The organism is Bacteroidia bacterium, from assembly GCA_041391665.1.
Taxonomy (GTDB): domain Bacteria; phylum Bacteroidota; class Bacteroidia; order J057; family J057; genus JAGQVA01.
Genome location: JAWKNO010000001.1, coordinates 230,686 through 288,356 on the forward strand (window position 1 = coordinate 230,686; position 57,671 = coordinate 288,356).

General features: G+C 43.9%; 53 protein-coding genes (2 of these 53 only partly in view). 27 read left to right on the forward strand and 26 right to left on the reverse strand.

What is annotated here, in order from left to right:
* The 4 genes in view from R3D00_00955 to R3D00_00970 are tightly spaced (at most 32 nt apart) and all read right to left on the reverse strand, a layout consistent with a single transcriptional unit that may run on beyond the window.
* A protein-coding gene (locus R3D00_00955) for a crosslink repair DNA glycosylase YcaQ family protein (GenBank protein MEZ4771716.1) crosses the window boundary here: on the reverse strand, positions 1-794 show its 5' portion. Its footprint begins 400 nt before the window's first position; 794 of the gene's 1,194 nt are visible here — the first part of the coding sequence; its start codon is at positions 792-794; the stop codon falls past the left edge of the window.
* 3 nt (positions 795-797) lie between these two features.
* On the reverse strand, positions 798-1,718 hold the full coding sequence (locus tag R3D00_00960; protein MEZ4771717.1) for a CHAD domain-containing protein: 921 nt from the start codon (positions 1,716-1,718) through the stop codon (positions 798-800).
* Between the two features lie 32 nt (positions 1,719-1,750).
* Positions 1,751-2,593, reverse strand: a complete 843-nt coding sequence (locus R3D00_00965) for a 1,4-dihydroxy-6-naphthoate synthase (GenBank protein ID MEZ4771718.1) — start codon at positions 2,591-2,593, stop codon at positions 1,751-1,753.
* Between the two features lie 13 nt (positions 2,594-2,606).
* Positions 2,607-3,308, reverse strand: a complete 702-nt coding sequence (locus R3D00_00970) for an MBL fold metallo-hydrolase (GenBank protein MEZ4771719.1) — start codon at positions 3,306-3,308, stop codon at positions 2,607-2,609.
* Positions 3,309-3,440: 132 nt separating this feature from the next.
* Between R3D00_00970 and R3D00_00975 the strand changes: the two genes are divergently transcribed.
* The 8 genes from R3D00_00975 to R3D00_01010 all read left to right on the forward strand — a co-directional run bounded on the left by R3D00_00975 (position 3,441) and on the right by R3D00_01010 (position 11,208).
* Entirely contained in the window at positions 3,441-4,316 is an 876-nt protein-coding gene (locus R3D00_00975) for a YicC/YloC family endoribonuclease (protein MEZ4771720.1), read from the forward strand.
* A gap of 15 nt (positions 4,317-4,331) precedes the next feature.
* A complete protein-coding gene (locus R3D00_00980; GenBank protein MEZ4771721.1) occupies positions 4,332-4,874 on the forward strand; it encodes a DinB family protein in 543 nt (180 codons plus the stop codon).
* Positions 4,867-5,250: a TerB family tellurite resistance protein gene (locus R3D00_00985; GenBank protein MEZ4771722.1), complete on the forward strand. Its 384-nt coding sequence runs from the start codon at positions 4,867-4,869 to the stop codon at positions 5,248-5,250. Before R3D00_00980 ends, R3D00_00985 begins: the two co-directional genes overlap by 8 nt.
* A gap of 12 nt (positions 5,251-5,262) precedes the next feature.
* On the forward strand, positions 5,263-6,318 hold the full coding sequence (locus tag R3D00_00990) for a GNAT family N-acetyltransferase (GenBank protein ID MEZ4771723.1): 1,056 nt from the start codon (positions 5,263-5,265) through the stop codon (positions 6,316-6,318).
* Positions 6,319-6,369: 51 nt separating this feature from the next.
* Positions 6,370-6,966, forward strand: coding sequence for a hypothetical protein (locus tag R3D00_00995; protein ID MEZ4771724.1), 597 nt, complete (start codon positions 6,370-6,372; stop codon positions 6,964-6,966).
* 105 nt (positions 6,967-7,071) lie between these two features.
* Positions 7,072-8,427, forward strand: coding sequence for an MATE family efflux transporter (locus tag R3D00_01000; GenBank protein ID MEZ4771725.1), 1,356 nt, complete (start codon positions 7,072-7,074; stop codon positions 8,425-8,427).
* Between the two features lie 363 nt (positions 8,428-8,790).
* Entirely contained in the window at positions 8,791-10,059 is a 1,269-nt protein-coding gene (locus R3D00_01005; GenBank protein MEZ4771726.1) for a DASH family cryptochrome, read from the forward strand.
* Positions 10,060-10,158: 99 nt separating this feature from the next.
* Positions 10,159-11,208, forward strand: a complete 1,050-nt coding sequence (locus R3D00_01010; protein MEZ4771727.1) for a DUF4249 family protein — start codon at positions 10,159-10,161, stop codon at positions 11,206-11,208.
* 6 nt (positions 11,209-11,214) lie between these two features.
* On the opposite strand, the gene R3D00_01015 is transcribed toward R3D00_01010, so the two are convergent.
* Positions 11,215-12,564: a hypothetical protein gene (locus R3D00_01015; GenBank protein ID MEZ4771728.1), complete on the reverse strand. Its 1,350-nt coding sequence runs from the start codon at positions 12,562-12,564 to the stop codon at positions 11,215-11,217.
* A 174-nt stretch (positions 12,565-12,738) separates the two neighbouring features.
* On the opposite strand from R3D00_01015, the gene R3D00_01020 reads away from it, so the two are divergent.
* The gene (locus R3D00_01020) at positions 12,739-13,131 is read left to right on the forward strand and encodes a hypothetical protein (protein MEZ4771729.1); all 393 of its coding nucleotides are present in this window, start codon (positions 12,739-12,741) and stop codon (positions 13,129-13,131) included.
* Here the strand turns inward: R3D00_01020 and R3D00_01025 are convergent.
* The 4 genes from R3D00_01025 to R3D00_01040 form a co-directional block, all read right to left on the reverse strand.
* Entirely contained in the window at positions 13,128-13,634 is a 507-nt protein-coding gene (locus tag R3D00_01025) for a T9SS type A sorting domain-containing protein (protein MEZ4771730.1), read from the reverse strand. The genes R3D00_01020 and R3D00_01025 overlap by 4 nt on opposite strands.
* Before the next feature lie 54 nt (positions 13,635-13,688).
* Positions 13,689-15,134: an endo-1,4-beta-xylanase gene (locus R3D00_01030; protein MEZ4771731.1), complete on the reverse strand. Its 1,446-nt coding sequence runs from the start codon at positions 15,132-15,134 to the stop codon at positions 13,689-13,691.
* Positions 15,135-15,186: 52 nt separating this feature from the next.
* A complete protein-coding gene (locus tag R3D00_01035; GenBank protein MEZ4771732.1) occupies positions 15,187-15,813 on the reverse strand; it encodes a hypothetical protein in 627 nt (208 codons plus the stop codon).
* A gap of 67 nt (positions 15,814-15,880) precedes the next feature.
* Positions 15,881-17,026 (reverse strand): malectin domain-containing carbohydrate-binding protein, encoded by a 1,146-nt coding sequence (locus tag R3D00_01040; GenBank protein MEZ4771733.1) that lies wholly within the window; start codon positions 17,024-17,026, stop codon positions 15,881-15,883.
* Positions 17,027-17,383: 357 nt separating this feature from the next.
* On the opposite strand from R3D00_01040, the gene R3D00_01045 reads away from it, so the two are divergent.
* Complete coding sequence (locus R3D00_01045) at positions 17,384-17,971, forward strand: tRNA-(ms[2]io[6]A)-hydroxylase (GenBank protein ID MEZ4771734.1); 588 nt, start codon at positions 17,384-17,386, stop codon at positions 17,969-17,971.
* A 33-nt stretch (positions 17,972-18,004) separates the two neighbouring features.
* Positions 18,005-21,514: a LamG-like jellyroll fold domain-containing protein gene (locus R3D00_01050; GenBank protein ID MEZ4771735.1), complete on the forward strand. Its 3,510-nt coding sequence runs from the start codon at positions 18,005-18,007 to the stop codon at positions 21,512-21,514.
* On the opposite strand, the gene R3D00_01055 is transcribed toward R3D00_01050, so the two are convergent.
* The 6 genes from R3D00_01055 to R3D00_01080 all read right to left on the reverse strand — a co-directional run bounded on the left by R3D00_01055 (position 21,511) and on the right by R3D00_01080 (position 29,006).
* Positions 21,511-22,899: a cytochrome P450 gene (locus R3D00_01055; protein MEZ4771736.1), complete on the reverse strand. Its 1,389-nt coding sequence runs from the start codon at positions 22,897-22,899 to the stop codon at positions 21,511-21,513. The genes R3D00_01050 and R3D00_01055 overlap by 4 nt on opposite strands.
* Positions 22,900-22,902: 3 nt before the next feature.
* On the reverse strand, positions 22,903-24,255 hold the full coding sequence (locus tag R3D00_01060) for a hypothetical protein (GenBank protein ID MEZ4771737.1): 1,353 nt from the start codon (positions 24,253-24,255) through the stop codon (positions 22,903-22,905).
* A gap of 201 nt (positions 24,256-24,456) precedes the next feature.
* Positions 24,457-26,052, reverse strand: coding sequence for a polyamine aminopropyltransferase (locus R3D00_01065; GenBank protein MEZ4771738.1), 1,596 nt, complete (start codon positions 26,050-26,052; stop codon positions 24,457-24,459).
* The gene (locus R3D00_01070; protein ID MEZ4771739.1) at positions 26,049-28,202 is read right to left on the reverse strand and encodes a M48 family metallopeptidase; all 2,154 of its coding nucleotides are present in this window, start codon (positions 28,200-28,202) and stop codon (positions 26,049-26,051) included. Before R3D00_01070 ends, R3D00_01065 begins: the two co-directional genes overlap by 4 nt.
* The gene (locus R3D00_01075) at positions 28,199-28,591 is read right to left on the reverse strand and encodes a protease complex subunit PrcB family protein (protein ID MEZ4771740.1); all 393 of its coding nucleotides are present in this window, start codon (positions 28,589-28,591) and stop codon (positions 28,199-28,201) included. Before R3D00_01075 ends, R3D00_01070 begins: the two co-directional genes overlap by 4 nt.
* Positions 28,592-28,700: 109 nt before the next feature.
* Positions 28,701-29,006, reverse strand: coding sequence for a DUF4286 family protein (locus R3D00_01080; GenBank protein MEZ4771741.1), 306 nt, complete (start codon positions 29,004-29,006; stop codon positions 28,701-28,703).
* 117 nt (positions 29,007-29,123) lie between these two features.
* Here R3D00_01080 and R3D00_01085 point away from each other — a divergent pair, with 117 nt between their 5' ends.
* On the forward strand, positions 29,124-29,573 hold the full coding sequence (locus R3D00_01085; GenBank protein ID MEZ4771742.1) for a type I restriction enzyme HsdR N-terminal domain-containing protein: 450 nt from the start codon (positions 29,124-29,126) through the stop codon (positions 29,571-29,573).
* A gap of 7 nt (positions 29,574-29,580) precedes the next feature.
* On the opposite strand, the gene R3D00_01090 is transcribed toward R3D00_01085, so the two are convergent.
* From R3D00_01090 to R3D00_01105, 4 genes are all read right to left on the reverse strand, one after another.
* Positions 29,581-32,655, reverse strand: a complete 3,075-nt coding sequence (locus R3D00_01090; protein MEZ4771743.1) for an SMC family ATPase — start codon at positions 32,653-32,655, stop codon at positions 29,581-29,583.
* Positions 32,656-32,713: 58 nt separating this feature from the next.
* Complete coding sequence (locus tag R3D00_01095) at positions 32,714-33,514, reverse strand: DUF2071 domain-containing protein (GenBank protein ID MEZ4771744.1); 801 nt, start codon at positions 33,512-33,514, stop codon at positions 32,714-32,716.
* A 59-nt stretch (positions 33,515-33,573) separates the two neighbouring features.
* Positions 33,574-34,023 carry a hypothetical protein gene (locus tag R3D00_01100; GenBank protein MEZ4771745.1) on the reverse strand — a complete coding sequence of 150 codons (450 nt, stop codon included), beginning with the start codon at positions 34,021-34,023 and terminating at the stop codon, positions 33,574-33,576.
* A gap of 103 nt (positions 34,024-34,126) precedes the next feature.
* On the reverse strand, positions 34,127-34,648 hold the full coding sequence (locus R3D00_01105; GenBank protein MEZ4771746.1) for a helix-turn-helix domain-containing protein: 522 nt from the start codon (positions 34,646-34,648) through the stop codon (positions 34,127-34,129).
* Between the two features lie 131 nt (positions 34,649-34,779).
* Here R3D00_01105 and R3D00_01110 point away from each other — a divergent pair, with 131 nt between their 5' ends.
* From R3D00_01110 to R3D00_01120, 3 genes are read left to right on the forward strand one after another with little or no spacing between them, the layout of a single operon-like run.
* Entirely contained in the window at positions 34,780-36,456 is a 1,677-nt protein-coding gene (locus R3D00_01110) for a M28 family peptidase (GenBank protein MEZ4771747.1), read from the forward strand.
* Between the two features lie 37 nt (positions 36,457-36,493).
* Positions 36,494-36,778 carry a hypothetical protein gene (locus R3D00_01115; protein MEZ4771748.1) on the forward strand — a complete coding sequence of 95 codons (285 nt, stop codon included), beginning with the start codon at positions 36,494-36,496 and terminating at the stop codon, positions 36,776-36,778.
* A gap of 8 nt (positions 36,779-36,786) precedes the next feature.
* Positions 36,787-37,347: a nucleotidyl transferase AbiEii/AbiGii toxin family protein gene (locus R3D00_01120; GenBank protein MEZ4771749.1), complete on the forward strand. Its 561-nt coding sequence runs from the start codon at positions 36,787-36,789 to the stop codon at positions 37,345-37,347.
* Between the two features lie 58 nt (positions 37,348-37,405).
* Here the strand turns inward: R3D00_01120 and R3D00_01125 are convergent, their stop codons facing one another.
* Entirely contained in the window at positions 37,406-37,984 is a 579-nt protein-coding gene (locus R3D00_01125; protein MEZ4771750.1) for a DUF937 domain-containing protein, read from the reverse strand.
* Positions 37,985-38,095: 111 nt separating this feature from the next.
* Here R3D00_01125 and aroB point away from each other — a divergent pair, with 111 nt between their 5' ends.
* From aroB to R3D00_01140, 3 genes are read left to right on the forward strand one after another with little or no spacing between them, the layout of a single operon-like run.
* Complete coding sequence (gene aroB, locus R3D00_01130; GenBank protein MEZ4771751.1) at positions 38,096-39,139, forward strand: 3-dehydroquinate synthase; 1,044 nt, start codon at positions 38,096-38,098, stop codon at positions 39,137-39,139.
* 17 nt (positions 39,140-39,156) lie between these two features.
* Positions 39,157-39,687 carry a gamma carbonic anhydrase family protein gene (locus R3D00_01135; GenBank protein ID MEZ4771752.1) on the forward strand — a complete coding sequence of 177 codons (531 nt, stop codon included), beginning with the start codon at positions 39,157-39,159 and terminating at the stop codon, positions 39,685-39,687.
* An 18-nt stretch (positions 39,688-39,705) separates the two neighbouring features.
* On the forward strand, positions 39,706-40,581 hold the full coding sequence (locus tag R3D00_01140) for a flavin reductase family protein (protein MEZ4771753.1): 876 nt from the start codon (positions 39,706-39,708) through the stop codon (positions 40,579-40,581).
* Between the two features lie 257 nt (positions 40,582-40,838).
* On the opposite strand, the gene R3D00_01145 is transcribed toward R3D00_01140, so the two are convergent.
* Together R3D00_01145 and R3D00_01150 are read right to left on the reverse strand one after the other, a co-directional pair.
* Positions 40,839-42,212, reverse strand: a complete 1,374-nt coding sequence (locus R3D00_01145) for a hypothetical protein (protein ID MEZ4771754.1) — start codon at positions 42,210-42,212, stop codon at positions 40,839-40,841.
* Between the two features lie 10 nt (positions 42,213-42,222).
* Entirely contained in the window at positions 42,223-44,052 is a 1,830-nt protein-coding gene (locus R3D00_01150; GenBank protein ID MEZ4771755.1) for a hypothetical protein, read from the reverse strand.
* Positions 44,053-44,259: 207 nt separating this feature from the next.
* On the opposite strand from R3D00_01150, the gene R3D00_01155 reads away from it, so the two are divergent.
* The 3 genes from R3D00_01155 (at position 44,260) to R3D00_01165 (ending at position 47,183) form a co-directional block, all read left to right on the forward strand.
* Entirely contained in the window at positions 44,260-44,883 is a 624-nt protein-coding gene (locus tag R3D00_01155) for a Uma2 family endonuclease (GenBank protein ID MEZ4771756.1), read from the forward strand.
* Positions 44,884-45,424: 541 nt separating this feature from the next.
* Positions 45,425-46,390 (forward strand): hypothetical protein, encoded by a 966-nt coding sequence (locus R3D00_01160; protein MEZ4771757.1) that lies wholly within the window; start codon positions 45,425-45,427, stop codon positions 46,388-46,390.
* Between the two features lies 1 nt (position 46,391).
* Complete coding sequence (locus R3D00_01165) at positions 46,392-47,183, forward strand: hypothetical protein (GenBank protein ID MEZ4771758.1); 792 nt, start codon at positions 46,392-46,394, stop codon at positions 47,181-47,183.
* Positions 47,184-47,401: 218 nt separating this feature from the next.
* Here R3D00_01165 and R3D00_01170 read toward each other — a convergent pair whose 3' ends face one another.
* The gene (locus R3D00_01170) at positions 47,402-48,907 is read right to left on the reverse strand and encodes a T9SS type A sorting domain-containing protein (protein MEZ4771759.1); all 1,506 of its coding nucleotides are present in this window, start codon (positions 48,905-48,907) and stop codon (positions 47,402-47,404) included.
* 187 nt (positions 48,908-49,094) lie between these two features.
* Here R3D00_01170 and R3D00_01175 point away from each other — a divergent pair, with 187 nt between their 5' ends.
* Genes R3D00_01175 through R3D00_01185 form a run of 3 tightly spaced genes read left to right on the forward strand, consistent with a single transcriptional unit; the run spans position 49,095 to position 53,807 of the window.
* The gene (locus tag R3D00_01175; GenBank protein ID MEZ4771760.1) at positions 49,095-51,503 is read left to right on the forward strand and encodes a HEAT repeat domain-containing protein; all 2,409 of its coding nucleotides are present in this window, start codon (positions 49,095-49,097) and stop codon (positions 51,501-51,503) included.
* Positions 51,496-52,569: a TIM barrel protein gene (locus tag R3D00_01180; protein MEZ4771761.1), complete on the forward strand. Its 1,074-nt coding sequence runs from the start codon at positions 51,496-51,498 to the stop codon at positions 52,567-52,569. The genes R3D00_01175 and R3D00_01180 overlap by 8 nt, the downstream gene beginning before the upstream one ends.
* A gap of 14 nt (positions 52,570-52,583) precedes the next feature.
* Positions 52,584-53,807: an MFS transporter gene (locus R3D00_01185; protein ID MEZ4771762.1), complete on the forward strand. Its 1,224-nt coding sequence runs from the start codon at positions 52,584-52,586 to the stop codon at positions 53,805-53,807.
* Here R3D00_01185 and R3D00_01190 read toward each other — a convergent pair.
* Complete coding sequence (locus R3D00_01190) at positions 53,791-54,240, reverse strand: hypothetical protein (protein ID MEZ4771763.1); 450 nt, start codon at positions 54,238-54,240, stop codon at positions 53,791-53,793. The genes R3D00_01185 and R3D00_01190 overlap by 17 nt on opposite strands.
* A gap of 81 nt (positions 54,241-54,321) precedes the next feature.
* On the opposite strand from R3D00_01190, the gene R3D00_01195 reads away from it, so the two are divergent.
* Complete coding sequence (locus R3D00_01195; GenBank protein ID MEZ4771764.1) at positions 54,322-54,882, forward strand: hypothetical protein; 561 nt, start codon at positions 54,322-54,324, stop codon at positions 54,880-54,882.
* 147 nt (positions 54,883-55,029) lie between these two features.
* Here R3D00_01195 and R3D00_01200 read toward each other — a convergent pair whose 3' ends face one another.
* Together R3D00_01200 and R3D00_01205 are read right to left on the reverse strand one after the other, a co-directional pair.
* Complete coding sequence (locus R3D00_01200) at positions 55,030-55,692, reverse strand: polysaccharide deacetylase family protein (GenBank protein MEZ4771765.1); 663 nt, start codon at positions 55,690-55,692, stop codon at positions 55,030-55,032.
* A 19-nt stretch (positions 55,693-55,711) separates the two neighbouring features.
* On the reverse strand, positions 55,712-56,560 hold the full coding sequence (locus R3D00_01205) for a hydroxymethylglutaryl-CoA lyase (GenBank protein ID MEZ4771766.1): 849 nt from the start codon (positions 56,558-56,560) through the stop codon (positions 55,712-55,714).
* Positions 56,561-56,589: 29 nt separating this feature from the next.
* Between R3D00_01205 and proB the strand changes: the two genes are divergently transcribed.
* Entirely contained in the window at positions 56,590-57,624 is a 1,035-nt protein-coding gene (gene proB / locus R3D00_01210) for a glutamate 5-kinase (GenBank protein ID MEZ4771767.1), read from the forward strand.
* Positions 57,621-57,671, forward strand: partial view of a glutamate-5-semialdehyde dehydrogenase gene (locus R3D00_01215; GenBank protein ID MEZ4771768.1) — the start only. Its footprint extends 1,197 nt past the window's final position; 51 of the gene's 1,248 nt are visible here — the first part of the coding sequence; the start codon lies at positions 57,621-57,623; its stop codon lies beyond the right edge, outside the window. The genes proB and R3D00_01215 overlap by 4 nt, the downstream gene beginning before the upstream one ends.

Consider the following 57,671-nt stretch of genomic DNA (forward strand, 5'->3'; position numbering starts at 1 on the left):
ATGGCTTCAAGAAGATGAGGAAAAGAAAAATATTCCTGCTCCAACCCCTCTATCATTACCCGAATGATATCCCCTTCTTCTTCCATTTCTTTAAGCGCTTTTTTTATTGGCGCTTTCATTCCTTTTCGGAGGTAGGCGATTTCTGCCTCATTTTTAAAACCATGTGCCCCAATCGCACGCGATATCAGGTGGCGGGCCATTTCGTTTGTGGTGGGCAGTTGTGTATCCACGTCAGGTGGAAGCACTCTTTCAGTAAGGTCATAAACTTTCTGAAAACCTCTACGCTCTGACACCATAAGTACACCTTCCTGGAACAAATGTTCCAGGGCAATTTTGGTCGGTTTCCATCCCCACCATTCCGAACGTCGTTCGTCAGTGCCAAAGTCTTTGGACTGTAAGGGACCTTCTTCTTTTATCCTTTCCACTACCATTTCCATCAGTTGCCGGTTCCGGTCAAACCAATGTTTTTCTCCTTCGGCAAGCGAATGTTTTCGATAAAGACTAAATCGGTAGTCTTTCATAGGAAGAAAGGCTGCGGCATGACTCCAGTATTCGAAAACCTGTTTTTTTTTCGAAACCAGGCTATCCAGCATAGCCGGATTATAAGTAGAAACTCTGGACCAGAAAACATGATGGTGCGCTCGCGCTGCAACGGAAATCGTATCTATCTGTATGTAGCTGATCTGCTCTATGGCTTCCAAAGCTCCCTTTTCGCGTATTGCGAACGAAGACAATAACCCCTGTGTTTTCAGTGTAAGTAGCCTCGCTTGTTTAAGGGAGAGTTTTACAGCCATTCGCTAATATAAATTTAAAGGAAAACTTCTGCGCCAGGTATTCCAGTAGGTTTCGAGATAACTTACAAAATCATTGGGGCGCTGCCGGTAGATTTTGGATGCAAGGGTGTAGATGTTCATTTGGATTTCATGCCTGTAGCGCGCGATGATATTTACAATTTGCAGTTTAGCTTTTTCATTATCAATATTCAGGCTTCCATTTTCCAGTGAGTCATTTAAGATCGCTAGATCATGATCTGTGCCAAGCATTTCTGACAAAGTATGGAGCTCTTCTGCGTAAGCATCCATCATACCCGGCCATATATTTCGAATAAGGAGCAAATGATACCAGATATGTTTTACAGATTTTCTCCATTCATGAAGATTAAAATCAGATGGGTCATCCATCGATAATGCCAGTCCGTCATAACCCTGAGTATAAACCCGGCAGATACTTTTTTTTATGGCGCGGAATGAATTTTTCGGAAGATTGAGGGTTTCGACCCGTTCTCTTCCTTCAACAAGTAGAAAAGAAACGGTTTGTCTGATATTGCGCTGAACCAGAAGTAAATAAGAAATTTCTTCCTGATTTTTTAGCAGTGTTTTTTCCAGAGAAAGATAGGTTTTGTCGCTGATACTTTCCGGGTACTGTAGTCTGATTTTGTCCAACGTCTCAATCATCGCCGTGGCATCACGCAGGGCAGAAAGTTTTCTTCCGGCATCGCGATACCAGGTATTTTCCACTGTATATTTTTCATCACCGATTTCATCTCTGACAAAGCGAGCGATGGAGCGGATTTTTTTAAATGACTTTCTTGCATCATGTACACCTTCGTGAATGTTTTCTTCCGCCTGGAGCGACATCAGCGCAAAGTCAATTTCTTCATATAATATTCTTTTTATCCCTTCCTGAAGCGATTCATTTTGTTGTAACTGGAAATTCATAGGAAAAAATGAGTGTGTAATTTGATGATGGATTAATGGAAAATTGTAGCGTATGTATGTGTCTGTTCCGGGAAAATTCCCATTTTTTCTCCGGCTGCCAAAACTTCTCGGACTGCCTTCATCCCTTTGTCTCCCAACGTAAGGCTGTAGTCATTTACATAGAGATTAATATGTGCCTGCATTACCTTGGGATCCATTTCCTGAGCATATTCTCTGACATAATCTGAAGATGCTTCCGGATGTCGAAATGCATATTGGACACTTTTCCGCATATGGGTTTGCAAATTGCGGATGGTGTCTTCTCCCAGAGATTTTTTTGCGACAATTGCCCCTAAGGGAATGGGTAAGCCCGTTTTCTGCTCCCAGTATTCGCCTAAATCCTGAATGAGCAATAACCCTAAATCCTGATAGGTAAACCTGTTTTCATGAATAATCAGTCCGGCATCAATTTCTCCGTTGAGCAATGCGGGCATAATTTCATGAAATATCATTTCCCGTTTGTTTTCGATTTTTGGCGCATAATAACCAAGGAGGAGATTGGCGGTAGTATTTTTTCCGGGTATACCTACGACAAGATTTTCCTTAATAATTTCATCAACGGAGAGGGGGTGGCGGGAAATCAGCAAAGGTCCGCAATTATTTCCCAGGGCACTCCCGGCATCGAGGAGCTGATAGTTTCCGATTACCTGTCCATAGGTATTATATGAAATCTTCACCATATCGAGTTCGCCCCGGGATGCCATTTGGTTTAGGTGAAAAATATCAGCGAGAACTACTTCATATTGAATGTCGCCTGTATCAATTTTTCCATGAACCAGGGCATCAAACATGAATGTATCATTGGGACAGGTGCTAAAGCCAAGTTTTATTTTCATAAGTAAAAGATGCTTAACAAAGCAGATCAGGAAAATAAGCTACGGGAGGAATGATGTTATCAGAGGGGATTTCGCGGGTATCGAAGTGATAACCAAAAATTTCATAATCTTTCAGTCTGGAGAATAAATGTTTGTAATATACATGCACGCCATCGTTTTGATCAAAACACATTTCATGAAATACTCTGATCTTTTTTGAGGAAGGTAATTTTTTTTCCAGGGCGTCAAATATGACATCCGGGTCCCCGACATCTCCGGAGTAAACGAGTAAATCGGAATCAGATTCAAATATAAACCCATAAGATTGCATGTTTTTGACATGAAGTCCATATGTATCTATACACTCGATACCGGGAAATTCGGAAAAGTGTGTGAAGGTAACGTATTTGTCAACATCGGGAATGGCAAATCGGATAAATTCCCGAAGGTGGTGTTCAAATTCTTTTGAAGGAACAAGAATATTCGCTTTTCGTGCAGGATGGATAAAATAGCTATGATGAAGAATAATGGATGCCAGACTTCCCACATGGTCGTCGTGACAATGCGTGATCATGATATAGTCAATTTTATTTGCCAGGCCGGTTTCCCGTAGACGACGATACACACTATTTCCACAATCAAGGAGAATGTTTTTCCCCATAAAGGAAATCCATGCGGCAGAATTGCCTGATTCGTAGTCAAAAGCGCCTCCTGTACCTAGAAATTTTATCTGCATATTGCTTTCAGATGCTGTAAACAGATGTATATTACTATTAAGACGAAAACGTTACTGTAAGTTACAATTAGAATTCGTAAATTTTCACCCTTTAACCAAGAATTAGAAATTCGCTCCGAAAAAGAAGCCTATATGATACAATCAATGACCGGCTATGGAGCCGCTACAAAAGCTTCGGGTAATTATCAGGTTACAGTAGAACTTAAGTCCCTCAACAGTAAGTTTCTTGAATTATCCCTTAAGTTGCCGAGAGTTTATATGAAATATGAACAGCGACTGAGGAATATTCTTTCTCAACAGCTGGTGCGGGGGAAAATTGCGGTGCTCATCAATGTCGAAGTTTTAAGTGCGGACAAAAGGACACTTCAGATCAATAAGGTGCTTGCCAAAAAGTATCTTACAGAAATCCGTAGCCTGGGGCAATACCTGGAAATGGAAAGTGATGTTGATTTGAAGTTTATACTCGAACTTCCCGATGTCATTCCTACAGAAATAGAAAAAGAGGACTCCGAAGAATGGGGGCTGATTCAAACGGCGATGGACGAAGCTTGTCAGCAAATGATCGCCACCCGCAACGAGGAGGGACTGGCACTTGACAAAGATCTGAGTGAATGCTGTGATGCGATTGATGCTGCTTTGGAGGGAATAAAAATTCTTGCACCCAAAAGAATGGAGACCATTCGAGCCAGAATTGACCAAAGCCTGGAAGATATTCGGCATAAAGTAGAAACTGATCAGAACCGGTTTGAGCAGGAGTTGATTTTCTATCTCGAAAAACTGGATATAAATGAAGAAATTGTCCGCCTGGGACAGCATATCAAGTTTTTTCGCGATCTGCAAATCGAAAATAAAAGCAACGGAAAACAGTTGCAATTTCTCTCTCAGGAAATGGGCAGGGAGATCAATACCATCGGCTCCAAAGCAAATGATGCGGAGATTCAGCGACTGGTTGTGGGCATGAAAAATGATCTGGAAAAAATTAAAGAACAGGTGCTAAATATCGTCTAAAGGTAAGATCAGGCTATGGAAATAAAATCCAAACCTCAATTGATCGATGGGCTGGAAAAAAATTTTTCTGACCTGATACGATGGATAGAAAACCAGCCGGGAGAAAAGTTTGAGGCAAATATCCAGCCTGAAAAATGGTCAACCGGTCAGCACCTCGCTCATCTGATCAAAAGTACCCGGCCCGTAAATCTTGTACTTCGGCTTCCCAAATTTGTCCTTCAATGGCGGTTTGGTACAAATAATCGTGAAGAAAAAACCTTCGGAGCACTTGTTGAAAAGTACCATGAAAAATTGGCAGCCGGAGGCACTGCAACCAGCGCGTTTCGCCCTTCCGCAGTTTCGTTAAGCCAGAAAGAGGAAATGCTGTTATCATTTAATCAGGAGCTGAAGAGACTGATAAAAAAAGTAAATCACTGGAGTGAAAAAGATTTGAGTCATTATATTGTGCCGCATCCTTTGCTGGGAAAAATCACTGTTCGCGAACTTATTTTTTTTACCATTTATCATACAGAACACCATCTGAAAATCATTCAAAGAGATTATTCATACAATGCGTAGTAAAGTAAAGTTATACGATGTTTTTGGTGAACTCTTATATGTAGTTGCAATGGCTGATGGGATTATTCAGCCAGAAGAAACACAAAAGCTTGAAGAGCTCATCGCCAGCCATCCATGGGGTGAAGAAATCAAATGGTCTTTTGATTATGAAGTAAAACAAAAGTCTGATGTGGAAGACTTGTATAAAAAGGTGATTCTTTTTTGTCAGGATTATGGCCCAGAACCAGAGTATCAGTTTATGATAGAGGTAATGGAAAAGGTGGCTGAGGCCAGTGCCGGAATTGATCGTCAGGAGCAGGAAGTGGTTGACAATTTTGTAAATGACCTGACCGAAAGATTTCGCAGAGATATTGAAAATATCAATCAAAAAAACTAGTCCTCGAAAATAATGTTTTTCCAAAACCCGGAAGCTATCCGGTTTTATGAACCGGACAAACCGTATGGTTGCTTTTCCAATCTTTCTCCGCATCCGATTGAATTGGATGGGCATTGCTGGCCAACATCCGAACATTATTATCAGAGCAGGAAGTTTATGGAGACAGAGTACCAACTCCTGATCAAAAATCTCGAAGACCCTGTCGATGCCTGGCGAATGACCCGAAAGATGGCCGAAAAAGTACGGGCTGACTGGGATGAGCTGAAAGAAGTTTTTATGAAGAAGGTACTGCTTGCAAAAGCTCTTCAACATAAAATCGTTCGGGAAACTCTCCGCTCAACCCAAAATTTGCCAATCATCGAAGAAGCTGCGGATGATCCTTACTGGGGAACAGGAGAAGACGGAAAAGGAAAAAACCGGCTGGGTGTGCTTTGGATGGAAGTGAGAGAAATGATGCCAGAATACTTCCCAATGAAAAATGTAGATTTTCATTCAGATATTATCCTTGAAAATCAGCGGGTTCGCATTCGTCCTATTACTATTTCTGATGCTGAACTGCTGGAACCTGTTGTGTTGGCCAGTCCGAATCTCACTCCCTATTCTCCAACGCCGATCCATAATCTTGAAGATCTGATTCAAAATATAGAAGTATCCCTTCTCGGAAAACAGAATGGAAACCATTATCCTTTTATTATTTTTGATAAACATACTAATCAGTATGCGGGGTGTACGAGTTTTGGCAATATTTCCAATAAAGACAGACGCCTGGAAATAGGGTGGACATGGCTGGGGAATGTCTTTCAGCGAACGGGCTTAAACCGGCATTGTAAATTTTTGTTGCTCAGCTATGCCTTTGAGGAGTTGGAATTTGAGCGGGTGGAATTAAAGACTGATGCCAGAAATCACAAATCGCGGACGGCCATAGAGGCGATTGGTGCAAAATATGAAGGTGCCCTTCGCAGCCATACACTAATGAGTGACGGCTATCGCAGAGATACCGTGTATTATTCTATTCTGAAAGAAGAATGGCCAACTGTAAAATCGACAGTCTTTGCAGGATATGAATAACCGGTAAAAATGGTATCTTGATATAAATTAACCCTTTAACCCCTGGCAATAATGAAAATAACTACCTTATCCATTGCACTGGTGATTTTCACCTGTATTTCCCTGAAAGGGCAGGACATTCCATCAAAAGAATACCAGATCGCATCCGCTGTGATGGCTGCGCCTGAAGAAGAAAGATCCGGAGCAACAGTATTAGGATTTAATGCAGAAGGAAAACTTGTTACACTACGTGAAGGAACCAACACTTTTATCTGTCTGGCCGACGACCCTACGAGACCGGGCTTTAGTGTTTCTGCCTATCACAAAGATCTTGAGCCATTTATGGCAAGAGGCAGAGAGTTAAAAGATGCCGGTAAAACCAATCAGGAAGTGTTTGATATCCGCGAAGCCGAAGCAAAGGCGGGAACGCTAAAAATGCCTGATCATCCGACAACATTGCATGTACTTTCCGGAAAAGAGGGGCAGTACAATGCTGATACGGGAGAAGTTACGGGTGCTACCCTTCGATATGTAGTTTACATTCCGTGGGCAACTTCCGAATCTACAGGATTGCCACTAAAGCCGATCGTTCCCGGAGGACCCTGGATTATGGATCCCGGGACACATCGTGCGCATATAATGATTTCACCTCCGGCAGACAAACAGTAAAAAAATCGCATCACTTACCGGTTTTCGCAACTTGAGTCTTAACCTGACAATCGTTATTCCGTTTATGAGAATGGATTTAAAAGGTTAAATCAAAATAAAAATTGAATGGCTAATTCGGAAGAACTGGGCACAAAACCGATCGGAAAACTATTGCGTGCTCAGGCGATACCGGCTTCGGTGGGGATTCTTATTATGTCTGTTTATGGGATTGTAGACAGCATTTTTGTGGGGCGATGGGTGGGTACGTTGGGATTAGGTGCAATTACCGTGGTTTTTCCGATTTCCTTTCTGATTTCCTCCATTGGTATGTCGATAGGAATTGGCGGGGCTTCTGTGATCTCCCGCTCTTTGGGGGCGGGCAACCGAGAGCATGCTTTGCTCACTTTTGGAAACCAGGCTACGCTTACATTACTGCTTGCAGTAGTGATGGTGATTTTTGGCTCTTTATTTCAGGAAAGCCTACTTCAGATTTTTGGGGGTAGAGGAGAATTACTTCCCTACGCCAAAGAATATTTTCAAATCATTCTTCTGGGAATTCCATTTTTGGCCTGGGCGATGATGACCAATAATGTGATCCGTGCAGAAGGCGCTGCCCGCTTTGCCATGATGATTATGATTGTACCTGCGGTGGTAAATATTATTCTCGATCCCATATTTATTGCGGGACTTGACATGGGAATAAGTGGCGCTGCCTGGGCGACCACCATTTCCTATATGGCGAGCGCCTTATTTTCTGTCTGGTATTTCACCCGTGGTCCATCTGAGCTTAAGCTGGCGGTAAAAAATCTTTGGCTGCGGTTTTCTGTGGTAAAAGAAATATTTTCTATTGGTGTGGTAACTCTGGTGAGGCAGGGTACCATCAGCGTACTATCCATTGTGTTGAATAATGCACTTTTCAATTATGGTGGAGAGATGGGCGTATCTGTTTATGGTATTATCAACCGGGTGATGATGTTTGCAAATTTCCCGGTTTTGGGCGTTACGCAGGGATTTCTTCCAATTGCAGGTTATAATTTTGGCGCACAAAAAAGGGAGCGGGTGAAAGAGTTGATTTACAAAGCCATAACTTTTGGAACAGGGCTGGCTTTTGTGATCTTTTTAGGTGTGATGTTTTTTGCCCGCCAAATCGCTTCGCTTTTTACAGTTGACGAACAGTTGATCCTGTTAAGTACGCCAGCTATCATGACTGTATTTTTGGCAACACCTACGCTAACAATTCAACTGATTGGTTCTGCTTACTTTCAGTCTATTGGTAAGGCTGTTCCTGCACTGCTGCTTACCATGTTGAAACAGGGCTTTTTCCTGATTCCTTTAGTGCTGATTCTTCCATTATTTTTTGATTTGAATGGTATTTGGTATGCATTTCCGATTGCAGATATACTGTCAGCATCAGTAAATTTTTGGTTTATTCGTGGCGCCATCCGGCAATTAAATAATCCCCTTGCAACCATAACTTCATAAAGAAAAGTCCCGGAAATTTTCCGGGACTCAACATAAACCTATACAGCTAAACAAAAACACAATTTTAAAAACTGGTAACCATTCTCTGCAATCTACCTGACTGTGCATCCCCTCATATGCCTACCGGTTTATCATTTGGATGAAAAAAATATACTGAGGTCACTTTTTTGTATTTTTTTACGGAAGTATAAAGTAATTGGGAATTTCTGCGAAACTTTGCGCGGACTTTGCGGTAATCTGCAAAGGCAGACAGGAAGTTTCGCAGAAGTGTATTTTATGGAAGTTTATAATTCCGCTTTTTTATAAAACACATGCGGTTATAATCTGGTTTATGGTAAAAATTTATTTGAAGTAAATCAGGCTATGAAAACCGCTATTGTATGGTTGAGGGATAATCTTCGGTTGAGTGATAATCATTCACTGCATCACGCAATTTCAGAGAATGATAAGATCCTGCCGGTTTTTGTGATTGATCGCAGATGGCTGGAAAAGGATAGATGGGGTAATGCCCGAATGGGGGTTTTTAGAGCAGATTTTTTATTGGAGTCGCTAAAAGCGCTGCAAAAATCTGTTGAAGATGCCGGAGGAGGATTATGGGTTGAAACCGGATTACCTTCGGAGATCATCTTGCGTTTGGCCAGAGATTTTGGTGCAGATTGTGTGTACACTTCACGGGCTTATACCCATTTTGAAAAAGAAGATGAACAACGCGTCTCAGAGGAAATAAAATTGAAACTGTACGATGAAAGTACCCTGATTCATCCCGACAATCTTCCCTTTTCAGTCAGAGAAATCCCTGATATTTTTACTCAGTTTCGGCAAAAAGTTGAAAAATATTGTCAGGTAAAACCTCCCATTTCTGCACCTTCCAGAATTGATACACCCGTTTTTACCCCAAAAATCATTCCTGATCTGGACTTATTGGGGTACAAAAAAATCCCTAAAGACAATCGGGCTGTGATGACATTTACTGGGGGAGAAGAAGCCGGGAAAAGAAGACTGACCCATTACTTTTATGAGACCCGGTCACTTTCTCATTATAAAGACACACGCAACGGCTTGATAGGGGCTGATTATTCTTCCAAATTTTCGCCATGGCTGGCAAATGGATCACTTTCTCCCAGATATATTTATGCCGAAGTGAAAAAATACGAAGAAGATATAATTAAAAACGAATCAACATACTGGCTGGTATTTGAGCTTTTATGGAGAGATTTTTTCAAATTCATGTCGATGAAATACGGAGCCCGGCTATTTTTTGCCGGTGGAATTTCAGGAAAAAATCCAAATTTTGGTATGAACACAAAACGGTACGAGCAATGGAAATTGGGCAAAACCGGGCAGTTGTTTATCGATGCAAATATGAACGAATTGCGGAATACAGGGTTTATGAGTAATCGGGGACGGCAGAATGTGGCATCATATCTTGTACATAATCTGGGGTTGGATTGGCGGATGGGCGCGTCCTGGTTTGAAAGTATGTTGATCGACTATGATCCTTGCAGCAATTACGGCAACTGGCAATATGTGGCGGGAGTAGGCAATGATCCGAGGGAAAACAGAGTCTTTAATCCCCTTTCGCAAAGTGCGCGATATGATCCAGAGGGTGAATTTCAGGTTTTGTGGAAATGAGTATTTCGTATATATGAAATCGCCTGACAAATTTAACCCACGCTATTTTCGTCAAATTTCCGTAATTTCATTTATCACAGATGGTAATAATCTCCCCGGATGAAGAAGCTATACCCGCTGATTTTTTGCCTGACCATATTTGCCTGCTCGGAATCTGTTCAGATCAACGCCCCTTATAAAGATATTTGGGTTGTATATGGTGTGTTGAATGCACAGGAAGATTTCCAATATATCCGTGTTTCTCTGGCTTTTCAGACTGAAGAAAATGCATATGATTATGCTGCTGCCAATGACCAGAGCGTCAAAGGGTTGAAAGTCTCACTTGAAGACGATAGTGGTAAAGTATTTGATGCTGTGCAGATTGATAGTGTCCAGAAGGATACTTCAAATGGTGATTTCGCTCCGTATGCTACATTTTATCGTTTTCATACTCAAGGCATTGATCGGTTACAGGAGGAAAAAGTATATCGCCTCAGGATAGAGGACCCAAAGGTCCCCGGCTTTTTTCTCACAGCAACTACCCGTATTCCGCCGCAACCGCGAATTACAGCCCCCCAGGTTACAATTACCCAGGGCAATAAATGCCTGCCGATTGTTCCTTTTGAAGACAGTGTTTATGTTTATTTCAACAAACATAGGGGAGAAGTACGCACAGCCGCTATGCGATATGAGATACAGATTCGCCTGAATTTCTGGAAAAATGGCATTCGTAGGACCTACAAAACCCGCCCGACGCGTCTGTTTAATGATGATGTTGCCTGTGCTCAGACCGGCGACAATGCGCTTTGTTATCAGTTTCAGGATGGCGTATTGATTACCAGAATGAAAGGGGCGTTTTCTGATCAAAACTCCCGGTATATATTTGAAGATAGTCCGGTGTGTGGAACGCCATGGACCGATTTACCCGATTTTGTCGAATTACAGGTTACGGCTATTGATACATTCCTCTCCCGGTATATTATATCCAATGATCCTGCATATCTGAATCTCAATACGATACGGTGGGAGTATAGCAATATCTCCGGTACAGCTTCTGCCGTAGGAATATTCGGCTCTGTCGCTTCAGACCGTGAGGCAGTTGGAATATCGCCCTGCGCTTTATATCTTTTAGGACTTACACCAGATGCCCCTGCAAACATTTGTGACTAAAGAAACTCAATTGAGGTATTTTTCCATATACCTATACTTTTCTGTAAAGCTACCTTTCCAGAGAATAACAGCATTTGCTACGGATTCTGGTAGTCCGGATTGGTCAGGAGAATCGGCCGTATAGTCTGCGGAAGTGATACCTGAAATAACAGGAGAAATATCATTACTGAATTGCCGGGAAGCGTCAGCGGAAAATTCACAAGGAAGGTTTGTTACAGCCATAACGGCAATTCCTTCTCCTTCAAAGCCATCTGAACTTTTTCCTGTCAGGGGATTGTAGATAAAAACCGGATTGTCAATCCATGTTTCATGTGAAAAGTGAATCGCACCTTCCGGATCGCAGGAAATGTCTCCAATTACCTTCAGGCTTCTATGATTTTTATACCATTTTGCCGCATTTTCACGTGTAATCAGCCGGGGGTATCTGGGCGACCAGATGATACAATTCATCATCAGGGTAACGTAGGGGAATATATTTTCCAGATTTGATTCAAAGTGTTGAGGCTCACTGAGATAAATTTGGAAAAAATCATCAGGTAAAAGATTTTTTGAGAAAAAAGGCGAGGACTCTTTTACCTTAAACATTTCAGGAATATCCAGAATCAGCTGGTAAACTTGAAACCGGGATCCTGTAGCGTATATTTCTGGTAGTTCGTCTGTCGTGATCGTTTGTACGGGGAGTAGGTTAAATATCTCCTGAGCACCGGTGCTGGTTTTGCCATTTCCCAGAAAGCAGCATATTACAGGAGGGATTTCTTTAGGAGTACCTTCTCTCTGTATTTTTTTTCCCAGATCTGCCAGCATCGTTTTTATTTCCCTCAGATCTTCTTTTTCAATAGATTGAGGAACCCGTGTAAATAGATTTTCGATGCCGGCAATCTTTAATCTTTGGCCTAAAGTCCAAAGCGAATCAATCATTCCGGCATAGCCAGCGAAATAAGTAAATGCAGTAATGATCCTTTGTTGTTTTTCATTGACGACCAGTTCAAAATCTATCAATGTACAGTTTTTGTCGATGAGGGTCTGTAGCAGTCGCCGGTTTTTCAGCTGGCCTTTATGTGTATGTGAAAAAAACATATAAGCCTTTCCGGGCAGAATAAAGGCAGGATCAATTTCTTTTAGTCCGAAAATGATATGCGCTGCTGACAAATCTTCATTTATTTCTGCTCCTGCCTGCTCATACGTTTCATCATCAAAAATACGTTTTTTTTCTCCTGTGTCAGGATTTCTGGCAGGTTGAACAATTACGTTTACACCATTCTGGGCAAGTTGGTGTACCAGTTCAGGTACAAGAGCTACACGTTTTTCCCCACGTTTGCTTAAATCTTCTCTTCTTATGCCGATAATATTTTCCATATTTGTAGTCCTTATTACCCCGCAAGTTATGAATTAATCATATATCGCTATGAGACAGTATAGAAATAATTGTGTGGGGATAAGTAGAAAATCAGTAACTTTTGAAACCTTACTGCGTCATAATAATAACACGATCGTTGAAAGATACGACTGAAGAAACTCATCCTAAAGAATATGAAAACGTTTAAGCGAATTGCAATTATCACATCCGTCATTATTGTCCTTGCCGGACTTATATACGGAGGTGTAGCTGTTTTTGGTAGTTATAGCTCAGGTAGCCGTGTAGGAAAAATTGTCAAATTCAGCAAAAAGGGATTTATCTTTAAAACGTATGAGGGTCAGTTGAATGTAGGTGGATTTGCGAAAGATGAGGCTGGCGATATTTCTCCTAATGTATGGTCATTTTCTGTTTATAGAGGCTCCGAGGATATCCGCGAAGCCATTGATGATGCCATGGATAAAGGAGAAGAGGTAAAGCTTCACTATCACGAAAAATTCTACCAGTTTGACTGGAGGGGAGATACCAAGTATTTTATCTATAAGGTAGAAAGTGTGGACAAAAATTAGGGTTCATTCACGATAAACTTACTTCTGGCAGACCAGTTTTCTCCCTGCACAACAACAATATACATGCCCGGGGCTAAGTTTTGTACGGAATGCTCCATAATCGCCAATGGTGAAATCATCCCCCGGAATACATTTTCAACTGTTTTTCCCTGAAGATCAGTGATATAAATATCTGCATACCTGGTGGTATGTTCGCTTATAGTTATAAAAATCTTATCCTGTGTGGGATTGGGAAAAAGCGTCATCTTAACAGATGGAAGCATGTCTTCGACGGCAGAAGTTCCTCCGCTGATATATATGACTGTATCTTTGGCATCGGGAGTAAAGTTGAGGGGAACTTTTTCTCCGGAAGGCAGCGTTAATTCGTATTCTCCATAAAATCCGCGAAATTCAAACAAGCCATTTTCGGAAGTAGTGCCGCTGGCATTGGTTGTCCATACCTCATGAATAAGGTGATAAACAGTATCCGCCGCATGTTTGGAGGATTTGTCATCGTTAAACATCCCCGCATTTGCGATCCAGTGTCTTCCATCCCAGAATCCCCAAAATAGAAAACCTTATACAGAAGGGTGCGAAAATGCGATTCGCATCATCTGTCCGAATGCTTCTGCCTGTTGCTGGTCAGTGATATTTTTTTGTTGAGGATTGATATCGTATTCGGTTATTTTGACAGGAAGTCCGAGACTGGCAATAAAATCGAGTTTCATGCGGATGGCCCACCAAGGGTTGAGATCCCAGAAGTGGCCCTGAACGCCAACGCCATCGACAGGGGCACCCTGGTCGATCAGCTTTTTTACCATGTGGTGATATCTTCCCCGGTCGCCTCCGCTATTGATGATGGAATAATCATTGATGTAAAGTTTGGCGGAAGGGTCAGCTTCTCTGGCCCATTTAAATACCAGATGGTTAATGGTATCTCCGGTAATTTGGGAAACCACTTTTTCATGTACCGGTTCGTTGACAACATCATATTCCTTTATAATACCCTGGTAATGAATAACATCTCGTTTTATTCTTCTTTCAATCCGGGCCATAAGGGTATCTTTGGGAAGACCCCAAAGCCAGGCCGGGGATTGCCAGTTTTTATTGCCGCCCCAAAGCAGTGCATGTCCACGCAAATCCCATCCTTGCTGTTGAGCCCAATTGAGATAGTAATCCACATCGGTATAGTCTGTAACTCCACTGGAAGGTTCCATATAGGGCCATTTGAAGGCATTTTCGAAAACCCCGCTGTTGAAATAGGCAGTTGCAGTCTGTCGATACCAGGTTTCGTCGGCATTGATGGTTTTATTGAGTGTGAGGGCTGTTCCCCAGTCAAAATAATGTTTTTTTAGTGTGGCGGAGATATTTTTTCCAGTTATGGGAGTGCCGGTACTATCAAGCACGGCAATAGAAAAATCACCTTTCCGGATAGTGTCTATTCTCGATTCTGCCTGTTGGTACCAGTTGTCATCTACCATTTTTCCGGTTGGCACCAACTCCACATCATCTACATAATAGGTTCCTGTATCCGCACCGACATAAATGCCAAGGCGAATGTCGGAAGTATTGGAAGGCGCGGCAAAATTCGTTTCATACAGTTCCCATTTGTTGTTGACATCATAATAGACCTGATCATATACATTATAGGGCGGGCTGTTTTTGGAGAGATTGGCAACGGCAAATTTGTCTGGACCTTTTTGTTTCATCCAGAATTTCAGGTGTAGTTCCTGACCTGAGGTAACGGCAAAACCAGGTGTGTATTGAAGTTGAATATGCCAAATCCTGTCGTAGGGAGAGGCGGTTCCAGTGTTCACTTGTGTGACGTGAATTTGTGCGGCTTTTGTTCCGGAATGGGTCTGATCCGCATTATATGAGATGGTTGCGGAATAGCCATTTCCTGTATCAGACCAAAGAAACCAGTTGGAGCCAGAATTTTCAAATCCTCCGTTTAGGATAAGATTCTGTGCGGGGGAGAATAAGGCCAGAAATAAGACCAGAGAGAAAATAGTCAGCGTTTTCATAAAGGTTAAAAGGATTGAATTGAATCAACCATTCACCTACGGCAGCTTATGATCATACCAGCTCTTTTAATGGTTTGTTGATTAATTCTCCGTCAATAGGGACTTTCCCGGAGGCATAATCTTCATGCGAAAAAGGCGCAAGGTTTTCCATCGGTGGAAGATACTCGCCATTTACGATAATATCCAGAACAATTCCACTTTGCGGAGCGCGGATGATTTTTAAGTTCGTGGAAGGAAAGAATGGCAGATTTTGTTTATACAGATATTTTCCGATAAGAAATAAGGTTTTGTTTTCTCCGACGTCGAGAAAATAGCCGATTCCCATCTCCTCATCTTCCTCAATTTCTATGGCATGTGTGGGATCACATTCGGTCACTTCTACGATTCCTGTTTGAAGATCTTTTCCCACAAAAGAGTTTCGCCATTGTATTTTTTCCCGCCAGACGAGGATGACCGTTGTGATCGTCGTAAGCGAAATCCACAAGATGATGATGGGTTTGTTGGTCATAAGATGCAGATGAAAGATCTCATCTGACAAAAGAAGTGGAATAAAACTCAGCATAAAGATGAACATCCATTTTAACATGGCGCCCTCCATCCACTTCCAAAGACCTGGAATATGTTTGTTTAACGTGACTCTTTCAGCCGGGGTAAGTTCTCTTTTATAAATGTGAATCATTGCTGGACTTCACTGTAAAATACTAATATAGTTAAATGGAGGATTATATAAGAAATCTTGCTTAAGTTTATTCACGTACGACCATTTTTTCCCAGCGGGTAATACCATTTCCCGATATTCTAATCATATAAATACCTTGTGGTAAGTCAGAAACATTCAGTGAAACGGGTGTATTGGCTCCTGCCTGAGCGACCTGGTGAATGGCCGGCTTTGCGAGTTTGCCTTGGGTAGAGAGAATAGAAATGGTAAATGTTTGAGTTTCATGTGTCAACAGTGTAAGCGTAGCCTCATGGCGGGTGGGGTTAGGGAACAGTTGGGTAAGTATCGGTGCTTCAACACTTGCTATGGTCACCTCAGTCAAAAAACTATAATGAACAGAGCCGTCGAGATCTGTCTGACCAAGGCGAAAGGTATGAGTGCCAGGGGTTAGGGCTTGAGTATCAAAAGAATAATTAGTGGAAGAGGAACTACTTCCTACACCTTTTATAAAACCGATAGAATAGAAAACGCCTTTTTCGTTTGCTTTCTGAATGTCGAACCCAAAATTGTTATTTTCTGAAGCGGTTGTCCATGAAAGTCTGGCTGCCTGATTCTGAATAGGTTTTGCTGTAAAATCGATAAGCTCGACAGGAAGTATATTCCCTGAATTGATGTGGAAAATCGATGTGGATGGCGGGAAAGAAGAAGGATCCCCAAATTTCTTTACTTCAAAAGCCGATATTTTAGGATCACCCACAACTTTTATGAAGGTCACGTCAATGTCGCCATCGACTCCAACCACAACATCGTATCTGTACACGAGCGCAGCAGCGGGACCTACCAGGGCATGTATATTGAGACTATCGAGAATTCTCACGCCTTCCACTTCAACATGAAAAATCCTGCTTTGATTTCCTCCGCTGGGATTGGTATTACCCGCACCGTGATAAATCTCTGCAAAGTGAAGGTAAAGGGTATAAGTTTGCCCGGCTACTATGTCCGGGTCAGCAATGGAATACGTAAAGGATGCCGTTGGCGAAAAACACTCAGACAAGTAGATACTATCGTAAGTTGTATTACTGATAAAGGGGTTTGCAGACTTAATGTAGGAATTGGATCCCGACGGACAGCCATAAGTGCCCGCGTCAAATTCAATCGGCAATGATGCCATTACAGGTTGGAAATATGTGAAGATCAGTATAGCCAGGAGGGTAGAGGAAAAAGTTCTGATCATATTTGCAAGGTTTGATTTAGTGTGAAATACGCAAGAAAATTGGAGATTTGCGACATCTTTGTAATTATTCTTTCATGTCGATTTCTGTAGTTTACCTTTGTTTTATACGAATAATAGTATTTAAAATGTTATGCAATATACGAAAAATAAAATATCCACCAAATTATAACATGTAAATCTTCATGTAAACTTTTTGCCTTTTTGCAACAAAAATTCAAATCGGCCTTTTCTATTAAAATAAATCGCTATTTGGCAGTAGGTTTACGGTTGGCAAAAATTGTTTTTCCGCTAAAGATTGGGATGGATGGGGGACAAGTATTATTTTTCCGTTGTAGATTATCTGTTATAGTACCAGTTATGTTGCGATTAAAAATGAAAACAGATCCTCTGTGGGTCAAACACATTGTGGAGAGGAATATACAGGAAATCCTGACGGATCATGCTTATTGTGAACAGAAGGCTGCTTCTACGGCAATTTCCCTTATTATTCAGTATCCTGAATTTCCTGACCTGGTAGAAAAAATGGCGGATCTGGCTCAGGAGGAAATGGGGCATTTTCGCATGGTACACAAAAAAATTGTGGAAAGAGGCTATGACCTCGGAAAAGAGAGGAAGGATTCTTATGTAAATGAGCTGGTAAAATTTATTCGCCAGAAGGGTAAAGGAAAGGAAGAAAGCCTGGCCGACAAGTTATTGTTTGCCGCAATGATTGAAGCCCGCAGTTGTGAACGCTTTAAAGTCCTGTCCGAAAATATTGATGATCAGGATCTGTCTGACTTTTACAACAAGCTTATGATCTCTGAAGCGAGGCATTACACCATGTTTATTAAGCTTGCCCGTGATCTTTGCCCCAATATTGATGTGGACAAGCGTTGGCAGGAGTTTCTGGACTATGAGTCCGATGTGATTTCCCGTTACGGCAAAAGTGAACAGATTCACGGCTGATCCTTGATAAAATAAACGACCAAACCCTAACCAATGACTACCTTTCGTTTACCCATAACCGGGCTAATGCTGATATTTTCGGTGTTATCCGCTTTCTCTCAATCTTCTTCTGATACAGTTTTTGTTCAAACATTTACTTTTGACGATCCGAGTCCTATCGGATTTTCTGCGCCTTACCGGGGCTCTTTCCAGTTTCCTGCTCCCCAGGAGTATCAAAAAATCCTGATGTATTATACGCTCAAATGTGATCCAAAAACCAGTCAGGACAATTATCACTGTGGGGAATGGGATTATCTCACTTATACTTTTGTAGTAGATTCGAGTGGCGTAATGGATTCTACCGCAAAATCTAATGCCAATTTCCGGCTTTTTTCCGGTGGTACGCCAGATTCACTCAGCTATACTACTCAGCCTTCGTATTCCTGGTACCAGGATTTACAGCAGTCGGTTGTTTACACAGATACTATTTCCTTCAGCAACTCAATAGTTGGTGCTGGTAACACACCCGCTGCATTTCCTTTTTCAACCCATGATGTCGTTGGACGGGCACAGTTTCTCTGGACGGCCGCCGAACTTTCCGGTGCGGGGCTTTCTGCCGGGAATATTACGGGAATAAAACTCAATATCTCTTCCATTGGAAGTGAAGCCCGCAATCTCACCATCCGGCTAAAACATTCTCTCCTCGATTCTCTTTCAGCTGATAACTACGAAGAAACTGGTTTTACAGAGGTTTACCACCTCAATACCTCTCCGGGAAGTAATGGCTGGATGGATCTCAATTTTGCTCAACCTTTCAACTGGGATGGTACATCAAATATCGCAGTGGATTTTGCTTATGAAAATCTGCAGGCAGGTACTTCTGCTTCTGTATTGTCTGAAAATGTGGGTTTTCCCGCAGGGGTAGTGGCTTCCGGAAATGATTATTTTCTCGACTTTGATGGCGCATCTGATGTTGTAAACATGGGAACCGGACCTCAGATAACAGGAGGCGCCCCCCGTACCATCGAAGCATGGGCCTATACAGAAAGTTTCAACGGCGGGGGTCTTTTCCAGGCTGGTCCTACAGGAACTACGGGCGCAGATTTTTCTTTTCGTACCATGGGTACGACAAATCTTTGGCGTTTTCAGATGTGGGGCACACCTGATTTTGATGTAACCCTTCCCGGAAGTCTCAACAACTGGCATCACTACTGCGTAACTTTTGACGGTTCTGTCGCCAAGGTGTACTATGACGGGCAGTTTATTCAGCAAAAAACAGTTTCTATCAATACCGGTATCAGCGCATTTCGCATTGGCGAATGGTCTGGAACACGATTTAATGGAAAAATAGACGAGGTGAGGGTCTGGGATAAAGCACTTCCTGCTTCGACTATTGCCAATTGGATGAACCGCACCATAGACCCTTCGCACCCCAATTATGGAAACCTGGTTGGCTATTACCCTTTTAATGAAGGAACAGGATTAGTGGCAAATGACGAATCGGGAAATGGCTATCACGGAACACTTCAGGGCGTTCCCGGCTGGCAGCGGGCCGCCGCAGAAAATTATTCAAGAAATATTTCAGCTACATCGGTCAGGCCCAATATTATTTTTGAACAGGGCGTTTTTTCTACCACTATCAATACCGTTGTCTCGGTTGACTCTTTTCAAAATGCTCCGGTTCAGATAATTCTCTATGGAAATCCATCCGGACCGTATATCATCCCTGATAATTCTCCCAATCACCCATCCATTCCTACCGACACCATTCTGATCTGGGAAGCAGGGAAATATACATTTGTGTATGACCTCTCCGGCAATATTGTGGACTCTGTTTTTGTGTCTTCCGAAAATACGCTTTACAGAAACGATCACCGGTATTTCAGCAATATCGTGCGCTATGAGATCGGCCGATACATTACGCCTTATGGCATTAATCTCGATCTGGGTCCGGGAGGAACGCGGTGGGTTTTTGATGTAACGGATTATGCGCCACTTTTTCATGACTGGGTGTATCTCGAAGCGGGAAACAATCAGGAATTGCTTGATCTTCAGTTTGTGATGATTAAGGGCACACCGCCGCGGACTGTGAGGAAAATCGAGAATCTCTGGGATGGGAGTTTTTCCTACGCATCCTTGTTTAATGATACCCAGGGCAAAGCGATATCGAAATATCTCGATCCGGCGGCTTCTATGTGGCGGATTAAGACACTTACCAGCGGACATGGTTTTGGCGGTACGAATACAGACAATTGTGCTGAGTTTTGTCCGCGCGACCATCGTCTGGATATCAATGGTGTTACGCAGTTTCAGTGGAATCTTTGGAAAGAATGTGGCGACAACTTTGTGTATCCACAGGGAGGAACCTGGGTATATGACCGCGCCGGATGGTGTCCGGGCGCAATCGTGCCCTATTATGATCACGAACTTACCCCGTTGGTAAATCCGGGAGATACGGTTGTCATAGACTATGGAATAGAAAACCCCGCTCCATTTGTGGCAGGCGGAAATTATGTGCTTCGTGCACAATTGGTCACTTACGACCAGCCTAATTTCAGTCTTGAGGCATCGGTCGAAGAAATACTTTCTCCCAACAGCGACAAAAGATTTAGCCGGAGAAATCCGGTTTGTGGTAATCCCCGAATAATTATTCGCAATAATGGCTCAACACCTCTTACCAAACTGCTGATTACCTACGGGGTAAAAAATGGGTTTATGCCCTGTTACTTCCGTTGGGAAGGCAATCTTGAATTTCTTGAAAGTGAAGAAGTGGAGCTTCCTCTTTTCAACTGGACAGGCCTGAATCAGTCCGATCCGGTATTTTTTGTAGCACTTAGCGACCCCAACAATGGTACAGACGAGAATCCTGAAAATGACTATATGGAAGTCCCGTTTGAAGTAACCCCACAGCTGGTCAATGGTATGTATCTGGAAGTCAGGACAAATGGTGCAGCCAGGGAAAATTCTTATTCAGTGAAAGATGTGGATGGAAATACAGTGTTTCAGCGGACGAATCTCACCAATTATACTGTTTACCGCGACACATTGAATCTTAGCAATGGTTGTTATGTGTTTCATTTTCGCGATGATAATTACTTTGATGATTTTGATGGAAATGACGGCATTTCCTGGTGGGCCAACAACGATGGTATCGGATATGTAAGATGGCATAACGCTACCGGCTCTGTTTTAAAAACATATAACCCTGATTTTGGCTCAGATATTTATGAGCAGTTTACCATTGGGTATATTATCGGTCAAACCTTTGAAGGGATTCAGTGTGATCCGGGAACAGCGATTGCCAATCCGGAGGCAGCCGGTGAAATCAGTGTTTACCCAAACCCTTCAACCGGAGAGTTTCAACTAGAGGTAAAACTCGATAAGGCCGAAGATCTTGATATAGAAATACTTAACACTCTGGGGATGCAGGTTTTCAGGAACAGGTATCGTCAGGTACAGGAAAAAACATTTACCCTTAACCCAGGCTTAAGTGCGGGGGTATATATGGTAAGCGTAAGGACAGTTTCCGGTGTTTTTGTGCGTACCATTCAGATCATAAACTAAAGCGGATTTCTCGCTTCGAGGGTCATTTTGATTCCATATTTGGGTTGCAGTCCTGGTGCAGAGTAGGGTTGCACCTTATGTGTGGGTACAGATTTCAGCCGGTACTTTTGTCCGATCATTGCCAGAGAGAAAACCGCTTTCATATAGGCAAATCCTTCTCCTATACATTGCCTGCCCCCACCACCAAAAGGGAAATAGGCAAATTTGGGTCGGTTGTTTACTTTTTCAGGCAGGAAATGATCAGGGTTAAATTGATCGGGAGTATCCCAATATTCGGGATTTCGGTGTGTTACATATGGACAGAGCAGTATGGGCGAGTTTTCGGGAATCACAGCATCCCCGAAGGTATCAGATTCAAAATTTGTGCGGAAAAATATCCATACTGGTGGATAAAACCGAAGCGATTCCTGAAATATTCTTCGGGTAAGATCCAGTTTGGGGTAGTCTTCAAATGTAGGTGTTCTGCCATTGAGGACGGTGTCAATTTCTTTATGAAAAGCTGCCTCTATTTCCGGATGTTGAGCCAGAAGATGCCATGTCCAGGCAAGTCCCATGCTGGTGGTATCGTATCCGGCAACAAAGAGAGTAACAATTTCGTCGCGAAGTTGAAGGTCACTCATGCCCTCATGAGTTTCTTCATCCCGGATTGCGAGGAGCAGGTTTAGCAGGTCATTTTTTTGGGTGGGATTTGCCCGGCGCTCCTCAATCAGCCGATATGCCATATTATCCAGTTGTTTGAGAATTTTTCCTGCTGCTCTGGCTCCTGGAAGCGGAAATGATTCGGGAAGAAAGAATGTGAATACCCGGTAGTTGAGATGCTGTTGAAGTTTTTGCACTGCCATGCCCAATTCTCTTCCTTCTGATGATCCGATACTTTCTCCAAACATGCTATGGGCAGAAATATCCATAGTCAGTCTGAGCATTTCCTTATCGATCATAAAAGATTTTTTTTCCAATTCAAGGGTTGACCAGGCACTGAGCATCATATTGATACGGGCGGTAACGTCTTCGGCGAGGGAAGCAATTTTTTGATGCGAAAATGCAGGTTGCATGAGTCTTCGCTGGTTACGCCATGAATGCCCCTCATTTGTCGCCAGTCCATTTCCCAATAAAAACTTTGCTCTTCCGAGCATCGGGCCTTTCCAATAGTTTCGTTGATTGGTTGCCAGGATTTGCCGTACATCTTCCGCAGCTGTGACGAGATATAGTTGAATGCCTAAAATCGGCAAACGCACAATACCCTGGTACTTTTGACCTACTTCAACGAGAAACTTAAATGGATTTTTTATCAACCCGGGAAGAATACCGATAAAAGGCAAACCCGATGGGCCATTGATTTTTGGTTTTTGTTTTATCTGACTTCTGGAAATAGAGGATGATTCCATAGTTTACCGATAAATAGGGGAGTTGATCAGATTATTGCCCATATTTTCTGCATCTACATCATTGTAGATCGTATTAAAAATCGCTCCATAAGCGACTTCTTTCAGAATTTTTGCAAAGAGATGGCTATCATCTATGGCGCTAAAATCGGTTTTAACACCAATACGCTGAATACCATTGGCTTTCATTTGTTTTAATTTTCCCAGGAGTGTTTCTTTTGTTTCTAATCCATTGGCAGCCTGACCAAACAATTGTATAAACTCTTCGCAAATGGCTGCTTCATTAGCAATACCTGAAGCTTCCAATAACATTTGTAATCCCGAATCTCCCAGCAAAATTCCGTTGGGGGCTTTTGCTTTTCGGTCAATTTCAATATCTCCTATATCATCCCCTGATCTGACAACCAGCTCAAAAAAGCGAATGAGGCGAATCATTTGAGGATTATTGAGCAGTATTTCCCGAGGGGTTGTATTGCCTGGTTTTCGGAGAAGACCAAAAGTTTCAGAAACCCGGTCATAATAAATCGGAGATCTAATGATCATATATTGACTGACGGCTACCATCAGTAAGCCTTGATTACGGAGAATACCTCTGGCAACCGCATGCAAAGGCGAATCTTTACCTGAATAGGAAGTTTCGCATATGGAGTCTATATAATCAACCGGACGTGGATATTGAACAGACTCAAAAACGCCTTTATTAAAAGCATTACTTGCTATTTGCTCATTGGTGAGCACATCTGCTACCGTGTAAAGCAGGTCGCTGATCTCCTGTTCCGAAGACTTTGCTTTTTTATGAAGTTCAATTAAAGGAATAAGCAGACGAAGGGCCTGTAGTCCATTTTCTTCCACCATTTTATCAGAAACGATCCGGCTTTCCAATACCAGATGCAACATCTTATGAATCTTCTTAAGATAGATATCCGGATGATCGATCAGTTGTGCTCTTGCAAGGTCAATCAGCTGCTTGACGGCTGTTTCCTCATTATGCGAATTGTACTCATCGATAATCTGGTCAAACAGAAACGCAGTAAACTCCGGCGCAAGTAGCTGGTATTGAAGTTTTCTGTAAGCCAACTTTTGCCGGATGCCCGTGATGTTGCTGGGAAAATCAGGCATTAACACAGGATCCTCAAGGATTCTGTTTCTGATAATGAGTGAATATAAGATAGGCTTAGGTGCGATCTGAGCTGCAGTAAGTTTTGCATACGTGGGAGAGAATCCCATCTTCTCCAGATCTTCAACTAAAAATCGAATAGAAAAACGAATTTGCTCTTCCGCTTCCTGGGCGAGTTTATCGATCTCCTCATCACGGAACTTATCCCTTAACATGATGGAATAAATAGCGCGTAAATCCATGCTTTCCGGCATTACAGACATTTGGGCCACACAAGTTGATCTTCTACGTAATAGGGTTCAGAGGGAATACCTGACAGGTTTGGCAGGTTTACAACTGAGCAAGGGCGACAATCGTTTAATACGAAACAGGTAAATTTCAGCGTAATAATCCTTAATCTCTGAAAAAATGGCCGAGATGCCAAATATTATTTGTTTTTAATCCTATCGCCAGTCATCCCAACTTTTTTCATAGTACCGGATGAGCGCCTGATTGTCTAGCCTGTTTACCTCGACATCAACTTCATGGGTGTCCACATCAAATAAAAACAAACCTGCCAGGGTCTCTTCGTTTAAAAATTTCAAATTCATTTCCTGGCTATTTCCCTGCATATATTTCCCAACGTTGCTGATGACCTGGGTGGATAGTGATTCTTCGCCATTTTTGATTTTTCCCGGCTCCTGAATGGCGATATTAAAGCCCCATTGGCCAAAAGAAGGGACATATACCTGGTAAGGGATCGTAACCGGAAATACTTCTTCCAATGTGCGGTGAATACACCAGAAAGCCTGAGGGGCAAAATATGGCGAGGTGGACTGTGTTACGACAACTCCTCCGGCAGACATTCGTTTTTGAAGCAAAAAGTAAAACTCTTTGCTATAAAGTTTTCCCAGACTGGTATTGTTGGGATCAGGAAGGTCGATAATGATAACGTCATAAAAATCAGAGCTTTCCTCTACAAATTTATACGCATCCTGATTAAAAATATGAACATTTGGGCGATTGAGTGAGCTATCATTCAGGCGAATAAATACCGGATGATGGGTGCCTAGATGTGTTATTTCAGGGTCCAGATCTACCAGATCAATTTCTTTTACATCAGGATATTTTAATAATTCTCTGGTAGCCAGACCGTCTCCTCCTCCCAAAACGAGGATTCGCTCTCTGGACATAGTGAGCATCATTGGAATATGCACCAACGGTTCGTGATACCGATATTCGTCGCGGGAAGAAAATTGCAGGTTTCCATCTATAAACAACCGGATATCCTGATTCCATTTTGTAACCACAATCTGCTGATAGGCAGATTGCCGGGACAACATGATCTCGTCCTGATAAAGAAACCGCTCAAAAAAACTTGTGATCCGGAAAGACCATACAAATCCGCCGGTAAGCATAAGCATCAGCCCGCCACACAATATGAGTTTTTGCATGTAACCCTGAAGTTCGCTTCGAAAAAGCCAGATGTTTAATATCGCAACGACAAGATTCAACATGCCAATAGCGAAAGCGGTTCGCATCAGACCCAGGCTGGGAAGTAGTACCAGCGGAAAAATGACGGATGCAATGAGCGCTCCGAGATAATCAAAGGAAAGCACCTTGGCCATTGCGTCTTGAAGACTCTCGTATTGGCGCACAATACGGGTAAGAATTGGTATTTCCAGTCCGATCATTGTCCCAAGAAAAGCTATAAGAACAAAGGCCACCCCATAGAAATAAGGAGTAATGGAAAATGCAAAATAGAGGATGAACGTAGAAAAACCCCCTACGACACTGAGCAGAATCTCAAATATAATAAACCAACTGAGCAGGTTTGAATTCAAAAACCGTGTCATATAAGATCCTACTCCCATGAAAGAAAGAAAAAGCCCTATGACAATGGAAAAATGAAGAATACTGCTTCCCTGAAAATAACTGGAAATACTGCTGATCAAAAGCTCGTATAAAATGCCGCATATAGCAATGATAAACACAGAAGTCAGCAATACGGCTACTTTCCGGTTGCTATATGTATGGGATTCGTTTGCAGGTGAATTCACGGATTTTTTAGTTGATGAATAAGATTGTATGTCACGGAATGCAGCAAATCAGGATTATCCTTCATTTTAACCTTCTTGGGATAAAGTACCTGATAATCTCCGGATTCTACATCATACACCATCGTATAAATATTGGTTTCATAATCAGGGGTAAGCGCAATATAAATGGAGTAGGGTAGAATGGGGGGGAAAAGTATTCCTGCGGCAAGTACCAGCCCTTTTCCTGTACGTGTATAAGCAAATGCCAAAACCCCTGTCCAGATGAAATGCCGGGTACCGTATTTTTCTGCAAGGGTATGCACCTGGTTATGGTAAATACTTACCATCTGCAACTGGTCGTGAAGGACCTGTTCGTTTACCCATTCGTTGAGCATCGTGATATCCCGAAATTCTACAATCGCCTCCTGGGTAAGTTGGCGTGTACTCAGCATTTCATAGGGCAGATCTGATTTTTCCGCATATTCCTTTAACAAAAGAATATAGGTCTGTTCTGCGGTCTCCGACTGTATAAATTTTATATTGCTTTCTCTGCGTTCATCTATGCGCTGATAAAAAGGATCTACAAATACTACTTTCTCAAAAGGCATAGCAGTGGATTTTTTTCCCGGCGCTCTGTTTTTATTTCTGATCTGTATGTTTTTTTCGTCTTTGTGGAGTGCTTTAGTTCGGGTTCTTCCATCTACTCCTTCTCTGATATTTGCCTCAACTCGCTGAAAAAATACATGAGGGTTCGCCAGATCGAGAGATGCCAGCCGAATAAAATAGACGCTGTCGGCTTCCTCCGGAGGAGTCAGTATAAAAAAATCTGTGCTGTCAATGTGATGTTTTCCCAATTCCCGCATCAAGTCATCAGCCATCAGTTGAAGTTCAATATCTTCAGAATTCTCCTGCAAGAGATTCCAGTTGTAGGTAATCGCGAGCATATTCATTTCTAGTGGTTTCAGCATTTCCACGAAATAGTGAAGCCGCTGGATGTCTCCCACTTCAAATTCAAAATCTTTGTGAACCTCAGGCAGGCGGCCTTCATTATTGTATTTGGAGAGCGCGTATAGAGATTGGGCGATAATTTTTTTCAGGAAAAAACTGTTGGGCTGATCCTGGAGTAAAAAAACCGCATGGTAAATAGCGGATTCATAATTTTTATAATTCAGGAAAAGAAATACAGACTCATAGCGGCAGATTTTCTGGATATTTAAAAATCTTTTTTCTCCCAGGAACCATAATTTTTTCCCATCATTATCCATACCAGCGACCTTCTCTAAAACTACCTCTTTTCTTTTATCGGGAGAAGGGTGGTTCAAATTAGCCTCTCTTAAAACCGATATATTGTTTTCCGAGGCAGAAATCGAATCAAGGAAACAGATCTTCGGAAAATGCAAATGTGCTGTTTCGAAGAATGCAGGGGTAAATACCTGACTGGCAAAAGGTAAATGCGCGTATTTTAACACTTCAAACGCCGTTTCTACAGCGGTGAGGTCATAGCCGGAGCGGAGGTAAAGATCCAGGCCCATGATATCCGCTTCCAGTTCTTTTTCCTTCGAATAATTACTTTTTGCGAGCATGATATCTTCCAGGCTGTCGCGGCGAAAGGCACCTTTTGCCTCCTGTTCGATTGACTTGGCCTGAAGAAAAATATCCAGCGGATGTTTTTTGATATAGTGACTGATTTCATGGCACAATACAAAGGCGAGCTGAGCTTCATTTTCAAGTTTTGCCAGCAAACCCATATTGATCAGAATCAATCCGTTGTTGGTTGCAAAGGCATTGACAGAAGGCGATTTTACCACATAAAAGCGTAACTGAGCTCTCAGGTCAGGGTTGTCTTTTAAGAGGATATCCCCTACTTGCTTTACATAGTTACTGACAGAGTCATTAAACAAAACCTTCCCGCTGAGGAGAAGCTGATTCATGTAATAAAAACTTTCCTGATAGAAAGCTCCTTTTGCCCTTCGCTCTTCTCTGCTTTCTGCTTCCAGTTGATCAAGCGCTTTTTGGTACTTCTCGGAAGGTGAAAGGAGAAAGTCCTGCGGGATTTCTCCCGAGGGAAACAACCGCTGGTAATGGTCAAAGTCCTGACCGGCAACTATTCCACCATGCAGGAAAAAAATCCACAGGCATGTCCACACGGAATATTTGCAAAAACTTATCATTTACATGGCTTTGCCACAGTTTCCAATGAAAAGGAGGCTTCCTTTGATTTCCCCTTATTCACAGCTGCGATGAAATAGGGTTGTGTGAGTACATCCGTTACAAAACAGTCTGCGCCGGGTTTGGTATGTACAACCTTTACGTTGTACTTTCCATCCTCCTCCGTAACTTCCTGAATAATAGCAGTATGTCCGCCTGAGTTTTGTGTGCCGATAAAACAGGCGATAATTTGTTTTTCATCAAAGTTGATCTCAGGAAGTGGGGGTACAGGGGTGCGATTGGAAGTGACCTTTTTCCAAAGGGCTTCCCATTCCGCCTCTGTCGAAATCAGTTCGTTTGAAGCGGTTTCTACTCCGCAAAAACTACCTTCCGCAATTTTTTCTATTTCCATGGTCACTCCTTCAGTTTTTGAAGTAGATTTTTGACTTTTACAAGCCAGAAAGGAAAGGAAGATCAAACAGATGAAAACGTGTCTGAGCTGGATCATAAGTAGTGGTTAATTAAAATCTTCGGAGTAAAGTTCTGAATGCGACAAATTTATCACTAAACCTGCTTGTATGCAGTTCCTGCATTACTTTCGCTTCATTTTGCATATAAGTTTCATAGTCTTCCATACTTTCGCATCCATATTGGATATTAAAAGTATAGGTGCCTTCCTGAGGTTCAGGGTCTATAAGCTCCTGAATATGGTTTTCAAGAAAATACCCTGTGGACATTACTGCGGGGATATGGTGCTGCTGCATCCAGTCAAGCCATTCTGCCCGGATATCTGCCTCAATTGAAATGGTAACGCTGTATATAATCATAAGTCTGAAACAAACATTATTTTCTGAAAATGACAATACTTTTGACGATAACTACTGAGGGATGTAACTTTCAACAGAAATAACACAAGCCCTCTGGTTTGTGATCACTTAAAATTAATGATTCTGCGCGCAATGAATCTGGTTTTTCCTCTATATAATCTGAAAACTGAAATCCGGGAGGGGCAGGAGTTTGTATGGGATATCATCCGGAAAAAATGGATTGTACTTCAGAAGGAGGAATATATCCGGCAATTGCTGGTGCATTATATGATTGAAGTAAAAGGCATTTCCCGGGTTTTGATCAGCCTCGAAAAGGAAATCCAATACAACGAACTGCGCAAACGGTTTGATGTAGTGGTTTTTGACAAAGAAGGGAAGCCGTTGATTCTCTGCGAAGTAAAGGCGCCGGAGGTTCCTTTGACTCAGGATACGCTTCACCAGATCGCGAGATATAATGTGGTCATTCAGGCGCCTCATTTACTTATTACAAATGGCCTCAATCTGCTGTTTTTTTCTCAGGCAGAAGATGGGAAATATGTACAGAATAAAGACTGGCTGTCAGTATGATCGGTGGTTATTCCCAGCTTCCTCTGATCGCACTGCCCGTTTCGGGGTTATTCGTGATTTGCAGATAAGCGCCGATTTCCTGCTGAAGTTCTTCTACATGGGAGATTACTCCTACAATCCGGTTTTCTTTTCGAAGCGACTTCAGGGTTTCAAAAATAATTTGGAGTGAATGTTTGTCCTGCGAACCAAATCCTTCATCCAGAAAGAAGAAGTTCTGTTTTGACTTTGCCTGCTGTTGTACGTGATCGGCCAGCGACAAAGCCAGCGACAACGCCGCCTGAAAAGTTTGCCCACCGGAAAGGGTTTTGACAGATCGCACCTGTCCGTTGTTGAGAAAATCGCGCACCTGAAATGCATTGTTGTCGGTTGCTTCCAGACTCAGTGAGCCGCGGGTGAGTTTCATGAATCTGTCATTGGCAGCCTGGCACAGATTGTAGAGAAAAATCGTGGAAACATATTTTACAAATCCGCTGGCAGAGAACATATTTTTCAGCGTGCGGATGTCTTCTGCTCTTAGTGTTTTTTCCTCCAGCTTTTTTTGGAAATTGTTTTTTTCCTCCAGTGAATGTCGCAGCCGCTCCATCTCTTTTTTTAATCCGCCGGTAGTAAGTGTGAGGTCATTGATCTCCTGCCTGAGAGCGGATAGGGTTTGCTGAAGCTGATAGAAGCTTTCCTGGTCAAAAGTTTTTCCGGTTACCTGCGATTCCAGTTCTGCAAGTGCAGTATTAGCGGTATGAAGCTGTTGTTTGAAGAGACTGATTGCCGACTTTTCCGCATCAATATTAAAATTGAGGCTGAGGATTTCTTCCACAATTTTCAATGAAGTATAGGCAGAGGCAGCGAGTTTTTCACTGATTTGTTGGTTGGTTTTGACAATTTTTTCCGTGAGGTCTTTTTCCTGTTTTTCGAGTTCAGATATTTCGCCTTTCAGCATAGCAAGGTTTGACCGCAGGCGTTGGATACGCTGGTCAGAGGTCTGATACAGATCTTCAATTTTGGAAAAACGCTCTTTTTGTTCCAGCGCAAGCTGCTCCAGGCGAGGGTTTTCTATCGATTTGTGCTGATCGTAGTTGATATGCTGGAAGCTGCGATATTCAGCCTGGAAATTGACTTCTTCAGCATGTCGTTGTTCTTTGATCTGGTCGAGGGTACGGGTGTATTTTTCCAGATTTAGTTCTTCTTTTGTGATACTGGTTTCCAGGGCTTCGCGTTCCTGATTAAACTGATCTGTTTTCGCATCTATCCGGGATATCTCAGCGATTTTTTCCTGAATGAGATCAGGTGTGGCTTTAGCATAATCTGCCCAGACAAAAGCTGCTGTGTGTTTATCGGCGAGTGCCTGGTTTTGGCTTAATTGGGTGGTCAGCGTTACTACAGTTTTTCGCTGGCGCAGGAGTTGCTCTTCTACGTTTTCGAGTCTGATCATAGCCTTGTCCAGCGCCTGGATTTCCTTGTCGTTATCTGATATTTCCTGCCGGATATTGTTGAGTTCAAAATCCACATTTCCCGAATCCACAATATCCGGGTGGTGTACAGAGCCGCAGAGCGGACAAGGTTTACCTGTTTCCAGCTTTAGGGCAAAGTTTTTGAGCTGGTGTCTGGCGAGGATTCCTTCGCGGGCGGTTTCTTTGGCCTGGAGTTCTTTCCTGAGACGGGCATGGTCCTTTCTCAGAATATCAATGATTTGCGCAGTTTCCAGTACATACTGACTGGTATTGAGCGATGTGGTTTTTAACACATCTGTTTTTGCCTGTTGTATCTGATCGAAAACAGATTGTGCTTCCGCAAGCATTGTTTCTTGTTTTTTGATGTCTTCATGAATCGTTTTCTGTTTTTGAAACCAGTCGCTGATCTGTAGCAGGAGATTGAGATCCGGTCGCGAATCGCGATTTTCTCGCAATTGTACATTGATTGCGGCAAGATCGTCTTTCATATTCCTGATTGAGGATTTGAGTTGATCGCAGACGGCGGCTCCTTTATTCATGCGTTCGTCAAAGGCAGAGATGTTTATTTCTCTGGTTTTGAGTCTGATGACAAGTTCCAGTTCAGTGGCTTTTTTTAGAAAAGTCTCCCTTTGGTGGTATTCATTGCTGATTTCTTTAAAAGTATCTTCTGCAATTTTCAGGTCGCGTTTTGACTGTGTTTCGGCTTCTCTTTTTGCCTGAATATTTCGGGTATTTGCGTCGAGATTTTCCCCCGTTTCTTTTTTGCGATCGAGCAGGGGTTTAAAGTCAATCAGGCAGGATTCGTATTCCTTGAGGTTTTGTTCTCTTTCGTAAAAACCGACTGATTTTTCGTGCAGATCTTGCACGACTTTTCGCTGACTGCCTATTTTTTCAAAAAGGAGTTTAAGCGATTCCAGCCTTGTGATTTCTTTTTCCTGCTGCCGGGCAGTGGTTTCTTTTTCGAGGAGTTGTTGTTCGAGGCGTTGGATTTCCGTTTCGACATGAAGCAGTGCTTCTGGCGTGACATCTTCCATTCTCAAAATCAGGGTTTCCAGCCTTGTGATTTCTGTTTGGTTTTTCTTTTCAAGTGAAACAGCTTTATTGTACAGCTCATATTTTTCGAGTTTAAAAATCTCGCGCAGCATCCGTGTGCGGTCTGTCTCTGAGAGCTGAAGGAAATCCTGAAATTTCCCCTGGGGAATGATAATGGTGCGTTTGAAATTGTCGTAGCTGAGACCGATGATTTCCTCTGCTGTTTCGGCTTCTATGGGCAGCCAGTCATTGTTTTTCCAGGCAAATGCGCTTCGGGTAAGGGTTCCGACCTGGTCAAACTGGCGGGAATTTCTTTTTCCGTTTACGACAAATCTGAATTTCTCTTCTTCCGCTGCAAATTCGAAGTCAATAAACATTCGGTCTGACTTCAGGTTCATCATATTATATCCCCGGTTGTCCCGTTTGTTTAGTCGCTCTGATTCACCATAGAGGGCGTATGAAATAGCTTCGAGAATGGTAGATTTTCCACTGCCGGTGGCGCCAAAAATGCCAAAAAGCTGAGACTGGGTCAGCTTTTGGAAATCAATATCTTCTTTATTCTGGTAGGAATAAATGCCTTGTATAGAAAGTCGAAGAGGAATCATGGAGTGGATTTTTATGACTACAAGTTAAAAAATCCACGGGAAGTCTTCACAAAAAAGTCTAGTGCCCGCTTCTTAATGTACCTTCTCTGTCGTCGGTAAACGGGCGGGTAATGGCAGGTGCCAGAAATCTTGCGGGTTTGGGGGCCAATAACTCCGGAAGCGCTGTCCATTCGCTGCGAATATTCTTCATCAGCAATGCATGATCAAAGAAAACAGAGCCTTTGGGAAATGTTTCCTCATTCTCAAAAAAATCAGACCGCATCTGGCAGATATGTAAAGGCTGGACTTTTTGCCGGTTTGCACGAAATGCGATCCCGTCATATATCATATTTTTAAAACGGGGAGCATATTCCAGGCTGTTTTGAGCAAAAAGGTCTGCAGCCGAGTGGAGGTCAGAAAAAACAGACCCATGTGAAAAGGCGGTAGTCTCTTTGGCCAGGAAGGAAAGCCGGGTTTGGTCTCTGTTGGTGAGATGTAATTCATAATAGCCATTGGCTTCCCGGGTTTTGAAACGGCCAAGTTTGTGCATTCCGGGAAAAATTTTTCCACCGGCAGAATGTATGATCAGAGAGGATGTATCCCTTCTTGGGATATATAAACCTTCCTTCCGGATACCCGCTTCCTCCCAGGTTACAGCTATCCGGTGAGAGACATTTTCAGCAGAGATTCCAGGTAAAAAAGGGAGACCCTTAATTTTTAAGTGATTGATATGAAAAAAACATATTCCGGCGATCCCGTAGTTTCCAAATAATTTAGGCTCGAAGGGTGAGGGCAACAGTTTTTTCAAAACTGCTGGTTCAACCCGATAGTTGATCAGGATTCTTTTTTCAATCAATCCGGTGAGGGCGGGGATTTTCATGAGTCAGAACAAATGGTTGTTTAAGATCACTTACCTCTATTAACGGAAAGTGTGCCATTTCAGATGTATTCTGTATTGAGATTTTCAAAAAGTTTTTCAGTATCGTTTTCTGTTTCAGCTACTTTCTCCAAAAACACTTCGTCTTCTCTTTCATTGAGATCGCGATATGCGATGAGACTGACGCCAATCGCAAAAGCCTGAAATAACATGACTGGCCATGCGCGCATTTCTGTCGAAATACCAAAACCTATCATCAGCGCCAGATTATACATGACAGTTCCAACCCATACTACCTGTGCATTATTTCTTGAAATTTTATCCGCCCAGATTCTGAAATAATAATATAGCAGGAAAAGCCCCGGTGCGCCGATTACCCAACCTATCGGATAAATAAGCGCAGGGATAGCAAGCGGGAGATTTATTAACGCAAAGATCATTGCGATCAATCTTGTGGAGGGAGTCAATTCTTCAGTAGCAAATTTCTGCCGAATTTTTCTTGCGGTAATCATTGCAGTAGAATTAATGGTTGTTGAAAGGTTGTACTTCGTTTACGAATAAATCCAGGCAGCGTTCAGTACTTTCAATAAAAAATGAAAGTTTGTTGAAAAAAAATTATTTCTTCACCTGCCGCTGGAACATTTTCAACAAAGCACCAAAAAACCAACCCCGGTCTGCTTTGATAGCAATTTCAAGAAACTTATCTGCCTGCCCTACGATATTGTGGAGATTTTCGACGGATTCGATAAATGCCTTAACGTTTTGGTCATCTTTATCGCCCTGCACCTCTTTTACCTCTTCCAGTACTTTCATGACGGGCTTGAGTTCCCGTTTTCTCCTTTCAATGATCACCTGTTGTGCAACCTGCCATATATCTTTTTCGGCAAAGAAATACTCGCGCCTTTCCCCGGAGCGATGCTCTTTGCTTACCAGGCCCCAGTCGATCAGCGCCCGGAGGTTCATATTGGCATTTCCTCTGGATATATTGAGTGTCTCCATGATTTCTTCTGCCGAAAGGGATTCCGGTGAAATCAGTAAAAGCGCATGTACCTGGGCCATCGTGCGATTGATACCCCAGTTGGAACCCAATGCGCCCCATGCCTGAATAAATTTCTCCTTTGCTTCATCAAGTTGCATAGTACAAAGATAAGAATCTAAAGGTATTTCAAAAATGACTGAAAGTTTTATAAAAAAATGAGGAAGACCAAAACAAACCTTTATGTTTAAATTTGGGTTAGCTAATTCATTGAACTTAATGAATCTTTATCATGCAAAATAAATTGATTTTCACGCTTATTTTACTGGGGTTTGCATTTCCCGCTTTTTCACAAAACTGTGAAGAACCAGATCCCAGGGCTGCCAAACGAATGCAGAAAGATGTTTATTTTCTGGCCGATGACAAACTGGAAGGCCGGGAAATGAACTCTTCCGGGGAAAAAATGGCTGCAGAATTTCTGGAAAAAAAATTCAAGAAACTGGGATTAAAAGGAATCGCTGCCAACGGAAGTTACAGAGTCGAGTTTGAAACTTCGAAGGTAATCCGCGGAAAAAATAATATTCTGGCTTTATCAGATAAAGTACTTGATGTAGGCAATGACTTCTTCCCGCTTGATATTTCTTCCAATGCAGATATCGATAACCGTGAAACAGTAAGCGTTGGCTTTGGGATTGTTGCCCCAGAGCTGAACTACGACGATTATGCCAATGTCGCTTCTGTAAAGGATAAAATCGTCATCATTAATTTTTCTTCTCCAGATGGCGTTCACCCTCATTCGAAATATGCGAAGTACCACGATCTTCAATCACGCGCCGAACTGGCAAAAGAAAAAGGGGCAGCCGGAGTGATTGTCTTTAACCCGGACAAAAATCTCCGCAATCCCGATCAAAACTTTAAGAATATCCGCCCGGTGGGAATTCCGGTTGTATTTGTAGGGGAAGAACATCAGGCATTGCTGAAAACACAACCTATGGTCAAACACCTGGCCGCAGATCTTCAAAAAGAAACCAGCAGTGTGCCCAATGTTGCGGGGTTTTGGGACAATGGCGCGGCAGAAACGGTTGTCATTGGCGCACATTACGACCATCTCGGGTTTGGCGGAGAGGGGTCGTTGCATGCAGGTGAAAAAGCCATTCACAATGGTGCAGATGACAATGCCAGTGGAACGGCAGGCGTTGTTGAGCTTGCCCGTTATCTTACAAAGTCAAATCTGAAAAACAACAACTACCTCTTTATCGCATTTACCGGCGAGGAAAAAGGGCTACTGGGATCCAAAGCTTTTGTGGAAAACAGTCCGCTCGCTTTGGACAAGATCAACTATATGATCAATATGGATATGATCGGCAGGCTGAATGAAAACAAGGCCCTGATCATTAATGGGGTAGGGACTTCTCCGGTGTGGAATTCCGCACTGGAATCGCTGGACTGTTTTGACCTGAAGATTACCACTACAGAATCAGGCGTAGGGCCATCCGATCATACTTCTTTTTATCTGAAAGACATTCCCGTATTGCACTTTTTCTCCGGGACACACAAAGACTACCACAAACCTTCTGATGATGCAGACAAAGTGAATTATTCGGGTATGGCTGATATTATCGCCTATATAGAGTCTCTGGTTGGAAAACTGGATAGTGAAGGAGAATTGCCATTTACCAAAACCAAAGAAGAAAATAACCAGAATGCGCCCCGTTTTACCGTTACGATGGGGATTATGCCCGACTATACCTTTGACGGGGAAGGACTGAAAATTGACGGTGTTTCGGAGGGAAAACCCGCTCAGAAAGCAGGAATCCAGGCAGGAGATATCGTTTTGAAACTGGGCGAATATCCGATTCGCGATATGCAAAGTTATATGCAGGCGCTGAGTATTTTCAAAAGGGGCGAGAAAACCAGCGTAATACTACTCAGAGAAGGAAAAGAATTAGAACTGGATTTGGAGTTTTAGTGATAAAGTATTCGCGAGAATATATTATTTTAATGGTATGAAATTGACCAAAGCTATATTTTGGGATACGGACTATGAAAAGATCGATTGGGATAAAAGTGTTCGATACGTAATTGGTAAAGTATTGAACTTTGGTACCCAGGAAGATTGGAAAGCCATTAATGAGTATTATGGCCGAAACAGAATAAAGCAGGAGGCAGTTCAAATCAGAGATCTGAATCCTAAAGCCCATTTTTTTGCCAGTAACGTTCTGGATATTCCTATTACTGATTTTAAATGTTACACCTCAGGACAATTTACCCCCAAACACTGGAACTATTGAGGTTACTCATGGATCAGGATGTATTTAATAACTATTCACTGGCAGGGGGAACAGCACTTGCATTACAAATCGGACATCGAATCTCTGTAGATTTGGACTTTTTTGGAAAGCAGGAATTGGTAACAGAAGACCTGTTTCAGGTTTTTTCAGATTTAGGAGGGTATCAATTACTTTCACAAGGCAAAAATATACTAATTGTAAACATAAGAGATATAAAGGTAGATGTCATCAACTATCGGTATGACTTATTGGAACCTACGTTTTCAATCGATGGTTTACGTTTATATTCCTTAGCTGATATTGCAGCAATGAAATTGGCTGCTATTACCGGCAGGGGGAAGAAAAGAGATTTTTTTGACTTATTTTTCCTCCTGAAAAAATACTCATTAGGCGAGATTCTTGATTTTTATCAAAGAAAATACCCCGATGGTTCAGTTTTTTTGGTAGCAAAAAGTTTGGTTTATTTTGAAGATGCAGATACTGATGAAGATCCCATTTTGTTAGAGGATGCAGAATGGGAAATGGTAAAACAAAGGATTCGTCAAGAAGTAAAGAATCTTTACAAGTGATTATAATACAAAAAAAGCCATCCCTTTATGAGATGGCTTTTTCTATTTTCCTTTATCACTATTTCATGAATTTTCCAAGGAAACCGCCGACATCGTCGAGGAAACTTCCGTCACCATCGCGGTCGAGCAGGCTGCCCAGCATATCCATAGCAGGTGAACCCGACTGCTGTGCCTGATTTCTTGCACCCATCAGGATACTTGCAAGACCTCCCATGTCCAGTCCCTGCTGCTGTTTTTGTTTTCCCAGCATACCCATGACAATCGGAGCCAGGTTTTCGAGCAGAGGACCTACTTTGGAAACATCAAGTCCGCTCAGTTGACTTACACCCTGTTGAACATGTGGCTGATTATTTCCAAATACATGCTTGAGGATACCTGCACCTGCGCCATTGTCAGTGGAGGAGAGAAATCCGCCAAGGTTGTCAAGAATCGACCCGTCATGGTCTTTGCTAAGGGCGCTGTCCAAAGCACTTGCACCTTCCTGTGTAGAAGCATTTTTGGCAAGCGCACCTACAATCATAGGAAGGGCTGCGGAAATAGCAGAACTTGTGGTGTTTGGGTCTGTGCCAAGTTGACCGGCAAGACTTTCAAGGGCTGAACCGCTGAGTTGTTTTGTGAGTTGTTCGATTAATGACATGTAAATAATTTAAATGATTTCTGTAAAATTTGTGTGTTGCATTTTTAAGATGGGTTGGAGACACAAAAGTCACATCTCAATTTAGTAAAAATTCTTTTATCTTCGTCAGCAATGATAAATTACCCTATATACATTGGTTCTGATGCCCTTTTGCGCCTCAAAGAATTTTTGGCTCTGCGCAAATATTCGGGCATACTTGTCCTGGCTGATGAGAATACCCATAAATTGTGTTATCCGCTGATTCAGCCATTTCTGCCAGTGCATAAAGTGTGTATCATCTCTGCGGGAGAAAAATTTAAGAACCTGGATACTTGTGTGAAAATCTGGGAATCGCTGACTGATTCTGCTTTCGACAGAAAAGGTCTTGTGATGAATCTGGGCGGAGGCGTCATCGGAGATATGGGCGGATTTGTGGCTTCGACCTATAAGCGGGGAATAGAATTTATTCAGGTTCCGACTACACTCCTTTCACAGGTTGATGCCAGTGTCGGGGGGAAATTGGGCGTGGATTTTCAAGGATACAAAAACCATATTGGCTTGTTTTGCGAACCCCAGGCTGTGGTCATCTGGCCGGAGTTTCTCGACACGCTTTCCCGCAGAGAACTGCTTTCCGGCATGGCCGAAGTAATCAAACACCACCTGATCGCAGATCGCGAAGGGTGGAACAGCCTGAAGGTCAGCACGGAAGTATATTCCCTGAATATAGACGCTCTCATCCGCCACTCCATCAAAATCAAGTCTGACATTGTAGAAGCAGATCCTTTTGAGAAAGGCTTGCGCAAAGCGCTCAATTTTGGTCACACCATCGGCCACGCGGTTGAAAGTCGTTTTCTTGAAACAGACCAACCTTTGCTTCATGGCGAAGCGATTGCCATTGGAATGATAGCGGAATCGTGGATTTCGCATGAAGAAGGCCTGATTACTGAAGCCGAGCGGGACCAGATTGTCGATTTTATCCTCGCACTTTATGGACGGCTGGAAATTTCAAAAGGATTTTTCCCCGATATATGTGCGCTGGCCTTGAATGATAAAAAAAATCAAAGCGGAAAAATCCTCTGTACCCTTCTGGATGGAATCGGAAAGGTGCGCTACGATAGTGAAATTCGCAAAACGCAAATTGAGGATTCTCTCAATTTTTATAACGCTTTATCCTGACTTTCAGGGCTTTTGATATGGCATTGATCAAAACATATAAGTTGTTTTCCCCCAAGATTGATTCTTCCGTTTTCCTCGCCGAAAATGCGACCATCATCGGCGATGTCGAGATCGGGGAACAAAGCAGTATCTGGTATTTTGCAGTGTTGCGCGGGGATGTCGGGGCGATCCGAATCGGAAAACGAACCAATATTCAGGATGGCGCCATCGTGCACTGCACCACCGGGCTTACTCCTGCCCATATCGGCAACGACTGTGTGATCGGACATCAGGCGATGATTCACGGCGCTACCATCGAAGATGAGGTATTGATAGGCATGGGTGCCATTGTCCTCGACGAAGCGGTCGTACCCACTCATACCATCGTAGCAGCGGGCGCACTGGTGCCGCAGGGAAGCAAACTGGAGTCCGGATTTTTATATGCAGGCATCCCTGCCAAAAAGATCAAACCACTCACTCCGCAGCAGATAGACATGATCCGCCTGGGGGCAGCGCATTACATCGAAAACGGAAAGGCACATCGCGAATCAAAAATTGTAGAACGATAAGTATTCTTATAAAAAATTATGCTGACCATTGATCCCAAAACAACCCCGATTCCCCAGTTGCATCAGTATCTGGTAGGGGCTGTGGCACCGAGGCCGATTGCTTTTGTAAGCACCATCTCCGCAGATGGAATTCCCAACCTGGCACCTTACAGCTTTTTTAATGTTTTTGGCTCCAATCCTCCGATTGCGGCTTTTTCTTCCAACCGAAGGGTCAGAGGCAATACCACCAAAGACACGCTCGCCAATGTAAAGGCTACTGGCGAAGCCGTTATTAATATCGTCAATTACAGTATTGTACACCAGATGGCCCTCACTAGTGTGGATTATGCGCCGGAGGTAAGCGAATTTGAAAAAGCGGGACTGACGCCCATTCCTTCAGATCTGGTAAAACCTTTTCGCGTAAGTGAATCTCCTGTGCAAATGGAATGTGTGGTCAGAGACATCATCACGATTGGTGAAGGCGGTGGCGGATCCAATATCGTGATCTGCGAGATCGTCAAAATGCACATCAGCGAATCTATTCTGGATGGAGAAGGAAATATCGATCCCTTCCGTGCCGACCTCATGGCGCGTATGGGCCGCGCCTGGTACTGTCGCGCCAACGGCGCCAATGTCTTTCCCATCGTTCAGCCCTTCGAAAAAATCGGTGTAGGTTTTGACCAGCTTCCCGATTCTATAAAACACAGTCCCGTACTCACCGGAAAACAACTCTGGCAGCTTGCATCCGTCGAAAAAATTCCCGATCGCAATTTGCAAATAGTGGAAGATGCTGATTATCAGGCTGCAGTAAATAGCGATGTGGATGGCGTTTCCGAAAACCTGCATACCCTCGCCGCCGAACTTCTCAACGAAGGACAGATCGAAAAAGCCTGGCAGGTGTTACTGTCTGTGTAACTTTGCGTGAACTTTCGAGATGTTGATCGGAGATCATCTCCCTGCTTTTGAACGCAGATTACGCAGAGTACCACGCATCTGCTAAGGCAGACAGGAATTAACGCAGAGACTATAGCACCCTTTGCGTTCCTCTGCGATTCCTTTGCGTCCTCTGCGTGAACCTTCGAGATGTTGATCGGAGATCACCCCCTGCTTTTGAACGCGGATTACGCAGAGTACCACGCGGATTAACGCAGATACCTTCGCGTTTCAAACGTTTAATTTAATCTTTGATCTGGCGTTTCCGAAATACCGGCGATCGCGATCGCCAACACACTCATCAGAAAAGGCAGAACCGTGATCAGAAACCGCGCCTCTTCTCCTGCTTCCCCGATTGCCGGCAAAAAGGTGAGAAAAGCCGTCAGGAGAATAACCAGAAAATATTCGGAGAGAACAGTAGCTGGTTTACGAATGACTTTCCATCCGAAAAATAAAATCATTATTCCCAGCAACACATACAACATTCTCACCAAAACCACATAAATATCGAGCACTGTTCCCTGCGGATCGTTGGCGTACATATCGGTGCGGCCCCGGGTGAAAATCAGTATCCGGTCGATAAGATGGAGGAATGCATCCCCGGGCCGACGGGCGATTCCCTTCATAATTTCACTTTGCCGGGCCTTGCTGTTTTCGAGGTGAATCTGGGTATTAATATTATTCCACGACCATCCAAAATCATTGACCGGAGGAGCTTCGGGCTGGAGCCGTGCTTTGAGTGCTGTCTCATCAATAAACGGCGACCATACCTGGTAGAGATTCGTTCCGCCATGATTGGACCAGATGATTTGTCCGTCGTTGTAGAAAAATAATTTGGCGTGCCACAACCCCGATAACAGCAGAACCGGAATAAGAAATGTCAGCATTTTCAGCTTTTGGGATTTGCCGTAATGCCACAGATTATAGAAAATCAAAAACGGAAAAATCAGAAGCACAAACGGGCGGCTCAACTCAGCAACGGAAAGCGCAAATCCTGCGAGAAAGGCGGTAAAATACCCCAGCCCGGCAGGAACTTTTTCCCCGAAGGAAACCCGCGACAACAAAATATATCCCAGCAACAAAAAAGGCAGCAACACATCGTACAACTGCGGATTAGATGGGTGAATGAGAATAACTGAATGCAGAAAAACCGTACCCACAGCCATCACCAACACAAGCCCCGGCCAGGGCCTTTTCAGAAAAAACACAGGCAACACCAGCATCATCACAATGCTGATATGATAGGTGTCGTACAATATCCAGCCGATGCCGTGCCGGCGGTTGAATGTGGCGATTTCCAGAATCGAAATAACCGGCGGAATCCTGGTTCGCAATTCGAGAATATATTTCCATAGTGCCCCTTCCGCCTGAAAATCCTTATGCGAATATACATGCATCCAGCCTGTCGCTGGAGTGGATACCGTAGGCGCAACCTGAATAAAGGCATAAATCACCCAAATCAGAACCACCACTGCTGCGCTTATTTTTCCGGATTTACCCGAAAAGAAGAGCTGAATTTTATTGACAAGAGGTGCCAGGTATTTGCTTTGCGTCCTTCGCGCCTTCTTTGTTTCCTTTGCGTTTCCCGTATTTTCACCCAAAGTATTTGACATCTCCGTAAATTTATTTGACCGGTTCGATCAGTTCTACTTTCAGGTCATCGACAAAAAGTTCGGTTTGCGAACCTGCATTCCAGACATATACTTTCAGCACATCACCCGGCTGCCAGTTGTCGGGAATCCGCATTTCGTAGTGATAGTCAAACCATACCCACGGGTCGGTGACCCTTTGGATTCGGGCGGTGGTTTCCCGGTAAGGCGCACCATCGCGGAAAAAAATCGTTGACAACTGCGCCATTTGCCATTCGTCCCAGACCATCTGTGTAAAAAACACGCTGGCACTTACCCTGACCCATGAGCGTGGTTTTGGGTTGAGGGAGGCAAGGGTGGTTTCATAGCCGGGGCTGAACTGATTTTCGCCATTGAGGAGATAGGCCTTTTTCCCCGAAAAAACCTGCCGGTCGGTGAGGTTGCCGGTAGAGTCAGATTCGAAGTCATTGAAATAAAGTTCGCGAACCTGTTTGCCCTTCATGCTTCGGATTTCGCTTCGCACGTCGAGAAATTTTTTGTCCTCCTTCCGGGGATTTGTCGAACCCAGAATTTTCCAGTAATACGCCCGTGTCATTGCCTCCGAATGCCAGCCACCTTCTTTTGCATGCGCCTGCCAGGTCATTACGAGGTTGAGGTCTGCGAATAACACCATCAGCGAAACACACGCAATGGCTGCCATGCGGTTTCGGAGCATCGCCGTTACAAATGCCGCAAGCGGAAGGATGAGAATCGCATATGACTGCACCAGCGCCCTTGCACCAAAACTTCCGCCATACCACCAGACTTCCCAGGCGAATACCACATAAACATTGATCAGGAAGTACGCAAGCACGGGGAGAAACTTTTCCCTGTGCCGGGTAAACAAAGGCACAAATCCCAGCAGCGCAAAAACCATGATCGGCGTGTAAAGCAACCAGCCTTTACGGAAACTGAAAAATCCCTCCTTGATATGCGGATGCAGCCAGTGGAAACCAAATTCTCCATAACTGTAATGCAGAAATGATCCCGCATACATTTTCCAGTAAATCATCTGCATCATGCCCATCAGAAAAATCCCTCCGCCCAGCAGCAATACATCGGGGTAGCGGCGGAGCAGAAGATGGATTTTTTCGGTGAATGTATGTTTGTTTTTAATACCCCAAAGCAGTGGAATGAGGATAGACATAAGTTCTGTCGGGCGCACAATGGTCGCAAGGCCGATGGCCAGCCCCATGACAAAAGCCACCCAGCGGCGGGGATTTTCGTGCCAGATGATCGTCAGGAGCAGAACCAGCGCATAAATCGTAAATAGCGAATTGTGCGGCATCGCCCCGTCAATCGCCGCGTAGTTGAGCCAGTTGGTGCCCAGCACAATTACCCCCAGCACAATCGCAGCCACTATATCTTCAAAATACCGGAGCAAAATTTTCCGCACCAGCACAAGCCCCATACAGGCGTAAAAAATCATGCCCATCGAAATCGCAAACTGGTAGGGCCAGGAAAAACCATCGGCAGGCCAGGAACCAGAAAGCGCGATAATATGTCCGATCAGAAAGAAAGGGAGGTAAAGAATGGCCATTCCCACGGGGTATTTCATCACCCATTTTCCGTCGGGTTGTTGTACGGCGTGGTGGAAATCCCCGGCGGGGTGATATTTTTCAAAAATTTCGTCTTTGAATCCGAGTCCACCCAGATCGTCGTAAATGATCGCCGCCGGGAGGTAGAGATAATAACCAAAAACATCCCAGCTAACGGTCGCTTCGGTATGGCTTTTTTCCCATTTGGGATAAAGAAAAGCCACGCGGATCACCACATAAGAGAGGATGATCAGGGCGGAAAAAGAGATAAGATTACGCTGTTTCATTGGCGGCGATATGGGAATGCAAGTTTTCGCAAATCGCTGACAAAAGCAAATGGGTGCGCTGTATTGGGGGAAAACACTTTTTCGCAGACCGCAGGTGATTCTACTTCTGCATATCTTTTTGCAAAATCTGCGTATATTAACCAGTATATAAACCACTCACCTATGGAATTGCAAAATCCCCAGGAACTGATAGACAAAATTCTATCCATGCCGTCGGCACCCACTATCGTAGAGCAGGTGCATCATGTTCTGGAGACTGAGCGGCAGCGACGCAAGCACTTCTACAACGAAATTACCGAGTACGAAAAAGCCGAGTTCATCAATGGCGAGGTGGTCATTCATTCACCCGTCAAAAAAGGGCATAATGATGTGACTATTAAGCTGACCAAACTGCTTGATACTTATGTGCAAAAACATGCACTCGGTTACGTTTGCGTTGAGAAAATCATGATCACCCTCTCCCGCAACGACTACGAGCCGGACCTCTGCTTTTTCGGTCAGGAAAAAGCACAGCACTTTGTGGAAGATCAGAGCCTCTTTCCCGCGCCCGACCTGGTGGTAGAGGTTCTTTCTCCAAAGACCGCTGCCAACGACCGGGGCATCAAATTTGAAGACTATCGCGCCCACGGTGTGTTGGAATACTGGATTGTGGACCCCGTAGCCCGCTCAGTGGAACAATACCGCCTCGATGCCGAAAACCAATACGAACTCATCCTCAAATCCGGCAACGGCCGTATTCGAAGCGAAGCTATTCCCGGCTTTCAGATCCGGATTGAGGCGATGTTTGATGCAGCGATAAATCTGGAGGAATTGGGGCGGTTGCTTGGTTGAGGGGAATGCCAGTTGATCGCTCGCCAATGAGCGAAGCCATCCCTTCGGGAGACGCCAAGCACATCTCAAAAAAAACTTTGCGTTCTTTACGACACCTTTGCGACCTCTGCGAGAAACACTTTTCGCCAACCGTAGGGTTCACGCAAAGTACGCCAAGAACCGCAAAGTACGCAAACCACTTTCTGGTGGGTATGAATATATTTCGGAATTATAAACTTATTGGGACAAAGGATATAAACCACAAGGAACACAAAGGCAGTCACGAAGATCACAAAGAAAAAGCCTCTTAGTGCGTCTGCCTTAGCAGATGAGGCCTTTGTGTTCTTCGTGGTTACTCCTTTTCATTCAAAAAGTCTCTGCATCCCAATTACTTTATAATTCCGATATATTTTATAAAAAGTTTAGGAAAGCGAAAAACATTCGCTTAATTCGAATATTATATATTACTAAAAGAGAATAATATAAGTATGAAAACCTTACACATCCACACATCCACACATCCACACATAATTTTATTTATGTAGCCTTCATTGCACTCTTTTTGATATCCTGTCAAAAAAATCCGCTGGAGAAAACCCAACCTGAATCCTCTCTGGAAGTTGCCAACCCCCATAATTTAGCTTTGATTCAACAAGCCTCCGGCATTGCCCTTTTCCCGGAAATTGTGAATGAAAATGGGATTCTTCATTTTTCCAACCTCGATCATTATAATTCTACCTTAGAACAACTGGCCCTGATGGAGAATCAGTGGGTAGATGAATATAGCCTGAATGAAAGCGACCATATCATCCCGGACGAGGCGTTGGAAGCATTTGAGGATATGCTGGAATTCTATTCTCTCCGGAAATTTATCGAGCAGGATGAGGATGTTTTCCTTCGAAGCGGTAGTGAAAACTGGGCAGATCGCCTGGAGGTTACCCACTTCATCAAAGATGATTATGTACGAACAGTTCTGAATCCATCCGCAGAGATTATTATCGGAAATTCTGTATTTAAGTATGTTACAAATGAGGTAATTGTCGAAATTACCGATGGAAACATGAATACGCTTGAAATCGTGCGAAATTACTTTGCCTCACAAGATGATATTATCACAACTGTTCCTGCGGGTATGGGCGGTGGAAATGTGATTCTCCATTATCCAAATTTTTCTGTACCCATCATCGTTACCGGCCCGTCTGTTGAGACTTGTCCTTCTACGGCATTTGAATTACTGCTTCAATGGGATGCGTCGGATAAATCCGCGATGGATTTATCGGTGGGGTTGAGTGATAATGTTAGTTCTATCCTGGCGATGAATAGCGGCTTATTGGCCAGTCAGTTTGATCTTTTGGTGTCGAATGTAGATGGCACAAATATAACGTCTATTTTTTCATTTAGCGTCCCCCATTCACACGGAACCCGAAAATTTTATGTTCACAGTGAATCTGTGGCTTCTTTTCATAATGTAGAAGATAATAACGATACCGAATCGGGTATTCTTCGTCTTACTGATAATTGCAACTAATATGCGTTTTTTAATATTTGGGGCCATTTTGTGGGTGTTTTCAAGTTACACTCCCATTCAGAGTCAAATCCTCCGAAAAGATAAAATTGGTATTAGCCTTCAGTTGCGATTAGGACATGTATATCCGCCGCAGCATTTTGTGCCGACGTTTTACGTTTTGCCTCCGGCGTTGATGTTTATTGAAGACTTCCCCCGGATGGAGATTCGCCCTTTAGCAGGCGGCGGGTTGAAAGCGGAATACCGCTTGCGGAAAAAATGGCTTACTTCTCTGGGGATTCATTATCAGTACTACCAACTGAACGGGCGAGTGGGTTCCGTTCAATCCTCTCTTTCGCGTATTTTTGAACAGTCCTGGTCGGAAATCAATGCCCCGGTAGAGTTTACCTATGCTTTTCCCCTCAGGCAGTCGGGGTACGGACTAGCGATCAGTTTGGGAACCGTATTTGCGGGGTATTTTTGGGATAATACAGCACGTCATGGTGTAAACTACAGAGAAAACACGATGATTGTTCGTCTTCAACCCATTCGACTGGTGAATGTGCGGTATCGGTTTCGGATGGCGATGATATTTCCGTTGAAAAAGGAGCCATTTCAAATCGGGCTTGAGGGGGACTGGGCAAGGTTTAGCCCGATTCGTCTGGAAATCAGTCACTACATATTGGATGATCCATCCGGTTTTGGCGGTCTTCCGGATCCCGAATACCTGACATACCAGTACTGGCAGAAGATTTTTCCTCATCAGGTGAGTTTGTTTATTTCGATTCCACTGGTGACCCTGATATCGGAAAAATAAGGAGCTAACAAAATCCGCAAAACACTTCTTAGCGACCTTTGTGCCCACCATTTTGCGATACCTTTGTGAACTTTGCGATTCCTTTGCGACCTCTGCGAGAAACCCTTTTCGCCAACCGGAGGTTTCACGCAAAGTACGCCAAGAACCGCAAAGTACGCCAAGGGGTAAGTACCTGCCATTGTGTCCTCTCTGTTTAAAAAGAGGAACCACTATCTTTTTCAACTCCCCGATTTCACGAGTCTTGAATAGACAGGGTAAGGCGTCGCTTCCGACGAAAGGATCAAGGTATAAATGCCCGAAGGGAGCGAAGACAAATCCCATAATTCTTCCAGGCATATAGAATAATTTTTGCCGGACTTCCGGACGACCACTTTCCCCTGGGCATCCACAATCTGGGCGGTCCAATCACCTATGTATTTTTCTCCACAGAAGGATAAGGTAATTTCTCTATCCGCAGGATTGGGATAGATTTCCAGAAAGGGTTTTGGGGTGAGTTTTTCGCGGGAGAGAATCATTTCCGGTCGAATGCAATAAGTGCCTACGGTGTCGGTGAGTTTTTCGGCGCAGATAAGGCATTTTCCCCAATCCGCTTGAAATATAAAACCCGTTGATCCAAGCCCCTCTCCCCATGAGTAGATTGATCCGGGCAGGAAATGATTATAGACATTATTCACAGAATCGAAATTGGTGAAACTCTCTACATAGAAAGTAAGGTGATTATTCCATTTCGGGTTATAAATAGGTCCCACAATAATGTGATAATCAAAAAAATCATAACTAAGGAATGGGGGGGAGAAAACACTTATACGGTTATTTATGACAAAAGAAGAGAGAGTTGTTTTGGGTCCATAATAAATAGTATCATGATACAATGTATAGGGATTAACCCCATATGGGAATACATACATAGACTCTTCCTTCATCCGGTAAAAGACCGTATCCTGGGAGTTGCTCCACCATTTATCCAATACCTCGGTCCAGAAAATAGTATAGATGTAGTTCGGCCCAGATTCACAAAATTCCAGATCCCCATAGGTAAATCTCTCTCCAATTTCAAAGTCATAAATATCTTCTAACCACGGCATTTTTCCGCCGAGACTAATTTCTTCAATCCCGTGTAAAACGATTTTATCCCGCTGATTCAACTTAACGAGAGTATTGCCAAATTGATAATACCGGTAATAGACCGGCAAAAAGACCTTCGTCTGAATCAGGCCATAGGTCTGAGAGAGTAATAAAGTATCGCCTGTTGAGAGGGTGATGGTAAGAAGGGAATCGGTGACTCCGAGAAAATTATTTTCAGACCGGAGGATCAGCGTTGCAGTTACGGCGGAATCGGCATGAAAGGTCCAGCTTGTCTGTAAAGGTACCTGTGTCCGGATAAAGAAAGTATCGGCATCAGAGGTGACAAAAAGATAATCGCCTCCGGGTTTTTCGATCATTTTTTGTCCCATGATGTTGTCGGAATCGGCGCGTATCCCAGATAAATTCTCCCGCCCGATCCTATTAAAATAATAAAGGGTATCCGATCCCTGTGTTTCGACCGAATCTATGCGAAAAGAGTAAAGTCCGTTTAAGATAACCGAGTCCGGGGAATTATCACGATAACTACAATCATACACATACGTCCAGTGAGGATGGAAAGGGCGGTAGTTTTGACTGAGGAGACTAAGCGCCGGAAAACATAAGCCCAGCGTGAGAAAAACGGATAAAGGCGTTTTCATAAGAGATTGTCTCTGATTTGTGATAATTTTCTTCTGTACTGGCAATTCCCATGACTCAATAAACATCTTTTTGTAAGATAGAAAAATTATATGGCAAAATGGGTATTTCAAACTGCTGCTCTCAAAAATTCCATTTCTCCCCCCAAAAACCTATTTTAGTTCTGACTCTGGACTAACTCTGCTCGTGATGAAACATTTCCTTTCCTCCTGCGTGCTTTTGGGCGTGTTGTTTTTCTCCTGCCAAAAGGAAAACTCCACTCCCGATAACACCGCGCCTGTCCTCTCTCCCGATGAAGAATCGGCGACTTTTCAGCTTGTGCCGGGGCTGGAAATCCGGCTGGTTGCTTCGGAGCCGCTGGTGGAAGAACCGGTTTTTATCACCTTCGACGAAGACGGAAGAATGTGGGTAGCCGAAATGCGCGGTTTTATGCCCGACATTGATGGTACGGGCGAAACTGATCCCATCGGGCGAATCTCTATTTATACCGACGAGGATGGCGACGGACAAATGGATACGCGAACCGTTTTCCTTGACAGCCTGGTTTTGCCCCGATCTATTGCCGTCGTAAAAGGCGGTGCACTGATCGCCGAAAATATCCCGCTCTGGTATGCCGAAGACACCGACGGCGACCTGATCGCAGATCGCAAAACACTGATTGACTCGACCTACGGCGGCAAAGGCCTGCCCGAACATTCACCCAACGGACTCTGGCGGGGCATGGACAACTGGTACTACAATGCCAAATCCAAATACCGCTACCGCCTGGTGGAGGGAAAATGGATAAAAGAAGAAACGGAGTTTCGCGGCCAGTGGGGCATTTCTCACGACGATGCGGGGCGGCTTTACTACAATTACAACTGGTCCCAACTCCACGCCGATATTGCGCCTCCCAATTACCTCTCCCGCAATGCACATCACACCTCCGGCACAGGCATAGATGTGGGGGTCTCCACCAACCGGGCGGTATTTCCCATTCGCCCCAATCCGGCGGTAAACCGGGGGTATGTTCCCGGCTCTCTCGACGAAAACGGCCGCCTGCTGGAATTTACCTCCGCCTCCGCTCCGCTGGTTTATCGGGGGGCCACCTTTACGGAAGAATACCGTGGAAATGTATTTGTCTGTGAACCTGCAGGCAATCTGATCAAACGAAATATCATCGATGAGGGCGAATTGACCCTCCATTCGCATTTTGCGTATCCGGATAAAGAGTTTCTCGCGGCGACAGATGAGCGGTTCCGCCCGGTATTTCTTGCCACGGGCCCCGATGGCGCTTTGTATGTCGCAGATATGTATCACGGCATTATTCAGCACGGGGCGTATATCACGCCTTATTTGCGGGAGCAGTATATTCAACGGGGACTGGACAAAGGCATTCACTACGGCCGCATCTGGCAGATAAAACCGAAGAATGCAAATTTGCCCGAAACCGAAAAGCTATCACAAAAATCTTCTGTCGAACTTGTGGCCCTTCTTTCCCATCCCAATGGCTGGTATCGGGATGTTGCCCAGCGGTTGCTCGTAGAAAGGAGAGATTTGTCCATCGTGCCGGAGATACAAAAACTCGTTGCTGGTAAAAGCAATTTTCCCGGAAAACTACACGCGCTCTGGACATTGGAGGGAATCGGTTATACCGAAACGGATATTTATGAGCAGGGGGCAAATGACCCTCACCCGAAAGTTCGCGCTGCGGCGATTCGTTTGTTGGAAATCATTAGCCAAAAAAATCCTGCGGCTGAAAATGTCTTTAAAAAAGTGCTGGTTAACGGAAAGGACGATCCATCGCCGGAGGTACAGCTTCAGGTTTGTCTGAGCCTGGGCGTCTTAACCCCTCAGGAATCTTTACCCATACTTTCGGAGATTCTGAGTCAGTATGCGGACAGCGCATTGTTTCGGGATGCAGTAATGAGCAGTCTGGAAAACAGAGAGCAGATGATGTTGCGTCAGCTCAGTGGAGAATGGAAAGAAGCTTCTTCCGGGAAATCCATTTTTCTGGAAATGCTCACCACCGCTATTCTGCGGAAGGGCGATAAACGCGAGATCGCCGAACTGGAAAAAATAGCCAGAACTCCCGGCAGGTGGGAAGAATGGCAAAGTGAGGCAATTGCCCGTGTGTTGGCCCTGCAAATCAAAAATGAAACAACAAAAGCAGATTCGCTTTCTGCGAATGAGGTCATACCCGTTGAGCGGATGGTTGCAGGCAGGCAACTTTTCCTCAATACCTGCAGCGGCTGCCACGGTTCTAACGGAGAAGGGATGAAAAATTTTGCTCCGCCGCTGGCGGGTTCTGAATGGGTAACCGGCGACAAAAAGCGGCTGATTTTGTTGGTTCTTCATGGGCTGGAAGGCCCATTGACGGTCAATGGCCATTTGTACGACAAACCCGAAATCCTGCCGGTCATGCCTTCATTTACGATTCTCGATGATAAAGATCTGGCCGAAATTCTCACCTATATCCGCAACGCATGGGGAAATACTTCAGAATCTGTTTCTCCCGGAGATGTAGGACACACCCGGCATACTTCCCAGGGGCGTGTGATTCCCTGGACCGAAAAAGAATTGCTAAATATTCAACCAACCCCTGAACCCAATGAGTAATTTACCCATCAACAGAAGGCAGTTTGTCACCGGAACTGCTGCACTCATCGCCTTGTCTCCCTTGCTGCGCGCCGGTTCTTTTCTCACCGGCAGGCGAATGGGAATAGCCCATGCTTCTTATGCCGTTCGCTGGCGCTCAAAAACAGAAAGTGTAAAATATCCCGGTTTTACCGACTCAATGTCCATGGCCGAACACTGTGGGAAAATCGGTGCCGGAGGGGTACAACTTGGCGTAGGCGGCTGGCAGGATGGAGATGCTGCCCGGATGAAAACCATTTGTGAAAACTACAATATGTTTTTTGAGGGCCAGGCTTCGCTTCCTAAAAGCGAAGGAGACATTCCCCGGTTTGAAAAGGATATTCAGCATGCAGTTGCTGCGGGTGCGACGATTGTGCGAACAGCCTGTCTGAGTGGCCGGCGGTATGAAAATTTTGAGACAAAAGAGGCCTTTCAAACATTTAAAGACAATGCCATTCAGTCGATTACGTGGGCAGAGCCGATTGTTCGCAAAAACCGAATCCGCCTGGCAATAGAAAATCATAAAGACTGGCGTGCCCCCGATTTGCTGGCGATACTCCGGCAGTTTGACAGTGAGTGGATCGGTGTGAATCTCGATTTTGGAAATAATATTTCCCTGCTGGAAGATCCGATGGAAGTGGTGAAGGCCCTTGCGCCCTATTCGTATACCACTCACATCAAGGATATGGGCGTGGCAGAATATGAGGATGGTTTTCTCCTGTCGGAAGTTCCGCTGGGGGAGGGGATTTTGGATTTGCGGCAGATGATAGACATTTGCCTGGAACACAACCCCGGCATGACCTTCAATCTGGAAATGATTACACGCGATCCGCTCAAGGTACCATGTCTGACGGATAAATATTGGGCGACATTTGAAGATGTTTCGGGAAAAGAACTGGCAATGACTTTAGGTATGGTAAAAAAATTAACGTCAGGCAAAGGCTTGCCCGTGATTGAAAATGAGAAACCCGAAACAAAACTTGCCGTTGAAGAGAAGAATATTCTTTCTTCCTTCACTTACTCAAGACAAACCCCCGGGCTGTACTGAGCCTGGCAGTTATTATGTTTCAAAAGACCCTTACGCTTTACCGGAATTCTTTTAGTGGACTTCCCCGCGAGATATGGCTGATATCCATGGTTTCGCTGATCAACCGCAGTGGCGCAATGGTCGTCCCGTTTCTCACGGTTTACCTTACCCGGAGTCTGGGCTTTAGCCTGATAGAGGCAGGGTGGGTGATGAGTGCATTTGGGTTGGGTTCTATTGCCGGTGCTTTTGTCGGCGGGAGGCTGACCGATAAGGTAGGTCATTATGAGGTGCAGTTCTGGAGTCTGCTGTTTGGCGGGGGAATGTATTTTGTGCTGATGCAGATGGAAACGCTATGGACGATTGCATTGACGACGTTTTTCACCAGTTTTGTGAATGATACTTTTCGTCCGGCAAATATGGCTTCGATCAGTGCGTACAGTCCCAAAAACTTATACACACGTTCTGTTGCTCTGCTTCGGTTTGCGATTAATCTGGGTTTTTCGATTGGTCCGGCGGTGGGGGGATTTCTCGCTGCAACGGTAGGCTATAAGTGGTTATTTGTTGTTGACGGATTTACCTGCATCACTGCGGCTTTGGTTTTCAGAATGTTTGTTCCCCATAAACATGAAGAAAAGCCCGTAGAAGAACCTGCAAAAAAGGGCGTACCCAAGGTTAGGTTTTCGGTTTTAAGTGACCGGCCATTTATTCTGTTTGCATTTTTTCAGCTGATGATTTCTGTAGCATTCATGCAGTTTTTTTCGACGATTCCTGTTTTCTGGAAAGAGAATATGGGGTTAAATGAAGATGTGATCGGGGCATTGATGGCCTTGAATGGAATTATGATCGTGGCAGTGGAAATGCCCATGATTTATCTGATCGAAAACCGGTTTTCCCGACTTGGCCTTGTGATGGGGGGAATGATCGCTATGGGGCTGGCTTTTATGTCTTTGTGGCTGGGTGGCGTGTGGATATGGGCTGCATTGGTTTTTGTTATTCTCGTTACGATTGGAGAAATGATCAATTTCCCCTTTGGCAATACTTATGCACTGGATCGTGCTACTCCAGCCACGAGGGGAAAATATATGGGACTGTACTCGATGATATTTTCGACTTCATTTGTGATTGCTCCGCCATTGGGTACATGGATTGCAGGCAGTTTTGGGTTTGGAACGTTATGGTTTGTGCTTACGATATTATGTTTGGTTGCTGCACTAGGAATTAATTATCTGCGGATTCAGGATGCTAAGACCTTGAGTTAAAAAATTTTTTATACAACGGACCCCGCATCGCAAATTGCAAATATAAAACCGGGTACATGATATAGTCGAGTAGAAAAAATGGCGTACGAAAAGTAATGTCATCTGTAATAATGCTATTGTTCACGCCATGTTGAGTTACCAGATGACGGTGTCGCCAATAGCGCAGAAATCCCGGCAACTTTTCACCCTCATCCACAAACCATGCAGAATCGGATCCGATGGAATCTTCTGTTATTTTGCTTATCCATTCCTGTTTGAGAAGTCCCAGAATAGTCAGTTTTAGATGGACAGTATTGCCGGTTTGTGAGCCATCAAACTGAACGATTTCCAGGTGGATACCCGGCGGTTTTAGTGCCTCAAATAATTTGCGGTCAAATCGGCCAAACACATCCCGGAAGTGTCCGGATACAGGAGTTTTTAGTAAAATTCGCATATAGATAAAACCATTGGATTTCCGGATTGTTCACTAACTTGTGTGTTGAATCCCTACATTTTTGTCAAAATATTTGTTCTCATGTACGGTAATCTGCTTAAAGATAAATTTCCCCAGGACGAAAAAAACGGGTTGTATAAGGTCCCTAATTTACCGGCAGTCAAGCTCGGCAAAATCCTCACCAGCGATACCCGCATCGCCAGTCCCAATGATGTATTGGCGCTTCATCTTCACTCAGGCACTTTCAGCAAGAGTGTACTGATCTTCACCAAAGATCGCTGTTTTTATCCAGACGGTTCTTTTTTATTAGAGGATGTGAAGGAGATACAGGTTGAAGGGAGCCGTCTTATTGTTTTTGCCAACCAGCAGGCGCAACTGGTTCCGCATAAACTTTCTGTCAAAAGCGAGCAGGTAGCTCAGATTTTGAAAAAATTGCTGGAGTCAATCGCACATCACGATCCGGTATCAGAGGAAATGAATAAAAAGCTCTATGAGGGTTTTAGTACCACAGAGCTGGATTGGCTGAATCTTCGGGATGAGATTATGCGGACAATCGATATGTTGTATGACCGATATAACGATGGAAAGATTTCTATTCTGGATTATGAGGAGAAAAAGCAGGAGTTGCTGGATCGGCTGTAAATAAGGCTGTTTTAAGTTATCTGAATTGAAACCGCGAATGAGCAAATGATAGACGAATATTGAAGAACTGTTTTCATTCGTCTTCCATCCGTGTCGAAGATCCGTACCGGACATTTGTGGTTTCTATATCAAAAGGCAAATCAAAGATTACTTCTTTTTCCTTTTCTGACTCATCGTACTATTCGGTATCGAAGAGAATGTAAAGCCTTTTTCTGAGAAAAATTTTAGTATCTCTGGCAGCGCATATTCCAGTCGGCCAAAACCTTTGACGCTGTCGTGCAGAAGCACAATTGACCCCTTCCGCGCATTGCGAATGACGTTGTGATAGCAATCTTCCCCTGATAAACTGATATCAAAATCTGCGGAGATGACATCCATCATGACAATTTCATTTTCCTTCAAAATTTGTTTTGCCTGCTGCGAAGTGATTTTCCCATACGGCGGGCGGAAAAATTTTGTCTGATAACCGGTGAATTCTGCAATGGTCTGCCGGGCAGAAAGAACGTCTTTCAGGTAGGTTTTGGCGGAGGTTTTCCATCCACTCATGTGAGTGTCAGAATGGTTACCCACCATATGTCCCGCATCGATGATCCTGTGAACAATATCCGGGTGTTGCCTGACATTTTTCCCGATAAGAAAAAAAGATGCCTTTGCCTGAAAAGCCTTTAGCTGAGCCAGCACCCAATCCGTCACCTCCGGAGTCGGGCCGTCATCAAAAGTGAGGTAAATGGTTTTTTTGTCGGTGGGAATCCGCCATATATATTCAGAATAATAATTTCTAACCAGTTTGGGTATTTTGATCAGGTACATAAACAGTGTTTTTGGGTATTCATTCAAATACCTTAAGTGCGATAGCTGACGCCGCCGAAAATGCCACAGGATCGATGCCCGTTGCGATTTTTTTTGTTTCGCAAAATGCGATCAGGCTCTCCGTTGAGATATTGCCCACAAGCTCATCTTCCGCAAATGGACATCCGCCAAAACCCATCATCGCCGAGTCAAATCTTCTGCATCCGGCATCCCATGCAGCTTCAATTTTTTCTGTCTGATGTTGTGGATGTGCATGAAAATGTGCGCCCAGCGTCACTTCCGGAAATTGAGGTATCAACCGGTCAAACAGGTAGTGTATGGAATCAATTTTCGCTGAACCTACCGTATCGGCCAGGGCAATGGTTCTGACTCCGGTTTTGACTATTTCCTCCATCCACCCTGCCGCAATATCTGCACTCCATGGGTCGCCGTAAGGATTTCCAAAAGCCATGGAAAGATATACTACCAGTTCTTTTTTGTTGTCAAGACACAATTGCTGAAGGTCTTTGACCAGAAACAATGATTCTGCTATAGTTTTTCGCGTATTGCGAATCTGAAAAGTCTCAGACAAAGAAAACGGATAACCCAGATAAGAAATCTGTGGATAAGCGCAAGCCTCCTGCGCGCCACGCAAATTGGCGACAATGGCCAGCAATCGGGTGGAAACATCCGTCAAATCCAACCCTTGTATCACCTGATGCGTATCGGCCATTTGCGGTACAGCTTGTGGTGAAACAAAACTGCCAAAGTCAATCGTGTCGAAACCGGCGCGGAGCAGGGCATTGATATAACGAATCTTAAGATCAGTCGGAATAAACCGGCTTATTCCCTGCATCGCATCTCTTGGACATTCGACAATCTTGAGCATAATATGTAGCTTGCATCGACAAAACTAAGATGAAAAAACCGATTCTCATACTCAAAATAGGAACCGGATCTATCACCCAAAAAGATGGGTCACTGGATGAACCGGTATTGGTTGAAGTAGCCCGCCAGCTTTCTCATTTACATAAACGATTTCGGCTCGTTGTGGTTTCTTCAGGTGCAGTTGGTACGGGTAAAAGATTTTTGCCTGATTTCTCCGGCTCCATTACCGAACGTAAAGCCGCAGCTGCAATTGGAAACCCGATTCTGGTAAATAAATATTCGCAGTTTCTCGCTCCTTACGGTATAGCCATTGCGCAAAGTCTCTGTGAAAGACAACATTTTTCCAACCGGAAACAATTCCTCCAGCTTCGCAATACCTTCGAAACACTCTGGGAAAACAATATTATTCCCATCGCTAACGAAAATGACGTGGTCAGCGATCTCGAACTTCGTTTCTCCGACAATGACGAGCTGGCAACCCTGATGGCTGTAGGATTTGGCGCAGAAAAACTCCTGATCGGCACTTCCGTGGAAGGGGTGCTCGACAGAGAAGGAAACGTACTTTCTCATGTAAAAGAAGTTGGTGAATCCATTCTCGGACTCGCCGATGATACGCGCTCCGGGCCTGGCCTGGGCGGTATGACTTCCAAACTCACGTTTGCCCGACTTGCTACCCGCATGGGAATCAAAGTTGTGATATTCGGACTCAAAATACCTGGTAGTATGTTGCTGGCTGCAGAGGAATCAGCCGGAACGGTATTTTCTCCTCAATCATCCACACTTTCTGCCCGGGACAAGTGGATTGCCAGCAGCAGTCTGGTTTCGGGGCGGTTGGAAGTAGATGGGGGTGCCCATCAGGCTTTGGTAAATCGTAAAAGTCTGCTCGCCGTAGGGGTAAAACGTGTGGTCGAACCATTTTCCAGAGGAGAAGTTTTTGAGCTGGTATATGAGACGGGAATTCCATTTGCCGTTGCCCGGGCGAGATTGTCTTCGGAAGAAATTGAGAAAAATATCGGGGCAAAAAACTTTGAAGTTGTTCACGCAGATGATATTGTGATCTTATGACAAGCATTATTCCTTTACTTCAGCAGGTTCAGCTCGCCGCCCCTTCT

Excerpts from the sequence above, each read along its gene's own strand:
- R3D00_00960 (MEZ4771717.1), bottom strand. The coding sequence starts at position 1,718 with ATGAATTTCCAGTTACAACAAAATGAATCGCTTCAGGAAGGGATAAAA.
- R3D00_00965 (MEZ4771718.1), bottom strand. The coding sequence starts at position 2,593 with ATGAAAATAAAACTTGGCTTTAGCACCTGTCCCAATGATACATTCATG.
- R3D00_00970 (MEZ4771719.1), bottom strand. The coding sequence starts at position 3,308 with ATGCAGATAAAATTTCTAGGTACAGGAGGCGCTTTTGACTACGAATCA.
- R3D00_00975 (MEZ4771720.1), top strand. The coding sequence starts at position 3,441 with ATGATACAATCAATGACCGGCTATGGAGCCGCTACAAAAGCTTCGGGT.
- R3D00_00980 (MEZ4771721.1), top strand. The coding sequence starts at position 4,332 with ATGGAAATAAAATCCAAACCTCAATTGATCGATGGGCTGGAAAAAAAT.
- R3D00_00985 (MEZ4771722.1), top strand. The coding sequence starts at position 4,867 with ATGCGTAGTAAAGTAAAGTTATACGATGTTTTTGGTGAACTCTTATAT.
- R3D00_00990 (MEZ4771723.1), top strand. The coding sequence starts at position 5,263 with ATGTTTTTCCAAAACCCGGAAGCTATCCGGTTTTATGAACCGGACAAA.
- R3D00_00995 (MEZ4771724.1), top strand. The coding sequence starts at position 6,370 with ATGAAAATAACTACCTTATCCATTGCACTGGTGATTTTCACCTGTATT.
- R3D00_01000 (MEZ4771725.1), top strand. The coding sequence starts at position 7,072 with ATGGCTAATTCGGAAGAACTGGGCACAAAACCGATCGGAAAACTATTG.
- R3D00_01005 (MEZ4771726.1), top strand. The coding sequence starts at position 8,791 with ATGAAAACCGCTATTGTATGGTTGAGGGATAATCTTCGGTTGAGTGAT.
- R3D00_01010 (MEZ4771727.1), top strand. The coding sequence starts at position 10,159 with ATGAAGAAGCTATACCCGCTGATTTTTTGCCTGACCATATTTGCCTGC.
- R3D00_01015 (MEZ4771728.1), bottom strand. The coding sequence starts at position 12,564 with ATGGAAAATATTATCGGCATAAGAAGAGAAGATTTAAGCAAACGTGGG.
- R3D00_01020 (MEZ4771729.1), top strand. The coding sequence starts at position 12,739 with ATGAAAACGTTTAAGCGAATTGCAATTATCACATCCGTCATTATTGTC.
- R3D00_01025 (MEZ4771730.1), bottom strand. The coding sequence starts at position 13,634 with ATGTTTAACGATGACAAATCCTCCAAACATGCGGCGGATACTGTTTAT.
- R3D00_01030 (MEZ4771731.1), bottom strand. The coding sequence starts at position 15,134 with ATGAAAACGCTGACTATTTTCTCTCTGGTCTTATTTCTGGCCTTATTC.
- R3D00_01035 (MEZ4771732.1), bottom strand. The coding sequence starts at position 15,813 with ATGATTCACATTTATAAAAGAGAACTTACCCCGGCTGAAAGAGTCACG.
- R3D00_01040 (MEZ4771733.1), bottom strand. The coding sequence starts at position 17,026 with ATGATCAGAACTTTTTCCTCTACCCTCCTGGCTATACTGATCTTCACA.
- R3D00_01045 (MEZ4771734.1), top strand. The coding sequence starts at position 17,384 with ATGTTGCGATTAAAAATGAAAACAGATCCTCTGTGGGTCAAACACATT.
- R3D00_01050 (MEZ4771735.1), top strand. The coding sequence starts at position 18,005 with ATGACTACCTTTCGTTTACCCATAACCGGGCTAATGCTGATATTTTCG.
- R3D00_01055 (MEZ4771736.1), bottom strand. The coding sequence starts at position 22,899 with ATGGAATCATCCTCTATTTCCAGAAGTCAGATAAAACAAAAACCAAAA.
- R3D00_01060 (MEZ4771737.1), bottom strand. The coding sequence starts at position 24,255 with ATGGATTTACGCGCTATTTATTCCATCATGTTAAGGGATAAGTTCCGT.
- R3D00_01070 (MEZ4771739.1), bottom strand. The coding sequence starts at position 28,202 with ATGATAAGTTTTTGCAAATATTCCGTGTGGACATGCCTGTGGATTTTT.
- R3D00_01075 (MEZ4771740.1), bottom strand. The coding sequence starts at position 28,591 with ATGGAAATAGAAAAAATTGCGGAAGGTAGTTTTTGCGGAGTAGAAACC.
- R3D00_01080 (MEZ4771741.1), bottom strand. The coding sequence starts at position 29,006 with ATGATTATATACAGCGTTACCATTTCAATTGAGGCAGATATCCGGGCA.
- R3D00_01085 (MEZ4771742.1), top strand. The coding sequence starts at position 29,124 with ATGATTCTGCGCGCAATGAATCTGGTTTTTCCTCTATATAATCTGAAA.
- R3D00_01090 (MEZ4771743.1), bottom strand. The coding sequence starts at position 32,655 with ATGATTCCTCTTCGACTTTCTATACAAGGCATTTATTCCTACCAGAAT.
- R3D00_01095 (MEZ4771744.1), bottom strand. The coding sequence starts at position 33,514 with ATGAAAATCCCCGCCCTCACCGGATTGATTGAAAAAAGAATCCTGATC.
- R3D00_01100 (MEZ4771745.1), bottom strand. The coding sequence starts at position 34,023 with ATGATTACCGCAAGAAAAATTCGGCAGAAATTTGCTACTGAAGAATTG.
- R3D00_01105 (MEZ4771746.1), bottom strand. The coding sequence starts at position 34,648 with ATGCAACTTGATGAAGCAAAGGAGAAATTTATTCAGGCATGGGGCGCA.
- R3D00_01110 (MEZ4771747.1), top strand. The coding sequence starts at position 34,780 with ATGCAAAATAAATTGATTTTCACGCTTATTTTACTGGGGTTTGCATTT.
- R3D00_01115 (MEZ4771748.1), top strand. The coding sequence starts at position 36,494 with ATGAAATTGACCAAAGCTATATTTTGGGATACGGACTATGAAAAGATC.
- R3D00_01120 (MEZ4771749.1), top strand. The coding sequence starts at position 36,787 with ATGGATCAGGATGTATTTAATAACTATTCACTGGCAGGGGGAACAGCA.
- R3D00_01125 (MEZ4771750.1), bottom strand. The coding sequence starts at position 37,984 with ATGTCATTAATCGAACAACTCACAAAACAACTCAGCGGTTCAGCCCTT.
- aroB (MEZ4771751.1), top strand. The coding sequence starts at position 38,096 with ATGATAAATTACCCTATATACATTGGTTCTGATGCCCTTTTGCGCCTC.
- R3D00_01135 (MEZ4771752.1), top strand. The coding sequence starts at position 39,157 with ATGGCATTGATCAAAACATATAAGTTGTTTTCCCCCAAGATTGATTCT.
- R3D00_01140 (MEZ4771753.1), top strand. The coding sequence starts at position 39,706 with ATGCTGACCATTGATCCCAAAACAACCCCGATTCCCCAGTTGCATCAG.
- R3D00_01145 (MEZ4771754.1), bottom strand. The coding sequence starts at position 42,212 with ATGTCAAATACTTTGGGTGAAAATACGGGAAACGCAAAGGAAACAAAG.
- R3D00_01150 (MEZ4771755.1), bottom strand. The coding sequence starts at position 44,052 with ATGAAACAGCGTAATCTTATCTCTTTTTCCGCCCTGATCATCCTCTCT.
- R3D00_01155 (MEZ4771756.1), top strand. The coding sequence starts at position 44,260 with ATGCCGTCGGCACCCACTATCGTAGAGCAGGTGCATCATGTTCTGGAG.
- R3D00_01165 (MEZ4771758.1), top strand. The coding sequence starts at position 46,392 with ATGCGTTTTTTAATATTTGGGGCCATTTTGTGGGTGTTTTCAAGTTAC.
- R3D00_01170 (MEZ4771759.1), bottom strand. The coding sequence starts at position 48,907 with ATGAAAACGCCTTTATCCGTTTTTCTCACGCTGGGCTTATGTTTTCCG.
- R3D00_01175 (MEZ4771760.1), top strand. The coding sequence starts at position 49,095 with ATGAAACATTTCCTTTCCTCCTGCGTGCTTTTGGGCGTGTTGTTTTTC.
- R3D00_01180 (MEZ4771761.1), top strand. The coding sequence starts at position 51,496 with ATGAGTAATTTACCCATCAACAGAAGGCAGTTTGTCACCGGAACTGCT.
- R3D00_01185 (MEZ4771762.1), top strand. The coding sequence starts at position 52,584 with ATGTTTCAAAAGACCCTTACGCTTTACCGGAATTCTTTTAGTGGACTT.
- R3D00_01190 (MEZ4771763.1), bottom strand. The coding sequence starts at position 54,240 with ATGCGAATTTTACTAAAAACTCCTGTATCCGGACACTTCCGGGATGTG.
- R3D00_01195 (MEZ4771764.1), top strand. The coding sequence starts at position 54,322 with ATGTACGGTAATCTGCTTAAAGATAAATTTCCCCAGGACGAAAAAAAC.
- R3D00_01200 (MEZ4771765.1), bottom strand. The coding sequence starts at position 55,692 with ATGTACCTGATCAAAATACCCAAACTGGTTAGAAATTATTATTCTGAA.
- R3D00_01205 (MEZ4771766.1), bottom strand. The coding sequence starts at position 56,560 with ATGCTCAAGATTGTCGAATGTCCAAGAGATGCGATGCAGGGAATAAGC.
- proB (MEZ4771767.1), top strand. The coding sequence starts at position 56,590 with ATGAAAAAACCGATTCTCATACTCAAAATAGGAACCGGATCTATCACC.